At 64.6% G+C, this 54,948-nt stretch carries 55 protein-coding genes, 5 pseudogenes and 1 riboswitch (2 of these 61 cut by a window edge); of the genes and pseudogenes, 30 read left to right on the top strand and 30 right to left on the bottom strand.

The genetic code is table 11. The features are described 5' to 3' along the window. The 4 genes from AB3L03_RS26175 to AB3L03_RS26160 all read right to left on the bottom strand — a co-directional run. Positions 1 to 423, bottom strand: the 5' end (the start) of a protein-coding gene (locus AB3L03_RS26175; RefSeq protein WP_368507237.1) for an MATE family efflux transporter. 984 nt of this gene lie to the left of the window's left edge; 423 of the gene's 1,407 nt are visible here — the first part of the coding sequence; the start codon lies at positions 421 to 423; its stop codon lies off the left edge, out of view. Between the two features lie 64 nt (positions 424 to 487). Continuing rightward, positions 488 to 2,287 carry an ABC transporter ATP-binding protein gene (locus AB3L03_RS26170; RefSeq protein WP_368507236.1) on the bottom strand — a complete coding sequence of 600 codons (1,800 nt, stop codon included), beginning with the start codon at positions 2,285 to 2,287 and terminating at the stop codon, positions 488 to 490. 325 nt (positions 2,288 to 2,612) lie between these two features. Continuing rightward, entirely contained in the window at positions 2,613 to 4,199 is a 1,587-nt protein-coding gene (locus AB3L03_RS26165; protein WP_368507235.1) for a DHA2 family efflux MFS transporter permease subunit, read from the bottom strand. A gap of 25 nt (positions 4,200 to 4,224) precedes the next feature. Continuing rightward, entirely contained in the window at positions 4,225 to 5,541 is a 1,317-nt protein-coding gene (locus AB3L03_RS26160) for an efflux RND transporter periplasmic adaptor subunit (RefSeq protein ID WP_368507234.1), read from the bottom strand. 193 nt (positions 5,542 to 5,734) lie between these two features. Between AB3L03_RS26160 and AB3L03_RS26155 the strand changes: the two genes are divergently transcribed. Further along, on the top strand, positions 5,735 to 6,370 hold the full coding sequence (locus AB3L03_RS26155) for a TetR/AcrR family transcriptional regulator (RefSeq protein ID WP_018454218.1): 636 nt from the start codon (positions 5,735 to 5,737) through the stop codon (positions 6,368 to 6,370). Between the two features lie 53 nt (positions 6,371 to 6,423). Continuing rightward, on the top strand, positions 6,424 to 6,759 hold the full coding sequence (locus tag AB3L03_RS26150) for a DUF6665 family protein (protein WP_085361419.1): 336 nt from the start codon (positions 6,424 to 6,426) through the stop codon (positions 6,757 to 6,759). A 152-nt stretch (positions 6,760 to 6,911) separates the two neighbouring features. Here AB3L03_RS26150 and AB3L03_RS26145 read toward each other — a convergent pair whose 3' ends face one another. From AB3L03_RS26145 to AB3L03_RS26105, 9 genes and pseudogenes are all read right to left on the bottom strand, one after another. Further along, entirely contained in the window at positions 6,912 to 7,697 is a 786-nt protein-coding gene (locus tag AB3L03_RS26145) for a potassium channel family protein (protein WP_247820448.1), read from the bottom strand. 227 nt (positions 7,698 to 7,924) lie between these two features. After that, positions 7,925 to 8,113 (bottom strand): hypothetical protein, encoded by a 189-nt coding sequence (locus AB3L03_RS26140; protein WP_085385390.1) that lies wholly within the window; start codon positions 8,111 to 8,113, stop codon positions 7,925 to 7,927. 271 nt (positions 8,114 to 8,384) lie between these two features. Beyond that, positions 8,385 to 9,125 carry a Crp/Fnr family transcriptional regulator gene (locus AB3L03_RS26135; RefSeq protein ID WP_085349104.1) on the bottom strand — a complete coding sequence of 247 codons (741 nt, stop codon included), beginning with the start codon at positions 9,123 to 9,125 and terminating at the stop codon, positions 8,385 to 8,387. 32 nt (positions 9,126 to 9,157) lie between these two features. After that, positions 9,158 to 10,552 (bottom strand): amidase family protein, encoded by a 1,395-nt coding sequence (locus tag AB3L03_RS26130; protein WP_085349105.1) that lies wholly within the window; start codon positions 10,550 to 10,552, stop codon positions 9,158 to 9,160. Between the two features lie 62 nt (positions 10,553 to 10,614). Next, positions 10,615 to 11,622, bottom strand: coding sequence for an ABC transporter substrate-binding protein (locus AB3L03_RS26125; protein WP_368507233.1), 1,008 nt, complete (start codon positions 11,620 to 11,622; stop codon positions 10,615 to 10,617). A 29-nt stretch (positions 11,623 to 11,651) separates the two neighbouring features. Further along, entirely contained in the window at positions 11,652 to 12,491 is an 840-nt protein-coding gene (locus AB3L03_RS26120) for an ABC transporter permease (protein ID WP_085349106.1), read from the bottom strand. After that, on the bottom strand, positions 12,488 to 13,786 hold the full coding sequence (locus AB3L03_RS26115; protein WP_085349107.1) for a M20 family metallopeptidase: 1,299 nt from the start codon (positions 13,784 to 13,786) through the stop codon (positions 12,488 to 12,490). The genes AB3L03_RS26120 and AB3L03_RS26115 overlap by 4 nt, the downstream gene beginning before the upstream one ends. A gap of 320 nt (positions 13,787 to 14,106) precedes the next feature. Then, a pseudogene (locus AB3L03_RS26110) lies at positions 14,107 to 15,311 on the bottom strand (extensin family protein). A gap of 305 nt (positions 15,312 to 15,616) precedes the next feature. Continuing rightward, positions 15,617 to 16,465 (bottom strand): DUF2147 domain-containing protein, encoded by an 849-nt coding sequence (locus tag AB3L03_RS26105; RefSeq protein WP_085349109.1) that lies wholly within the window; start codon positions 16,463 to 16,465, stop codon positions 15,617 to 15,619. 193 nt (positions 16,466 to 16,658) lie between these two features. On the opposite strand from AB3L03_RS26105, the gene AB3L03_RS26100 reads away from it, so the two are divergent. Next, on the top strand, positions 16,659 to 17,429 hold the full coding sequence (locus AB3L03_RS26100; RefSeq protein WP_085349110.1) for a DUF2147 domain-containing protein: 771 nt from the start codon (positions 16,659 to 16,661) through the stop codon (positions 17,427 to 17,429). Between the two features lie 289 nt (positions 17,430 to 17,718). Next, a complete protein-coding gene (locus AB3L03_RS26095; protein WP_094183504.1) occupies positions 17,719 to 19,104 on the top strand; it encodes a FecR domain-containing protein in 1,386 nt (461 codons plus the stop codon). A gap of 189 nt (positions 19,105 to 19,293) precedes the next feature. Here the strand turns inward: AB3L03_RS26095 and AB3L03_RS26090 are convergent, their stop codons facing one another. Both AB3L03_RS26090 and asd read right to left on the bottom strand, forming a co-directional pair. After that, positions 19,294 to 19,860: an NUDIX hydrolase gene (locus AB3L03_RS26090; RefSeq protein WP_085349111.1), complete on the bottom strand. Its 567-nt coding sequence runs from the start codon at positions 19,858 to 19,860 to the stop codon at positions 19,294 to 19,296. A 67-nt stretch (positions 19,861 to 19,927) separates the two neighbouring features. Continuing rightward, positions 19,928 to 20,788, bottom strand: a pseudogene (gene asd / locus AB3L03_RS26085) (archaetidylserine decarboxylase); the annotation flags it as partial. 35 nt (positions 20,789 to 20,823) lie between these two features. On the opposite strand from asd, the pseudogene AB3L03_RS26080 reads away from it, so the two are divergent. Further along, positions 20,824 to 22,487, top strand: a pseudogene (locus tag AB3L03_RS26080) (aminotransferase class III-fold pyridoxal phosphate-dependent enzyme). Positions 22,488 to 22,708: 221 nt separating this feature from the next. Here AB3L03_RS26080 and AB3L03_RS26075 read toward each other — a convergent pair. From AB3L03_RS26075 to AB3L03_RS26065, 3 genes are all read right to left on the bottom strand, one after another. Then, positions 22,709 to 23,368: a hypothetical protein gene (locus AB3L03_RS26075; RefSeq protein ID WP_368507232.1), complete on the bottom strand. Its 660-nt coding sequence runs from the start codon at positions 23,366 to 23,368 to the stop codon at positions 22,709 to 22,711. 125 nt (positions 23,369 to 23,493) lie between these two features. Then, complete coding sequence (locus AB3L03_RS26070) at positions 23,494 to 24,183, bottom strand: methyltransferase domain-containing protein (RefSeq protein WP_026232678.1); 690 nt, start codon at positions 24,181 to 24,183, stop codon at positions 23,494 to 23,496. A gap of 30 nt (positions 24,184 to 24,213) precedes the next feature. Beyond that, entirely contained in the window at positions 24,214 to 25,266 is a 1,053-nt protein-coding gene (locus AB3L03_RS26065; RefSeq protein WP_018454173.1) for a glycosyltransferase family 1 protein, read from the bottom strand. Positions 25,267 to 25,539: 273 nt separating this feature from the next. On the opposite strand from AB3L03_RS26065, the gene AB3L03_RS26060 reads away from it, so the two are divergent. Next, the gene (locus AB3L03_RS26060) at positions 25,540 to 26,247 is read left to right on the top strand and encodes a L,D-transpeptidase (RefSeq protein WP_085349117.1); all 708 of its coding nucleotides are present in this window, start codon (positions 25,540 to 25,542) and stop codon (positions 26,245 to 26,247) included. A gap of 113 nt (positions 26,248 to 26,360) precedes the next feature. Next, positions 26,361 to 26,771, top strand: coding sequence for a cytochrome c family protein (locus AB3L03_RS26055; RefSeq protein WP_247475529.1), 411 nt, complete (start codon positions 26,361 to 26,363; stop codon positions 26,769 to 26,771). Here the strand turns inward: AB3L03_RS26055 and AB3L03_RS26050 are convergent. After that, positions 26,747 to 27,040: a hypothetical protein gene (locus AB3L03_RS26050; RefSeq protein WP_085361432.1), complete on the bottom strand. Its 294-nt coding sequence runs from the start codon at positions 27,038 to 27,040 to the stop codon at positions 26,747 to 26,749. The two genes, AB3L03_RS26055 and AB3L03_RS26050, sit on opposite strands and share 25 nt — an antisense overlap. Continuing rightward, entirely contained in the window at positions 27,033 to 27,827 is a 795-nt protein-coding gene (locus AB3L03_RS26045; RefSeq protein WP_368507231.1) for a DUF899 domain-containing protein, read from the bottom strand. Before AB3L03_RS26045 ends, AB3L03_RS26050 begins: the two co-directional genes overlap by 8 nt. Before the next feature lie 147 nt (positions 27,828 to 27,974). Here AB3L03_RS26045 and AB3L03_RS26040 point away from each other — a divergent pair, with 147 nt between their 5' ends. The 8 genes and pseudogenes from AB3L03_RS26040 to AB3L03_RS26005 all read left to right on the top strand — a co-directional run bounded on the left by AB3L03_RS26040 (position 27,975) and on the right by AB3L03_RS26005 (position 37,467). Next, positions 27,975 to 29,195, top strand: coding sequence for a helix-turn-helix domain-containing protein (locus AB3L03_RS26040; RefSeq protein WP_368507230.1), 1,221 nt, complete (start codon positions 27,975 to 27,977; stop codon positions 29,193 to 29,195). A gap of 30 nt (positions 29,196 to 29,225) precedes the next feature. Continuing rightward, positions 29,226 to 29,864, top strand: a complete 639-nt coding sequence (locus AB3L03_RS26035) for a PQQ-binding-like beta-propeller repeat protein (RefSeq protein WP_018454167.1) — start codon at positions 29,226 to 29,228, stop codon at positions 29,862 to 29,864. A 137-nt stretch (positions 29,865 to 30,001) separates the two neighbouring features. Beyond that, a complete protein-coding gene (locus tag AB3L03_RS26030) occupies positions 30,002 to 31,570 on the top strand; it encodes a DUF4403 family protein (protein WP_018454166.1) in 1,569 nt (522 codons plus the stop codon). Between the two features lie 135 nt (positions 31,571 to 31,705). Further along, a complete protein-coding gene (locus AB3L03_RS26025) occupies positions 31,706 to 32,845 on the top strand; it encodes an ABC transporter ATP-binding protein (RefSeq protein ID WP_368507229.1) in 1,140 nt (379 codons plus the stop codon). An 80-nt stretch (positions 32,846 to 32,925) separates the two neighbouring features. Continuing rightward, positions 32,926 to 33,975: an ABC transporter substrate-binding protein gene (locus AB3L03_RS26020; protein ID WP_085385377.1), complete on the top strand. Its 1,050-nt coding sequence runs from the start codon at positions 32,926 to 32,928 to the stop codon at positions 33,973 to 33,975. Positions 33,976 to 34,007: 32 nt separating this feature from the next. Beyond that, positions 34,008 to 35,271 (top strand): annotated as a pseudogene (locus tag AB3L03_RS26015) (ABC transporter permease). Beyond that, a complete protein-coding gene (locus AB3L03_RS26010; protein WP_018454162.1) occupies positions 35,268 to 36,098 on the top strand; it encodes an ABC transporter permease in 831 nt (276 codons plus the stop codon). Before AB3L03_RS26015 ends, AB3L03_RS26010 begins: the two are co-directional and overlap by 4 nt. A 157-nt stretch (positions 36,099 to 36,255) precedes the next feature. Continuing rightward, entirely contained in the window at positions 36,256 to 37,467 is a 1,212-nt protein-coding gene (locus AB3L03_RS26005) for an ABC transporter substrate-binding protein (RefSeq protein WP_368507228.1), read from the top strand. Positions 37,468 to 37,568: 101 nt separating this feature from the next. On the opposite strand, the gene AB3L03_RS26000 is transcribed toward AB3L03_RS26005, so the two are convergent. Both AB3L03_RS26000 and AB3L03_RS25995 read right to left on the bottom strand, forming a co-directional pair. Next, on the bottom strand, positions 37,569 to 38,114 hold the full coding sequence (locus AB3L03_RS26000) for a PRC-barrel domain-containing protein (RefSeq protein ID WP_368507227.1): 546 nt from the start codon (positions 38,112 to 38,114) through the stop codon (positions 37,569 to 37,571). Positions 38,115 to 38,486: 372 nt separating this feature from the next. Next, positions 38,487 to 38,702, bottom strand: a complete 216-nt coding sequence (locus tag AB3L03_RS25995; RefSeq protein ID WP_368507226.1) for a hypothetical protein — start codon at positions 38,700 to 38,702, stop codon at positions 38,487 to 38,489. A gap of 235 nt (positions 38,703 to 38,937) precedes the next feature. On the opposite strand from AB3L03_RS25995, the gene AB3L03_RS25990 reads away from it, so the two are divergent. From AB3L03_RS25990 to AB3L03_RS25955, 8 genes are all read left to right on the top strand, one after another. Further along, the gene (locus tag AB3L03_RS25990) at positions 38,938 to 39,486 is read left to right on the top strand and encodes a transglycosylase SLT domain-containing protein (RefSeq protein WP_368507225.1); all 549 of its coding nucleotides are present in this window, start codon (positions 38,938 to 38,940) and stop codon (positions 39,484 to 39,486) included. Between the two features lie 52 nt (positions 39,487 to 39,538). Continuing rightward, positions 39,539 to 39,667, top strand: a riboswitch (TPP riboswitch). Continuing rightward, the gene (locus tag AB3L03_RS25985) at positions 39,655 to 40,680 is read left to right on the top strand and encodes an FAD-dependent oxidoreductase (RefSeq protein WP_368507224.1); all 1,026 of its coding nucleotides are present in this window, start codon (positions 39,655 to 39,657) and stop codon (positions 40,678 to 40,680) included. It overlaps the preceding riboswitch by 13 nt. Further along, complete coding sequence (gene thiS / locus AB3L03_RS25980) at positions 40,671 to 40,868, top strand: sulfur carrier protein ThiS (protein WP_368507223.1); 198 nt, start codon at positions 40,671 to 40,673, stop codon at positions 40,866 to 40,868. Before AB3L03_RS25985 ends, thiS begins: the two co-directional genes overlap by 10 nt. 172 nt (positions 40,869 to 41,040) lie before the next feature. Next, positions 41,041 to 41,823 carry a thiazole synthase gene (locus AB3L03_RS25975; protein ID WP_368507222.1) on the top strand — a complete coding sequence of 261 codons (783 nt, stop codon included), beginning with the start codon at positions 41,041 to 41,043 and terminating at the stop codon, positions 41,821 to 41,823. Beyond that, positions 41,810 to 42,418 (top strand): thiamine phosphate synthase, encoded by a 609-nt coding sequence (locus tag AB3L03_RS25970; RefSeq protein WP_085361445.1) that lies wholly within the window; start codon positions 41,810 to 41,812, stop codon positions 42,416 to 42,418. The genes AB3L03_RS25975 and AB3L03_RS25970 overlap by 14 nt, the downstream gene beginning before the upstream one ends. Before the next feature lie 202 nt (positions 42,419 to 42,620). After that, complete coding sequence (thiC, locus tag AB3L03_RS25965) at positions 42,621 to 44,519, top strand: phosphomethylpyrimidine synthase ThiC (RefSeq protein WP_368507221.1); 1,899 nt, start codon at positions 42,621 to 42,623, stop codon at positions 44,517 to 44,519. A 70-nt stretch (positions 44,520 to 44,589) separates the two neighbouring features. After that, positions 44,590 to 45,030, top strand: a complete 441-nt coding sequence (locus tag AB3L03_RS25960) for a hypothetical protein (RefSeq protein WP_368507220.1) — start codon at positions 44,590 to 44,592, stop codon at positions 45,028 to 45,030. 218 nt (positions 45,031 to 45,248) lie between these two features. Beyond that, the gene (locus AB3L03_RS25955; RefSeq protein ID WP_368509074.1) at positions 45,249 to 45,761 is read left to right on the top strand and encodes a mismatch-specific DNA-glycosylase; all 513 of its coding nucleotides are present in this window, start codon (positions 45,249 to 45,251) and stop codon (positions 45,759 to 45,761) included. Between the two features lie 183 nt (positions 45,762 to 45,944). On the opposite strand, the pseudogene AB3L03_RS25950 reads toward AB3L03_RS25955, so the two are convergent. Beyond that, a pseudogene (locus AB3L03_RS25950) lies at positions 45,945 to 46,766 on the bottom strand (IS30 family transposase); the annotation flags it as partial. Between the two features lie 226 nt (positions 46,767 to 46,992). After that, on the bottom strand, positions 46,993 to 47,430 hold the full coding sequence (locus AB3L03_RS25945; protein ID WP_368507219.1) for a VOC family protein: 438 nt from the start codon (positions 47,428 to 47,430) through the stop codon (positions 46,993 to 46,995). A gap of 263 nt (positions 47,431 to 47,693) precedes the next feature. Between AB3L03_RS25945 and AB3L03_RS25940 the strand changes: the two genes are divergently transcribed. Beyond that, a complete protein-coding gene (locus tag AB3L03_RS25940) occupies positions 47,694 to 48,344 on the top strand; it encodes a glutathione S-transferase family protein (protein WP_368507218.1) in 651 nt (216 codons plus the stop codon). Here AB3L03_RS25940 and AB3L03_RS25935 read toward each other — a convergent pair. Further along, the gene (locus AB3L03_RS25935; protein ID WP_368507217.1) at positions 48,341 to 49,069 is read right to left on the bottom strand and encodes an SDR family oxidoreductase; all 729 of its coding nucleotides are present in this window, start codon (positions 49,067 to 49,069) and stop codon (positions 48,341 to 48,343) included. The two genes, AB3L03_RS25940 and AB3L03_RS25935, sit on opposite strands and share 4 nt — an antisense overlap. 117 nt (positions 49,070 to 49,186) lie before the next feature. Then, a complete protein-coding gene (locus AB3L03_RS25930; RefSeq protein WP_085385366.1) occupies positions 49,187 to 49,621 on the bottom strand; it encodes a hypothetical protein in 435 nt (144 codons plus the stop codon). A 445-nt stretch (positions 49,622 to 50,066) separates the two neighbouring features. Between AB3L03_RS25930 and AB3L03_RS25925 the strand changes: the two genes are divergently transcribed. Beyond that, entirely contained in the window at positions 50,067 to 50,453 is a 387-nt protein-coding gene (locus AB3L03_RS25925) for a RidA family protein (protein ID WP_018454145.1), read from the top strand. A gap of 151 nt (positions 50,454 to 50,604) precedes the next feature. After that, positions 50,605 to 50,865 (top strand): hypothetical protein, encoded by a 261-nt coding sequence (locus AB3L03_RS25920; RefSeq protein ID WP_007613673.1) that lies wholly within the window; start codon positions 50,605 to 50,607, stop codon positions 50,863 to 50,865. A 230-nt stretch (positions 50,866 to 51,095) separates the two neighbouring features. Here the strand turns inward: AB3L03_RS25920 and AB3L03_RS25915 are convergent, their stop codons facing one another. Both AB3L03_RS25915 and AB3L03_RS25910 read right to left on the bottom strand, forming a co-directional pair. After that, positions 51,096 to 51,638, bottom strand: coding sequence for a transposase (locus AB3L03_RS25915; RefSeq protein WP_368507216.1), 543 nt, complete (start codon positions 51,636 to 51,638; stop codon positions 51,096 to 51,098). Between the two features lie 61 nt (positions 51,639 to 51,699). After that, on the bottom strand, positions 51,700 to 52,185 hold the full coding sequence (locus AB3L03_RS25910) for a J domain-containing protein (RefSeq protein ID WP_368507215.1): 486 nt from the start codon (positions 52,183 to 52,185) through the stop codon (positions 51,700 to 51,702). Positions 52,186 to 52,296: 111 nt separating this feature from the next. On the opposite strand from AB3L03_RS25910, the gene AB3L03_RS25905 reads away from it, so the two are divergent. From AB3L03_RS25905 to AB3L03_RS25895, 3 genes are all read left to right on the top strand, one after another. Continuing rightward, positions 52,297 to 53,064 carry a 3-oxoacyl-ACP reductase FabG gene (locus AB3L03_RS25905; RefSeq protein WP_317245865.1) on the top strand — a complete coding sequence of 256 codons (768 nt, stop codon included), beginning with the start codon at positions 52,297 to 52,299 and terminating at the stop codon, positions 53,062 to 53,064. 216 nt (positions 53,065 to 53,280) lie between these two features. Further along, positions 53,281 to 53,529, top strand: coding sequence for a helix-turn-helix domain-containing protein (locus AB3L03_RS25900; protein ID WP_018454141.1), 249 nt, complete (start codon positions 53,281 to 53,283; stop codon positions 53,527 to 53,529). Between the two features lie 111 nt (positions 53,530 to 53,640). Next, positions 53,641 to 54,156, top strand: a complete 516-nt coding sequence (locus AB3L03_RS25895) for a collagen-like protein (RefSeq protein WP_368507214.1) — start codon at positions 53,641 to 53,643, stop codon at positions 54,154 to 54,156. A gap of 9 nt (positions 54,157 to 54,165) precedes the next feature. Here the strand turns inward: AB3L03_RS25895 and AB3L03_RS25890 are convergent, their stop codons facing one another. Both AB3L03_RS25890 and AB3L03_RS25885 read right to left on the bottom strand, forming a co-directional pair. After that, positions 54,166 to 54,381 (bottom strand): hypothetical protein, encoded by a 216-nt coding sequence (locus AB3L03_RS25890; protein ID WP_018454140.1) that lies wholly within the window; start codon positions 54,379 to 54,381, stop codon positions 54,166 to 54,168. Positions 54,382 to 54,477: 96 nt separating this feature from the next. Further along, positions 54,478 to 54,744: a DUF2277 domain-containing protein gene (locus AB3L03_RS25885; protein WP_018454139.1), complete on the bottom strand. Its 267-nt coding sequence runs from the start codon at positions 54,742 to 54,744 to the stop codon at positions 54,478 to 54,480. 126 nt (positions 54,745 to 54,870) lie between these two features. Between AB3L03_RS25885 and AB3L03_RS25880 the strand changes: the two genes are divergently transcribed. Beyond that, a protein-coding gene (locus AB3L03_RS25880; protein WP_018454138.1) for an alpha/beta fold hydrolase crosses the window boundary here: on the top strand, positions 54,871 to 54,948 show its 5' end (the start). The gene runs 1,014 nt beyond the window's last position; 78 of the gene's 1,092 nt are visible here — the first part of the coding sequence; the start codon lies at positions 54,871 to 54,873; its stop codon lies off the right edge, out of view.

Genomic DNA, 54,948 nt, shown 5'->3' with positions numbered 1-54,948 from the left:
CGCGAGCGCCGGCATGAACCACAGCAGATACGTGGTCCCCGCCTCGATCGTGGCTTCGTCCGCGGCGATCGCATGCATGTAGGCGCGCGACAGCGCCGCGCCTGCGACCAGGGTCAACAGTCCGAACAGCACCGACAGCACGATCGCCTGATTGAAGATCAAATTGGCATCCGGCCGATCCTTGCGTCCCACGGCATGCGCGATCAACGACACCGCGCCGACGCCGAGCACCTGCATCAGCGCGTTGATGAGAAAGCCGGCATTGCCGGCCGCCGCCACGCCCGCGACCGCGGCATCGCCCAAGCCCGAGACGAAGTACAGATCGACCAGCTGGCAAAGCATGATCGTGACCATACCGACCATGATCGGCGGTGCCATGCCCAGAATGTGCTTCGCGACGGAGCCGTTGGTCAGGTCTTTCATTTCACCCATCCTTGACCGATTCCTTGGCGACGCGGCCGACATTGGTCCGCCGGCCGCGCGCCACTCATTCCGCTGCTGCGATCTGTCCGAGCTCCACCACCTGGCGCTCGAACAGGCCGCGATAGATGCCGCCGGGCCTGGCCGCGAGCTTGGCATGCGTGCCTTGCTCGACGATCTCGCCGCGGTCGAACACCAGGATGCGATCGAGGCTCTTCACCGTCGAGAGCCGGTGCGCGATCACGATCGAGGTGCGGCCTCGCATCAGCCGCTCCATCGCCTGCTGGATCAGCGCCTCGGATTCCGAATCGAGGCTCGAGGTCGCTTCGTCCAGGATCAGCACCGGCGCGTCCGCCAGGAAGGCGCGCGCCAGCGCCACGCGCTGCCGCTCGCCGCCGGAGAGCTTGACGCCGCGTTCACCGACCAGCGTGCCGTAGCCCTTGGGCAGGCGCAGGATGAAGTCATGCGCGTTGGCCAGCCGTGCCGCCTGCTCGATCGCCTCCAGGCTGGCGCCGGGCCGGCCATAGGCGATGTTCTCGGCGAGCGAGCGGTGGAACAGGATCGGGTCCTGCTGCACGACCGCGATCTGGCTGCGCAGCGAATGCTGCGTGGCCTTGGCGATGTCTTGCCCATCGATCAGAACGCGGCCGCCGGTGACGTCGTAGAGCCGCTGCACCAGCTTGACGAAGGTGGTCTTGCCGGAGCCGGAGCGGCCGACGAGACCGACGCGTTCGCCGGCGCGGATCGTGACCGACAGTCCGTCATAGAGCGGCGCATGATGGCCGCCATAATGGAACGTGACGTCGTCGAACACGAGCTCGCCGCGCTCGATCGCAATCGGCCGCGCGTCCGTCGCATCCGCAATCCCGATCGGCTCGTCGTGGATCGCCACCAGCTCCTCCATGTCATTGACCGAGCGCTGCAGGTTGTTGATGTGCATTCCGACGTCGCGCAAATAGGCATGGATGACGTAGTAGCTCGTCAGCACATAGGTGACGTCGCCGGGCGAGGCTCGCCCCGACATCCACAGCAGCACGGCGCCGCCGATCACGGAGGCACGCAGGGCCAGCAGCACCGAGAGCTGCGCCAGATTGGTGTAGTTGTAGCGCAGCCAGGTCCGCCGCACGCGCACGCGCCAGCGGTTGACGACACGGGCAAGCCGCGCATCCTCGCGCGCTTCCGCGCCGAACGATTTCACCACCGCGTTGCAGGTCAACGCATCCGCCAGCGTGCCGCCGACCTTGGTGTCCCAGGCATTGGAGATGCGCGCGGCCGGCGCGATGTAGCGCGTCGAGAACAGCACCGTCATCGTGACATAGGCCAGCGCGCCCAGCGCGATCACCGCGCCAAGCGAGGCCCAGTGCAGGCCGAGCAGGATCATCGACCCGATCAGCACCAGCAGCGACGGCGCCAGCGCCATCAAGATGGTGTCGTTCAACAGGTCGAGCGCCCACATGCCGCGGGTGACCTTGCGCACCGTGGATCCCGCAAAGGAGTTGGCGTGCCAGTCGGTCGAGAACCGTTGCACGCGCATGAAGGCTTCCTGCGCGACCTCGGACATGATCTTCAGCGAGAACGGCACGATGGCCTGGAGGCCCGTCAGCCGCAGCACCATGGAGGCCGCGCCCAGCGCCACGATACCGCCCAATGCCATCAGCGCAGCGTCACGCGCGGCGGGATCGGATGGGCCGCGCGTCAGAGCGTCGACCAGATGTCCGGAGAAGACCGGCATGAACAGGTCGGCGATGGTCGCACCCAACAAGCCGCCGGCGACGACGAGGGTACGCCCCGGCTGCTTCAGCCAGTGCCGGAACACGAAGGGCAGCACCACGCGTATCGCCGCGGGCCTTTTTGACAGAGCGGTCATGGCATCATCCGGCCGCTTATGTCGCGGGCCGGCTCCATTGATGGACACAGGCCGGCCGCGAGGGCCGAGACGGTGTCACTTAAAGTTGGTTTTGACTTGGGAAGCGGAGCGATCGGGACCAGGAGCCCAATCGAAGCTGGCGGAAGAGACCTCTAGGAGGCCGAGCACATACCGAGCCAGAACATCATCGAGCGCGGGCGTGCGATCTGCGAATGCGACGAAATCATGCAAATCCTCCCGGTTCGATGGAATGAGGTACGCTTTATAGATGTGTCAGTGGTGATTTGCAACGGGGCTCGCGCGAGATCACGCGGAGTGTTGCAAATTAGTGCGCGTCGCCGCTGGCGCCGAACGGCGAGGCCGGCCTCTTCAACAGTGTGACGAGCAGGGTGAGGCCGAGATAGAACAGCGTCAGGATGAAGAAAGCATCGCCGAAGCCCATCACCACGGCCTGGCGATGCACGAGCTGGCTGAGCTGCTTCATCGCCATTAAGGTGGAATCGCCAAGCCCCTGAAACTTCTGCATGAACATGGTCAGGGTTTCGGTCGCGGTCGCGTTGCCCCAGGTCACACGCTCCTGCAGGCGCGTAATGTGCAGATCGGTGCGGTCATTGAGCACGGTGTTGATGACGGCGAGACCTACGGCACCGCCGAGATTGCGCATCAGGTTGAAGAGGCCCGAGGCGTTCTTCACCCGGTCGGGCGCCAGCGTGCCGAGCGCGATGTTGTTGGTCGGCACCATCGCGAACATCATGCCGATGCCGCGCAGGATCTGCGGAATCAGCAACTCATAGAAATCGTAGTCGCGCGTGATCCAGGTCATCTGGTAGGAGCCGAGCGCGAACACGACGAGCCCGAACGCGATCATGTAGCGCATGTCGTACTTCGCCATGAGACGCCCGACCACCGGCGCGATCAGGAACATGGTGATGCCCGAGACGAACATGGTCTCGCCGATCATCAGTGCGCTGTAGCCACGCACTTCGGCGAGGTAGCGCGGATAGATGTAGGTCAGGCCGTAGAGGCCGATGCCGATGCAGAACTGAAGGACGCAGCCGATCGCGAAATTGCGGTTGGAAAAGGTGCGTAGATTGACGATCGGCTCGGCCGCCCTGAAGACGCGCCAGAAGAAGGCGATCGCCGAGATGCCGCAGATCCAGGCGCAGATCGCGACCGAGGGGTCCTGCATCCATTCATATTGCGGGCCTTCCTCCAGCACGTATTCCAGCGTGCCGAGGAAGCCGGCCATGAACAGCAGCCCCCACCAGTCGAAACGGTCGAGCAACTCGAAATGCGGCTCGTCGAAATCGACCAGCGCCAGCACGCCGATGGTGATGCCGATGCCAGGCACGATGTTGATGAAGAACAGCCAGTTCCAGGACATCAGGTCGGTGATGTAGCCGCCGACAGTTGGCCCGATGGTCGGAGCCAGCGTTGCGACGAGCCCGATGATGGGACCGACGATGTGGAATTTGGTGCGTGGGAAAACGGTGTAGGCCGAGGCGAACACCGTCGGGATCATGCCGGCGCCGAGAAAACCTTGCAGCGCGCGCCAGAGGATCATCTCCTCGACGGTGGTGGCGAAGCCGCAGAGCAGGCTCGATGCGGTAAAGCCTGCCGCCGAGATTGCGAACAACAGCCGCGTGCCGAAGGCGCGCGACAAGAATCCCGACAGCGGGATCGCGATCACTTCGGCGATCAGATAGGCGGTCTGGACCCAGGAGACCTCGCTAGAGCTTGCCGACAGGCCGGCCTGGATTTCACTCAGGGACGCCGAGACGATCTGGATGTCCAGGATCGACATGAACATCCCGAACACCATGATGATGAAAGCGAACAACCGCTTCGGTGCGATGCGCTCCGAAGCGGGGTCCGCCATCATGGCAGGTGAAGCGGTCGTGGCGTTCGCCATGGTCTGACCTCGCGGCGCAGGCGCGCTACTGCGGATGGATCATGGTGGCGTCGTCGAGATCGACCTCGCTGTCGGCGTCGGCCGCGCCCTTGTTGGTGTCGACCGTCGCAGTGACCGACATGCCGGCGCGGAGCAGGTTTTGCTTCGCGACCGACTTCGGCACCCGGATGCGGACCGGCACGCGCTGCACGATCTTGGTGAAGTTGCCGGTGGCGTTGTCAGGCGGCAGCAGCGTGAACACCGAGCCCGCCCCCGCCGCGATGCTGTCGACGACGCCGGAGAACTTGCGCATGCCGTAGGCATCGACCTTGATCGTCACCGGCTGGCCGGGACGGATGCGCTTGAGCTGGGTCTCCTTGAAATTGGCATCGATATAGACGTTGTCGAGCGGCACGACGTTGCCGAGCCGCTGGCCCACCGCGACGAAATCGCCGGCACTGACGAGGCGGTTCGAGAACGTGCCGTCGACCGGCGCGCGCACCGCGGTGAAGGCGAGATCGCGCTCGGCCTTGGCCAGCGTGGTCTTGAGCTCGGCGAGTTGCGCCTGCGCTTCGGCCTGCTGCGCCTTGGCGACGTCGACATTGCTGAGCGCGACGTCGTAGGCGGCCTGCGCAGCCTTGACCGCGGCGGCGCCCTGGTCGCGTCCGGCTTCGGAGCTCTCGAAGGTGGCGCGCGAGGCAAAACCCTTGTTGCTCAGCGCCTGCTGGCGCTCATAATCGAGGTCGGCGCGCTTGAGGCCGGCTTCGGCGGAGACGAGTTGCGCCCTGGCCTGCGCGACCTGGCTGTCGAGCGCCGCGACCTGGCGGCCGATGCGATCGATGGTGGCCTGCTGGGTCGCGATCCTGGTCGCGGCGGCGTCGACGGCGATCTTGTAGTCGCCGTCGTCGACGCGGAAGACGATGTCGCCGGCGCGCACCGTCGTGTTGTCGCCGGCGAGGATCGAGGAGACGTGGCCGGCAACGCGCGCGCCCAGCATGGTGTTGTTGGCGCGGACATAGGCGTCGTCGGTCGCGACGTAGAAGCGGCCGACCAGCGTGTAATAGCCGGCATAGCTCGCGGCCGCGAGCGCCAGCACGAGCCCTATTCCCATCATCACGAATTTGCGCTTGCCGGACTTCGGCGCGCCGGCGGCGGGCGCGTCTGGGGCTGCGGCCGGCTTGTCGGTCACGGGCTTCTCCGGCGCCTCGCTGGGACGGCGCTTGGTTTCCTCGGCCACATGAGAGCGCAACTGTTCGGCGAGAGCTACAGACGTCTCGGTGGCAGCGTCACCACCCGCGGGCGCCGGCGTCTCCACGGCGTCCTGGCGAAGGACGCGCGCAGCCTGGTCTCTCACTACGGCCATGGAGGCCTCCCCAAAAAAGCGCGATGAGGGACAACCCGCCCTACGGCCGGCTCCCTCTCACCTATCCCAAATATCATTGACCGAACGGTTCGGTCAATATAGATAATACCCGAACGGACCCTACCGGCCCGAATCCTTTATTTCGGTTTCATCACCCTGGACCGATGCAAAAACTTTCCGAGACCCTGAACCAATGGTTGTACCCGGCCGCGAACATCTCCACGTCGTCCAGGAGGAGGACAGCTCCAAACGCCGCCAGATCCTGGACGGGGCCCGCAAGGTGTTCATGGATCTCGGGTTTGACGGTGCCAGCATGGGCGAGATCGCCCGCGCTGCGCAGGTCTCCAAGGGCACGCTTTACGTCTACTTCGCCGACAAATGCGCGCTGTTCGAAGCCATCCTCGAGCAGGAGGCGCTCCAGCACGGGCAGGTCGCGTTCAATTTCGATCCGGCACGCGATGTTGAAACCACGCTGAAGGATTTCGGCCGGGCCTACAACCGTCTGCTGTGCCGGCCCGGCGGCGGATCGGCGATCCGCACCGTGATGGCGATCGCCGAGCGCATGCCCGATCTCGGCCGCCGCTACTATGCGCGGGTGCTGGACAAGTCGATCAACCGCCTCTCCGACTATCTCAAAGCCCACGCCGCCGCCGGCGATCTCGATATCGACGATTGCGATCTGGCGGCGTCGCAGTTCATGGAACTGTGCAAGGCCTCGCTGTTCCTGCCCTTCGTCTTCCAGGCCGCGCCCGCACCGTCGGAAGAGCGCATGAGCGAAGTCGTCGACAGCGCGACGCGGATGTTCCTGGCAGCGTATCGGGCGAAGTAGCGGCAAGGCGGGCCTGCGTTGCAGGCCGCTCCGGCGGCATTATATTCGGGCTCATGTCCCGTGATCTCCGCCCGCCCGTCGATATCCTCCATTACGAGATTGTCCAGGAACAGGCCTCCGCGCTCGGACGGATGGGCCGCACGCTCGAACAGGCGCTGGCGCGCCTGCGCGAGTTCGACGCCGCCCATGCCCTCCCCGAGGTGCCGGCCGCGATGCAGCCGGCCCGACGCAAGCTGGTGATGGAAGCCGGCCACGCGCTCTGGATGTTGGTGGTGCAGCGTGAGGCATCCGGCTTGCGCGACAGCCGCCACATCATGCGGACCTACAATGTCCCGGCCGAGGTGCAGTGCTGCATGGGGCTGGTGCCGGCAGCGTCGAAGCCGGCCTGAAATGATTTCTACGGGGCGCTAGACAAGGCCAGCCGTTACCACGGCAACGATTGCGATGGCTGCGAGCGCCTAGAAAGAGGCCATGGTCGAATGGCCGCTTGGGCACAGATTCTGATGATGGCAATACGTTTCGATCGCCGAGGTAGCAACAGCTACGCCAAACCTTCATCGGGAATATTGAGAACAGCGCCGCATGCTTTGCAATGCACGGCATCGCTCTCGTGCCGCTGCAGTCCGCAAGTTGGGCAAGGAAATCTGACCTTGTTCGGACTCAACAATGCGCGCGCAAGATTGAAGAACAGGGTTACGCCGAAAATCATGATCACGACGGTTATCAAACGACCTATTGTGCCTGGCAGGGTGATATCGCCAAAGCCAGTCGTCGTCAGCGCGGTCACAGTGAAATACAGCGCGTCAGCATAATTCCGAATCTGATCGTTACGAAACTTCTGGGTCTCGTAGACTATCCCCGTCATGACAAATATGAAAACCGCAAGATTGGTGACGGCAAAGATGACCTCCTCGTTGCGACGGAAGAACGACGAATCCATGCGCAACCTGGCGAGCATCTGGTAGTCACGAAGCATTCCCAGCGTCCGCAAAATCCGCAGAAAGCCGCCAGCCTCGCCAGCCAGGGGCGCCAGGAATGAAACGATGGCGACCATGTCAGCCCATGTCGAGAGGCGGCCGAACTTTCGAAGCGGATGCCGGTCGGCGAGTAGCCGTGCTGAAAAATCGGCCAATATCATTGCGCCGAATAGCAGGTCGAAGGTTTCGATGATCTCACTGGGGTGCAGGAACGACGTCCCGATGATGAACAGTATGGTCACAACATCAAACGCGAGCAAAGCATAGCGGAAACCAACGGCGCTGGGCGTTGTACCCTCGTAGAGGCGACGGACGCGGCTTCTCAGGGAGGTGTGGTTCACAGCTGCCATGCTCGCAGTTTGCACAGATGATAGCAGCTGGGACAAACCTCGCGCCCTGGAAGATCTAAGTCAGTGCGACGAGTTCGAGCTAGTCGACGCTTCCGTGACAGTCCGCAGCACAAGCGTCAGGTGGCTGTTACCGGGATGGATTGTCGTCGGCACAACCTCGATGCTATCGGCTCCAAGTTCGCCTGCTTTCTTCCACTGAAACGCAGCGCCGGATCTGCTGTAGACATTCACCCTTTTTGTTTCTCTTCCGCGCTTCTTCCATCCGAGCTTTTGGAGCGTTCTTCGAAGCGGTCAGCGCCCTTCGCTAAATCGTGTCCCGTCTTGCTCTCGTTTTTCGCTTCGTCCTTAGCAGCCGCCTCGCGCAGGCCTTCAGCGGCGCGTTCCCCAGCTTTTGACGATTTTCGTTCGTCATCCATGTGAAGCACCTTTCCTGATAAACAACACGCTTCTCCAGGACTAATCCGTGCCTGTCTCAGATTGGCCATAACAAACTTCAACCGGATCGCTTGGAGATTGTTCCAGTTCGGTTGAAGCTAGTGCGTTTGCTGGCCCAAAGCTGATGTCAGACGAGCCGCGCAGTCCCTGTGCGCTAAAGGACTATCGAAGATTACAAGCAGCATGTGCGCTCCGGTCACAAGCGCCCATCATGCTCAAGGCGGAGACTTCCGTTGCGTCGGTAAGCTGACCCTACTGGTCCACGCCTACTGCTACCTGCTTGCGGAGCGCGGCGAGATCGTTGACGACCATCTTGGTCGGGCCGGTCCAGATGATGCCGTCGTCCTGGAGGCGGCTGAGGATCAGGCTGATCGACTGGCGCGTCGCGCCGATCATGCGCGCGAGATTGGCCTGCGTGATGCGGCCGAGCGATATCGGGCCGCTCTCGTCCTGGGCCGCGTTCTCGCACAGCTTGACCAGCAGCAGCACCAACCGTTCCGCCGCCTTCTGCCCGGCCAGCGTCTGCGCCAGCATCGAATAGGTCTCGCCCTTGAAGCCGAGGCACTCGATCAGCGCGACTGCGAACGGCGGCGACTGCGCGATCAACCGGCGGACCGCATCCTGGTCGAGATGCAGTGCTTCGACGCGCCCGAGCGCGCGGGCCGACCAGCTGTGGCGGTGATCGCCGAGGATATAGGGCGCGCCGACGAAGTCGCCGGCCTCCCAGGTCGACAGCATCAGTTCGCGCCCCTGCGTGCCGGCATGGGTGCTTTCGACGATCCCGTTCAGGATGATGTGGATGCCGTTTGCGGGCTCGCCCTCCCGCAGCAGATATTCGCGGTTCTGGTAGGTCGCGAGCCTGCCGGTTCGCATCACCAGCTCCAGATCGGGCTTGTCCAATGCCTTCAGCACATAACGTCCGGTCCCGGGCCGTGGCAGGTCGGCGCGCGGCTCAGCTGGATCGGCCACCTCATGCGCATCGCTGCGCCCCACGATCGGTCTCCCTTCGAGTGACGGCTCGAAGGCTAGGAGGTCTCCGCTCGGATTGCAACGCGGCGCAGATGTTCTGGCTCGGCCGAAGCCCCCATGAAAGCGCAAGCCAGATCGGTGAGCAGGCGCTCCCGGCCGGCCGGCGCCAGGAACGTGATGCCATAGGGCACGCCGGCTGCGGTGACGGCGTTCGGAACGGCGATGGCGGCCAGCCCAAGCGGGTTGGCGTAGTTGGTGTAATAGCCGTTGTTGAAGTTGGCCGTCAGCGGATCGCGCGCGACGTCGTCGATGCTCAGCACGGTGCCGACCGTCGGCACGACCAGCGCATCATGAACTTGCCAGAAATCGCGCAGCGACCGCTGGACCTCCTTGACCTTGTAGAGCGCACGATAGGCGTCGGCCGCCGTGAACTTGCGGCTGCCGATGACGAGGTCGCGCACGATCTTCACGCCCGCCTCCGGGTTGGCGTCGAGGAATGCGCCGACCGAGACGTCCCGCTCGGCGAGGAAAGGTCCGAAAAACATCAAATCGTTGACCGAAATGAACGGCGCGAAATCGACCAATGCGACCGACAGATCGAGCTGCCGCAGCTTGCGGAGTCCATCGCCGAACAGCGCCTCCGTCTCCGCATTGCCGAAGAACCTGAGCTGATCCGGACGCGGCGTTGCGATGTTGAGCGGCCGCGCCGGAGATGCCTGCTCCGTCCATCCGGCGGAATCCACCGGTGAAAAACAGTCCTCGACGTCGCGCCGCGCCAACACGCGATAGATCTCGTGGCCATCGCGGGGATCGCGCGTGTAGAGCGAGATGGTATCGAAACTACGGCACGCGTAAACCATGCCGCGCTGACTGAAGGCGCCGGGCGCCGGCTTGAAGCCGGTCACGCCACAATAGGACGCCGGCACCCTGCCCGATCCGCCGGTATCGGTGCCGAACGCAAAGGACGAGGTGCCCGTCGCGACCGATACCGCTGCGCCCGAGCTGGAGCCGCCGGGGATGTAGTCGGGGTTGTGCGGGTTGCGGGCGATGCCATAGGGCGAGCGCACGCCGACGAGGCCGGTCGCGAACTGATCCATATTGGTCTTGCCGAGATAGATCGCGCCGGCGGCGATGGCGTCGGCAACAACCGGGCTCGTGTCTTTCGCGGTGTAGGCGAATTCCGGGCAGGCCGAGGTGGTCCGCTCGCCGGCCACGTCGATACAGTCCTTGACCGAGAACACGAGGCCGTAGAGCGGCAGCTCGCCGATCTCGCCAATGCGCGCATCGAGCGCGCGGGCCCTTGCCATGACGCTTTCGGGATTTGCCGTCGAGATCCAGACGCCGCTCTGGTCGGCGTCATCGAGGCGCGACAACACGTGCGCGGCGACATCGGACGGCTTGAGCTCGCCGCTGCGATAGGCGGCGCGGAGGTGGCGAGGTGCGAGATTCATGTCGGTCACGTGCTTGCAGGAATTGACAATGTGCCGGCGAGGCAAGCCCGCCGGCACCGACCCTAGCGGCCGATCACCTTCTCCAGATAGGCGGGCTGGATGAAGGCTTCGAAGTCGGCGCGCGGCAGCAGCTTCGGCAAGCGCTCCTGCTTCACCAGGAAATCGGCGGTCGAGATCAGCGTGTCGACGAACTTGCCCTTTTTCGCGGATGTGCCGAGATACTCCTCCGTGAGCTGCGTGCTGCAGGGGATCATCCCGGTGCCCTTCATCATTCGCTGCGCGTCCTCGAGAGGCAGCGAAAGCTCTTCCGCGATGATTTCGGCAGTCTTCTCCGGGTTCTTCAGCCAGAAATCGATGCCTTCGCATTCGGCCTTGATGAACTTGTCGACGTAGGACGGATACTTCTCCGCGAACGCGTTCATGACGACGCCGATGTCCCAGGTCGGGTAGCCGCGCTTGGCCATCTCGCCCGAGGTGACGAGGATCTTGCCGCCGTTCTTCACCGCCTTGCCGAGATCCGGCTCCCAGAACCAGGCCGCGTCGATGTCGCCGCGAAGCCAGGCCGCCGCGATGTCCGACGGCGCGAGGTCCAGAATCTTCATCGAGGCGGGATCGACACCCTCCTCCTTGAGCGCCTGGAGCAGGAGGTAGTGCGTCGTGGAGCCGAACGGCGCCGCCACGGTCTTGCCCTTGAGGTCCTTGAGCGAGGTGATGTTCTTGTCGGCGCGGACCACCATCGACTCGACGTAGTCGAGCATGTTGATCACCAGGATGCCCTTGATCGGCAGGGAGCGCGTCGCGCCGATCGCGGTCGGCGGGTTGCCGAGGCCGCCGAAGTCGACATCGTTGCCGGCGATCGCGCGCAGCATGTCGCCGCCGCCGCCGATCTTGACGTATTTGATGTCGACGCCCGGCATCTCCTTGGCGAGCAGGCCAAGATGCTTGGTGACCAGTTGCGCATTCACCAGGTTCAGATAGCCGACGGTCACCTTCGCCGGCTTGTCCTCGGCGCGGACTGCGGCCGTGAGCGCCAACGTGGTTACCGCGAGCGTCGCAATCAGTCTCTTCATGGAGGTCTCCCCTACGATCAGAATTGGATTCAGGCCCACGGCATCAACAGTTTCGCGATGCCGCGCATCATGAGGTCGAGCACGACGCCGGTGAGACCGAGCACGATCAGCCCCATGATCACGACGTCGGACAGCAGGAACTTTGCGGCGTCCCAGATCATCCAGCCGATGCCGGCGGAGGCCGCGACGATTTCGGCGGCGACGAGAACGGTGTAGGTGAAACCGAGCGAGATGCGCATGCCGGCGAGAATCAGCGGTCCCGCCGCCGGCAAATAGACGTGAAACAGCAAATGGCGCCGGGTCGCGCCGAGCGACTGGGCGGCGCGCACATAGACCGGGTCCACGCTGGTGACGGCCTGGATGGTCGAGATGACGATGCCCGGCAAACCGGCAAGAAACAGCAGCGACAGCTTCGAGCTCTCACCGATGCCGAGCCACATCACCAGCAGCGTATAAAGTCCGAGCGGCGGCAGTGGCCGGTAGAACTCGATCAGCGGATTGAGCAGCGCGCGCGCGTTGCGCGACACGCCCATGAGGACGCCGAGCGGGATGCCGATCAGGCAGGCCAGCGTGAAGGCCGTGAGGATGCGATAGAGGCTTGCGCCGAGATGCTGAAGCAGGGTCGCGCCCTGATATCCCTTCGTCATCGTCTTGACGAACGCGGCCCAGACCGCCTGCGGCTTCGGCAGGAACAGCTCGTTGGCCCAGCCCATCTCCGTGACGATGGCCCAGCCGGCCAGCAGCACGGCCACGGTCAGCGTCGAGAGCAGCACCGATCGCGAGACCTTCGGAAGCCGCAGCCGGAAGCTGCCGCGTCGGGTGCGATCCGGCGAGATTGGAATCGTCATGTGGGTCGCCTCGACGCTCATGTCCGCACTCCCAGGATCTGCATGATGGTCAGCGCGTAGATCCGCGTCGCCATCACCGACTTGGTGATCGAGATGTTCTCGTTGTCGACGGCCCAGCCGTCTTCTCCGGGACCGAACGTCACCGCATTGATCCCAGCTTCGCGGAAGCGGATCGTGTCGTTGAAGGCATTCTTGCGGTTGACCCCGGGCTCGCGGCCCATCAGACGCCGGTAAACCGCGCGGAGGGAGCGGCAGGGCTCCTCCTCGATTGGCACCGGTTCGGTGGCGTTGACGAACAGCGAGCCCGGCACCTGGCGCACCTCCACCTTGACGTCGTTCACGCCCCCAAAAGTGTCCCGTCCGAGACGCTCGATATCCGCAATCACGCTCGACAGCGTCATGCCGGGCACGATGCCGACCACGGCAAGCGTGATGGTGCAGGCATCCGGCGAGAACTGCATCTCGCCAGGCAGGCCGGACCGAATGCGCACCACGGCGCAGCAGGGCGGCGTATGTCCCATGAACTTGCTGGGGACATGCGTGAACGCCATGTCCTTCAGTTTCGGCAACAGCTTTGCCGCTTCCATGATGGCGTTGACGCTGATGTCCGGCCGCCAGATGTGCGACTTGATGCCGTGAACGGTGAGCTCGATCAGGCAGTGGCCGGAATTGGCCACCGACAGGTTCATGCCCCAGTCCTTGTTGACGTCACCCCAGGCGGTCGGCTCGGCGGTGATCTCGTAGTCGGCGGTCAGGCCGACCTTGTTCAGCATGTAGATGGAGCCCTCGGTGCCGTTCCGCTCCTCATCGACGGTGTAGCAGCACATCAAGGTGCCATCGAACTTCACGCCCGCTTCGGTCAGGGCCTGCACTGCGAGCAAGGATGCAGCGAGGTTTCCGCGCGTGTCGGACGTGCCGCGCGCATAGAGCAGATCGCCGTGGCGCGTCGCCTTGAACGGATCGAAATCCGTCATGTGCCATTTCTCGGGCTCGACGGCAGGATAGGTGTCGAGATGGTCGTTGAGAATGAGCGAGGGGGCGCCGTCCCGTCCCTTGAGCACGCCGAGCACGTTCGGCCGGTGCGGCTGCGCGCTGTGCTTGGTGACCTCCATGCCGAGCGCTTCGAGCTTGCCCGCGACCAGCATCGAGATCGCCTCTTCCTCGGCGGGCGGCAAATCGGGATCCAGCGGATTGCCGGAGCGGGGCTGGCCGGTGCGGATCAGCTCGGACGCGAGTTCAAGCCAGCGCTCCTCCGTGATGCGCGACAGCACGCGCTGTTCGAGATCCGAATAAGGAGGGGTGACAGGCATCTGCATGACGGGATCCGCTGGCTCACGGCGCCGGCAGCGCCGCTTCGTGGCAGCCTCCTCATTGCAGCGACCGTGCCAACTGCGGGAAAAGCCCGTCACGGCAGGATTGTATTGATGATTTCAATGGCTTAGGCGAGATTTGCGCGTGCGCAAATTTTTGCGCCCGAGATGCGCTCTGCCAAAGACGCGGCGTCGACTGAACAGGCAGGGCTCAGCGCGAGGCGGGCCGGCATGGGGTCGTAGCCCGCATGGAGCGAAGCGGAATGCGGGAACGCCGTCCCCGGATTGCGCTTCGCTCCATCCAGGCTACGGATCATGCGCAAGTCTCAATCGTCGGCGTACTCGTCCTCTTCGTGCTTGCGCAGCGTGCTCTTGCGCGTACCCAGCGAGCCCGTGATGGTGGGATCGCGCCTGCTGGCGTAAGGGTTGCGCTGCTGCGCCCGCCCGGCGACCTCTTCGCCGGAGACTGCGGCGGGCTGGCAGATCAGGCGGCGGCTGGCGCGGCGCATCAGATCGACGTGGATGTGATCGTAATGATAGACGTTCGAGCCCGGCGCCAGCACCGTGGTGAAATGCACGCACGCGCCCGACTGCACGTCGCGCAAGAATCCTTGCTCTTCCGGCATGCCGCGCCAGCCATCCTTCACGGTGACGCGGCGGCCGTCGGCGAGCACGAAGGCGGCGATGTCGAGCGCATTGCCGAAGGCGTGCTCGGAAATATGGGCATGCGAATTGCCGTTCATGCCGCGGCAGGAATAGGCGGAGATCTGCTTGATCTCCGCGACGCGGCTGCCGAACCAGCGCATCGCCGAGGGCTGCACGGTGTCGGCAAGCCAGCGGTCGAGCTCGGACACGATCGGACAGGCCAGCGTCGCAACCGGCTTGATCGCAACAGGGCCGACGGCGGTGACGGGATTGCCCTGTGCCGGACCAAGACGCGGCGGCGGTTGCTGCGCGGGCGCCTGCGAGTAGGGCGCCGGCCGCGCCGGATAGCTCGGCGCATTCATGTAGCGCGATGCGCCTGCGGCATCGGTGCCCTCAGGCGGCAGATCGATCTCGTCTTCCTGCTGCGCCACACCGGGCGCATTCAGAGGCATTGGACCAGGGAAGCGCCATAGCCGGAGGGCTGGCGCACCGCGGTCTCGGGATAGTTTGAGCGTTGCGGATAGGACGATGCCGGATAGTTCTGGCTCTGCGGGTAATTCGATCGGGGCTGCGTCACCGGCCAGCGCGGCTGGTTGCCGATGCTCCCGGGTGGTCGCAAATCCTCATCGGCAAAGCCGTAACTGCTCGAGCCTTCGCCGAGGGCGGCGACCTTGAGCGGAAACTCCGCGCCGCACATGCCCGGCCCGGAAATCGGGTCGATGCGGACGAGATCCGGCCCTTCTTTCACCGCGCCTGATTTCAGGCATGCGGCTTCGGCCTCGGCCCGCCACGGTTCACGTTCGGCCTGGAAGACGCCGCGTCCGCAACCCGCTAACGAAACAAGGACGATGGAGCCGACGAGATACAAACGAACTCCGCGCGTCATGCACGCACGTTCGGTGAATTTACTTAAAGACTCTTCAACGTGTTGATTTCAGTGTTCTTTAACCATGTCGGCCGGCGCCAGCAGGAGCGCTGCCGGTGACGAGCGACAGCAAGGCTGACTTTTTCGAAAAGAGACTCTCTGTTAACCATGATCCTCTCGCGCAAGGCGGCGCGACAGCGGGAGCGAGCTCATGACGTTCGCCGGGAGACTGAGCGTTATCACCGCGTACCTCGCCATGGCCTTTGTCGGTGCCATCGTGCTAGGCATGATCTAGCGGCTTCAGCCGGAGGTATCGAACGCTTCCCTTACGACCGCGCGCTCCACTGCCGCGACGTCGTGATCAGCTTCTCCGGCCGCTCTTCGGCTCGCGTCCAGTCGTTGCCGGAACACCAGAAATGGCCCAGTGCGCAGGCTTCGACGTGAAGCTTGCCGGAGCTCTTCAGCGTCATCCTCGCATAATAGGTACTGCCGCTGGAGCGGCTGTAGATGTTGCCGGTCCAGACGTCGTGCGTTTTCGGCTTCATGTTGACGAGCACGCTCTCGCCCCTGGTCGATGCTTCAGTCAGCGCGAAGCCGCACAGTGCAGGACCGCAGCGTTCGATGCGGACCGTGCCCTTGGCGCCTGCGCTCTCCCATTCGCCGAGCGGCAAATAGGAGAGTTCGTCGTCGCCGCGCTCAGGGCTCGTCACGGTCTGCTCGAGCTGCGGCCTTGGCGCGACGACGGGTGCCTCCATGCGCGGCGGATCGAGCGCGACGGTCTTCGGCGGATCCGTCTGCGGTAGCTCCACCCGTGGCGGATTGGAGCTTGGCGCCTGCGGCAGGACAATTGGCTGCGAGGTCGTTGAGGCAAGGACTGGAGCCGTCTGCGCCGTCGCAGGCGCGACCGCAATCGCTTGCGCTGGCCTGACCGGAGCCACGGGATAGAGCGGCTGCGGCGGCGGAAGCACCGGCGCAGGGGCTGGCGTCGTGTCGACGTCAGGCCGAAAGCTGCGATGGGAGGAAACCGAGACACAGGAAGCCGATCGGCAATTCCTGGGCGCCTCGACCTGAAATCGATGACCGCCAATCGAGAACGCGTAAGACCCGGCCTCGGCTGCGGGCGCAATCGCCAGCAGCGCGATCAATGTGCCAAGCGAAGTCACAAGCCGCGTCATCGGCGCCTCCCTCTGTGTGGCGACGACGTTACGCAAATGGAATCGCGACCGAATGTGCGCTGCGTCACCCAGCCGCGGCGAGCCGTTGTGACGTCTATCACAGAACGTCCGGCCAGCCCGGCGTAGGGTCGAACCACGCTTCATCCACCCGCGACTTCAGTCCCATCGGGACCACACATCTTCGGAGGTTGTCATGAACAAGCTCACCATCGCCGCCACCGCCCTCTTCCTCGCGTCCACCGCCGCCGCGCATGCCGGCAATGCGATCTCGTTCCAGATCGAAGGCCAGAACATCCGCATCGAGACGCCACGCAACTGCGCCTCGCTCAATTGCGTGACCATCGTCGCGCCGGGCCTCTCGGACAAGCCGATCAAGCTGAACAACATCAACCTCAAGGGCCTTGGCTCCAAAGACGATGACGTCGACACCACGCCGGCTCCTGCCACGACCGCGCAGCCCGCGCCGGCTCCGGTGCAGCAGCATCCCGTGCAGCAGCCCCCGGTACAGGCGACTGCGCCGGCAGCGCCCGCTATCGCAGCACCGAGCACGACGGTTGCCGCTGTTCCGTCCGTCGGTTACGACGCCACGACGCAGACCGCGCCCGTTGCGGCTCCCGCTCCTGCGCCCGCGCCGGTCGCGGTTGCTCCGGCCCCGGTGCCCGCCGCGCCTGTCGCGGTTGCCAACACACCGATCGGCGTCTGGGCCACCGAAGAGAACAAGGGCAATGTCCGCGTCGAACAGTGCGGCGTCAATCTCTGCGGCTACGCCGCAAAGACCAACGAGCGCATCCTGATCAACATGAAGCCCGACGGCGCGAAGTGGAGCGGCCGTATCCACGATCCCGACTCCGGCCGCAATTACGACTCGACGATCGCGATGAGGGGCCCGAATGCAATGCGCGTGCAGGGCTGCGCCTTCGGCGGCATGTTCTGCGGCGGCCAGACCTGGAAGCGCGTGAGCTGACGCCGCAGGCGTCGTCTCCAACACATGCACATTCTTCGTCATGCCCGGGCTTGTCCCGCCTGCGCGGCCGAAGCCGCTTCGGCGAGGCGAAGGCCCGGGCATCCACGTTCTTAGTCCCGCGCTTCAAGGCGTGGATTGCCGGGGCAAGCCCGGCCATGACGGTGGAGAGGCTTGGCCGCAAGCTAGCATCGCGTACCGTTTGAACGTTCACCGCCTCCGTGCGATAGACATTCATCCGCCGTTCAGCTGTACGCGGCTGATATCGGTCGATCTCTCACCGGGATTCTTCGTGACTCTTACCGTGGCCTGGCGCCGCTTCATGTTCGCGCTTGTGCTGCTGGCGTCGCCGCCGGCCGGCGCGAGCGTTGCGTTCGGATTCGATGCGATCGAGCTTGCGCAGGCGCAGCCAGAAGCGCAGCCGTCGCCCGCCCCTTCGCCGACGCCATCGGCTTCACCCGCTCCCGCGACCGAGGCGCAGCCCGCTGCCGTCGAGCCGATCGGCAACGTTGCGACGGTGACGGGCATCGCGACCGTGATCCGCGACAAAAATTCCTATCCGCTGCGCGTGCGCGACGACATCTATCTCAACGACGTCGTGCAGACTTCGTCGAACTCATCGCTCGGCATCACCTTCGACGACGCGACCACGTTCAACCTCTCCGCCAGCACGAAGATCACCATCGACACTTACGTCTATGAGGACGGCGGCAAGCACAACGCAGGCATCTTCGACATCGGCAAGGGCACGGTCGCCTTCGTCGCGGCGGCGGTGGCAAAGACCGGCGACATGAAGATCACGACGCCGACGGCCACGCTCGGCATCCGCGGCACCACGGGCGTGGTCGAGGTGCCGGAAGGCGCGGCCGCGAACAAGACCAACAACGTCAACATCAAGCTCTATCCCGACGCCGATGGCCGGGTCGGACACATCGACGTCGACGACCGCACAAGTGGGACCCGGCTCGGCGCGCTGACGCAAGGCGCGAGCGGTTTTGCGATCCGGCCGGGCGCAGCCGCGGCCGGCGTCATGCGCTTTGCCGCGGTGCCGATCACGATTCCCGCACAGCAGATCGCGCGCGACCGCGGCTTCGTCAGCCAGGTGCATCTGGCGCAAACCACGGGCCGGCAGATCGTCACCGAGCAGCGCGACTTCCGCCGCGCCAATCCGACCGCGAGCCCGCGCATTCCGCGGCCGTTCCAGCCGCCGCAACAGCAACAATTGCGGCCGAACACGGCGCCAGGACAACAGCCGCAACAGCCGCAGCGGCAGGGCCAAGCGCCGGGCCAAGGTGGCGCCGTGCAGCCCGGTACGCCGCGCGTAGGTCAGGGTCAGCAGCAACAAGGCCAGAAACAAGGCGCGGGACGTCCGGCAGGCCCACCGCGCGCCGGTCAAGGCACGCAGCCTGACGGCACCCCGCAAACCCGGCCGCGACGCGGTGGACAGAGTCCGACGCAGCCCGGCGGAGTCGCGCCGCCGCAGCCGGGCGGAACGCAACAGCAGCCCGGTCCGCAGCCGCAACTGCCGCGCACCGGCATGCAACCCGGCCAGCCGCCCGCTGCTCAACAGCCGGGCCTGCAACGCCCGGGCGGATTCCAGCAGCGCCTCCCCGCCGCACAACGCCCCGCAGCGCCGCGACGGCCAGCGCCAGTTCCGAAGGAGAAGGAGCGGCGGTGACTTTCTTCCTTCTCCCCTTGTGGGAGAAGGTGGCGCGAAGCGCCGGATGAGGGGTTCTATCGGCGAAAACTCATCGACAGCTTCACGCGTGGAGAGAGACCCCTCACCCGCCTCGCCGCTTCGCGGCGAGCCACCCTCTCCCACAAGGGGCGAGGGTGCACCGTCAACGCGGGGCGAGGTGAAGAAAACTCACGCCTCTCCGCGTAGCCAGGCTTTCATCTTCTGCAACAGACCGTGCCGCAACTCGCCCACCGAGGCTGCTTCAGCCGGTGTCAGTGTCTGCAAAGCCGCATCGACATCGTCGGTCGCCAGCGGTGGCGGCTCGGGCGCAGGCGAAGATGCAAGCCCCGCCGCCGCGAGCGCGATCGGGCCAACCTGGGTCAGGAACACGCGCTCATACTCGCGCGACAGGCGCGCGAGCGCGTCTTCCAGGGGCAGCCAGTCGACCGCCTTGATGTCGTTCATCAGCTTGCGGACGGGACCGCCCTCGGCCTCCATGCGCCAGAAATGCACGACCTTGGAGCGGCCACCTGACTGATAGACGAGCGTACCCAAAAATTCGTGGATGGCGACGTCGTGGCCGGTCTCTTCCCGCACTTCGCGATGCGCAGCTTGCTTCGGCGTCTCGCCGTCGTCGAGCTTGCCCTTGGGCAAAACCCATTCGTTGCGCTTGCGCTGGCGCACGACGGCAATCAGCGGCGACGCACCTCGCTGCAGCACAATACCACCCGCCGCCATGACCGGCGCCCGTGCCATCACCCAATCCGTCGTCGTAGAAACGTCCCCACCGACGATATAAGCGGCCGCCGCGGCGGATTGAAGGGTTTTTTCTCAGCAACGCTTGACCTGCGCGAATGCGCGTGCCTTCGGCGATGCCGTCGCAGAAGGTGAAATCGCCGGGCGCGAGAATGATGATGGTCGAGCCGTGCTCGAACCAGCCGAGCTCCTCGCCCTTGCTCACGTTGACGTCGCAGGGAAAATTGACCGGCCCCCTGGCCTGCGCATTCAGCACCATGTCGAGGAAGTGCAGGCGGATGCTTGCCACCAGGATCGCGGCGACCGGCACCAGCGTCACAGCTTCGCCGGTGGACAAATGCGTGCGGATCACCGCGCGCTCGTTCTTGCAAAACAGACGCTCGACCCGCTTCAGCGCGATCGGGTTGACGTTCCAGACATCGCCATGGATCAGCGTGACGCGTTCGATATGCGCGTCAAAGGGCGCGTGGAAGCGGTGATACATGCTCGAGGTCAGCCGCAGCGTGACGAAGGAGCCGTTGCGGTGCTGGTTGACCAGCACGGAATCGCCGAGCAAATCGAGCAGCGAGTACGGCGCGCCCTTGACCTGGAACAGCTCGGTATCGGCGATCCGGCCATGGGCGCCGACGATGCCGTCGGACGGACTGGCGACAATGGAGGGGTCCGGATCAAAGCGCCGCAAGCCAGGCTTGAGCTCCCGGGTGAAGCAGTCGTGCAGGCTCCGGAAATGGGTCTTGCGCGCCTCCGTGAGATCGAGGTCGGAGAACAGCTTCCACAGCGCGATGGAGCCGTCCCGCACCAGCGGGTTCTCGATCTTGGAGAACCAGCCCATGAACCGGGTCAACGCGGCGCGCGGGATGCGGTTGGTCAACAGGAAGTTGAGGTCTTCCTGCTGGGTGAAAGAGGCGATGAGGGCTTTGACTGTCATGAATCTGTCAGCTCACAGTATTAGCGCTTGTTGTCATGGAAACGACACTCCCGATTCTTTCTTTGTCCGTGGCCGCCGCAGCGTCCGCTGCCGCCGCCTTCCCGAAGATCAAGGCGCGGATCGAATTGTCCCGCGCCAAGCACCGCTCGCTCGCCGGGCACTCCAAGATGTCCCGCCGGGTGGCAAAGCTGCTTCCGTTCTACGAATTCGAAGGCGATGCGTACTTCGCCTGCGACGGCGCGCCGGCGAACATCGCAGGCCTGCGCAGGGACGGCTTCTTCCGCCTCGCAAGCCTCTACGCCGAGCGCTACCCCAAGGGCCGCGCGATGACGAAGGACGCGGCGGAAAAGATCTCTGACCTGCACTTCACCGAGACCTACCGCGTGCCTTTCCAGTTCTCGCGTCTCGTTCGCGAGCATTTGGGCACCTCGACCTTCGTGGAGTCCTCGCGCGGCGTCACCGTCACGGATGTCGACGGCAACACCTCCTACGACCTCACGGGGTCCTACGGCGTCAACATCTTCGGCAACGACTTCTACAAGGAGTGCATCGAAGGCTCCGAGAAGCGGGCGCACGCGCTCGGACCGGTACTCGGACCCTACCATCCCGTCATCCTCGAGAACGTGGCGCGGCTGTGCCAGATCTCGGGCCTCGACGAAGTGTCCTTCCATATGTCCGGCACCGAGGCCGTGATGCAGGCGGCGCGGCTCGCGCGCTACCACACCAGGCGCACGCATCTGGTCCGTTTCGCCGGCGCCTATCACGGCTGGTGGGGCGACGTGCAGCCCGGCGTCGGCAATCCGATCCTGCGCACGAGACCTACACCCTCGCCGAGATGTCGGAGAAGACGCTGCATGTGCTGCGGACGCGCAAGGACATCGGCTGCGTGCTGGTCAATCCGCTGCAGGGCCTGCATCCGAACGCCAACGCGCCCGGCGATTCCTCGCTGGTCGATTCCTCCCGCGGCGGCAATTTCGACCGCGCGGCCCACACCGAATGGCTCAAGCAGCTGCGCGAGGTCTGCACGGAGCGCGGCATCGTGCTGATCTTCGACGAGGTCTTCGTCGGCTTCCGTCTCGCTGCCGGCGGCGCCCAGGAATACTTTGGCGTCAAGGCCGACATGGTGACCTACGGCAAGAGCCTCGCCGGCGGCCTGCCGGTCGGCGTGGTCTGCGGCAAACGCGAGCTGATGCGCCGCTTCCGCGACGACCGCCCCGCCGACGTCTGCTTCGCCCGCGGCACCTTCAACTCGCACCCCTACGTCATGACGGCGATGGATGAGTTTCTGAGCCGGCTCGCCAGCCCGAATTTCCGCGCCGTCTATGACGGACTGGACGAGACCTGGAACGGCCGCGCGCAAAAGCTCAACCGAATGATGAGCGATGCCGACCTGCCGGTGCGGTTTGCAAATTTCTCGTCGATCTGGACGGTGAAATACACCACGCCGTCCCGCTACAACTGGATGCTGCAATATTATCTGCGCGCCGAAGGCCTGTCCTTGAGCTGGGTCGGCACCGGCAGGCTGATCTTCAGCCTGAACTACACCGACGCCGATTTCACCGAGGTCGCCGAGCGTTTCGTCCGCGCGGCCGAGAAGATGAAGGCCGACGGCTTCTGGTGGCACGACGGCGTCCTCACCAACAAGACCATCAAGCGGCAGATCCTGAAAGAGATGCTCGCCAAGCGCTTCGGGCGCTGAGGCTGGTTCCTCCAACGGCGTCATGGCCGGGCACAGCCGTCCGAAGGACGGCGTCGCTTCCGCTCGCCTATGCCCGACCAGCCACGCGTCTCCGCGCGAGAACTCCAAGACGTGGATGCCCGGGCCTTCGCCTCGCCGAAGCGGCTTCGGCCGCGCAGGCGGGACGAGCCCGGGCATGACGCAACCATCACACATCGGAGGCCTTGGTGAGAACGGCGCGCTCAGGCGTGCTGCTCTTTGAGCGTGGGCTCGCCGATGAGGCCCAGCGTGTGCTCGGGCTTGAGATGCAGGCCGGGGTCCATCAACTCGCCGCGCATCAGCGCCAGCGGCGCGTTGCGGTAGAGCATCAAATCGTGGAAGGGGTCGGTCAGGATCTTCGTCATCCAGACAAGACCGGTCTCGATGTCGCGGATGAAGAACAGGTGCACCGTGCGGAACATGAGACCGCCGCCGCCGACGACGAGCCAGATCTTGCCGACCTGCCGCATGAAGTCGGTCGCGCCCGCCCAAGGCGTGAACAGTCCGAACAGAGTCGGATCGACCAACAGCACCACCGGCGACAGCGCCCAGATCGACATCAGTACCACCTTGCGCCGAAGGTTGTAGCCGACCTTGATCTCTTCCTTGTGCTCGTGCGTCGCTTGGTTGATCTGGTCGTAGCCGTGCGGCTCGAAGAAGAAGTGGCCCGCCTGGCGCGAGGTCATCGAGACCAGCCAGCCGACCAGCGCGGAGATCATGGGATCGACGAACAGCCAGACATAGGCGAACAGGAAGCTCAGCGCGCTGACGAAGTGCAGGCTCTGATTGATGCGGCTGTGGTGATAGTAGCGATGGTCGTCCCAGCGCTGGATCCGCAGCTGCTCGAGATAGTTCTTGATCATGCTCTCCCCCAAAATGCTTTCGGGTTCAGGATTTACAGAGATCTGATGTAGGCCGTGTGACATCATCATTTTGTCATGTGACGATGCGCAGCGGCGCGATGACGCACGGGTTACGTGAGCTTGGATCAAGCCGCCTTGGCGACGTCGATCTTGCGGAATCGCACCAGCGAGAAATGACCGAGCGGCGGGATCAGGCGGCGCTCGGCGAGCTCGATGCCGTCGGCACCGGCCAGCCATTTGGCATAACGCGACCAGGCGAACTCGGCGGTGCGGAAACCGAGCGGACGTACCACCGGCTGCAGCTTCTGCTCGATGAAGCGGCGCATGCCGGTATCGGCGCTGACGCGGGTGAGGATGATCAGCTCGCCGCCCGGGCGCAGCACACGGGCGAATTCGTCCAGCGCGACTTCCGGATTCGGCACGGCGGTGACCACGTATTGCGCCATCACGACGTCGAAGGAGTTGTCGGGGAATTCGAGCTTCTCGGCATCCATCACCGCGAGGCCTTCGACGTTCTCTAGGCCGCCCTCGGCGACGCGCTGGCGCGCCTTGTCGAGCATCGCCTCCGAGATGTCGGTGCCGAAGATGCGCAGATGCGGCGCGTAGAGCGGCAGCGAGATGCCGGTGCCGACGCCGACCTCGAGCACCCGGCCGCCGATCTTGTTGGTGGCCGCGATCGCGGCCTGCCGGCCTTTTGCGAACACGCCTCCGAACACGAGGTCGTAGACCGGCGCCCAGCGGTCATAGGCCTGCTCGACCGTGCCACGGGTGAGGTCGAGCTGCTGGGTGCCGTCAAGGTTCATGATCTTAGCCATCGATGAGGTTCTCGCTGTGGTCGAACGGGATCAGCCGCGCACCGGCCGCCGCGCCATGCGAGGCGAGGCGCGCAAGGCACGGCTGGGCTGAAGTGAAGTGAGGTTGCCGACGAATTGGCGCGCGCTGTTTTCCCAGGAGCGCTCCAGCGCGAAGTTGCGGCAGGTCTCGCGCGACATGGTCAGTGCGCGCAGGCACGCGGCGCGCAAATCGTGGTCAATCGCGCCGATCGGGTGATCTGCGATGACATCCTTCGGACCCGTCACCGGGAACGCCGCAACCGGCGTGCCGCAGGCGAGCGCTTCGAGCTGCACCACGCCGAACGTGTCGGTCAGGCTCGGAAACACGAACACGTCAGCGGCGGCGAGGTGCGCGGTGAGGTCAGCGCCCTTCTTCTCGCCGAGGAAGACCACGTCGGGATATTTCTTTTCAAGGCCGGCCTTCTGCGGACCGTCGCCGATGACGACCTTGGTGCCGGGCAGGTCGAGCGAGAGGAAAGCCTCGAGGTTCTTCTCCACCGCCACGCGGCCCATCGTCATGAAAATCGGCCCGGGCAGATCGAGCTTGGCTGGAGAGTCCGGATGAAACAGCTCGGTGTTGACGCCGCGGGTCCAGAAGCCGAGCCGCTTGAAACCGCGCTCGGACAGCTCCTGCCGCAGCGAGGGCGTCGCGACCATCGTCATGGCGGCGGCATCGTGGAAGTGGCGCAGCACGGCGTAGCCGACGCTCGCGGGGATGCCGGTTCGCACCGAGACGTATTCGGGAAAGCGCGTGGTGTAGGAGGTGGTGAAGGCGAGCCGGTTGCGACGGCAATAAGCCCGCGCCGCCCAGCCGATCGGCCCTTCGGTCGCGATGTGCAGCGCCTCCGGCGCCGCCCTCTCGATCCGCCGCCCAATCTCCCTGCCGCTCGGCAGCGCAATGCGCAGCCCTGGATAGGTCGGCAACGGCCATGACCGAAAGCCGTCCGGCGTCAGGAAGTCGATCTCGACATCCAATGCCTTGGCCGCGCCAGCCAGCGAGGTCAGCGTCCGCACCACACCGTTGACCTGCGGATGCCAGGCGTCAGTCGCGATTAATACCCGCATGGGGAAATCCCGAGATTTTTATGATTCTCGGCTTAGGACCATCAACCACGGATATTTCAGGCGTGTGACGTCATGGAAGTGTCGGCCCGCTGTTTTGTTCGTTAACGGGTCCGCGCAGCCACGAAACCGTCATGAAACAATCCTTTCCGCCACGAAACCGTTTTCGGTTTTCCGCGCAAACGTCCCGAAACTTCTTGCCGTTAGTGATCTAGGCAACAGAGCACCGCAACGGTGCCGGGTGACCAAGAAACACCGCGCAAACAGGGGCGACCGATGATCAATCTGGAGACGTTGAAGACTTATTCGCGCGCCGTTGCGTTTGGCGCAGTGGCTGTCACCGCGATCGCGTTTGCCGGCCCGGCCAAGGCCGCGCCTGTGCAGCTCTTCCCCTTCTTCCAGCCGCTGCCGCCGATCGCAGCGCCGCAGCCGTACCAGCCTTATCAAGCGACGCCGTATCAGGCCGCGCCGTCCGAGGAGCAGGACGCGGTCGAAACGCCGGCCCGCTTCCGCCGCCAGACCGTCTCCTATGCGACGCGTGAGGCGCCGGGCACCATCATCATCGATACGCCCAACACCTATCTCTATCTCGTGCTCGGCAATGGCCAGGCGATGCGCTACGGCATCGGCGTCGGCCGCGACGGTTTCACCTGGTCCGGCACCCAGTCGGTGACCAAGAAGGCGGAGTGGCCGGATTGGACCCCGCCGCCGGAGATGATCGCCCGCCAACCCTATCTGCCGCGCCACATGGCCGGCGGTCCCGGCAATCCGCTCGGCGCCCGCGCCATGTATCTCGGCGGCACCATCTACCGCATCCACGGCACCAACGCACCCGACACCATCGGCAAGCACGTCTCCTCCGGCTGCATCCGCCTGACCAATGACGATGTTGCGGACCTGTACTCCCGCGTCAACGTCGGCACCAAGGTGATCGTGCTGCCGATGACGGAGCGCCGCGCCGACCTCGGCGCCGCGACGCGGTAAGCGACAGGACATTGTGACGCAAACGGCCCCGGAACTCACCGGGGCCGTTTTCGTTGGCCCTCGGCATACCGATGCGCGCGCGTGCTGCGGCGCGATCCCCGATGGAGGCGCGAATGCAATCACGTCCGCAAACGCCGCAAGGCAAATGCCTGCGCTCGATCGCTGCCGCGGTGGCACTGCTGCTGAACGCGCCCACCTCGCGCGCACAGCAGCCGGGGAGTGACGACGCAGCCCAGCAGGCCTTCAACAATTCCTGCCGAACCTGCCACTCGGTGAAAGAGGGCGACAATCGTCTGGGCCCCAACCTCAACAAAATCGTCGGACGCAAGGCCGGCGCGCTGCCGAACTACAACTATTCTTCGTCGATGAAGGAAGCCGGCTTCGTCTGGGACCAGGACAAACTCACCCGCTTCATGCTCAAGCCGGACGAGGTCGTCTCCGGCAACAAGATGCAGCCCTATGGCGGCGTCTCGGCGGAGGAAGCGGGCAAGATCGTTGCCTATTTGCAGGCGGCTTCGCAGTAGGGCCACCGGCCCCGCCGCTCTGCGATCAGCCTCAGCCACGCCGCCGAATGAAACGCGCTCATCAGCAGATACATCGGCACCATCCCGCCGAGCATCGCCCCATGTCCGGAGCCACACAGCATGTCCGCCGGGCCATCAAGCATGGCCGTCAGTACGGCCATGATCGCGAAGGTCGGCGTCGCCGCCAGCCCCAACCATCTGGCGAGGTGGCGCGCGGCCACCACACCGTTGCGGCTCGCGCCGGCCATTGCGCTGACGGGACTAGTCACGTCCTTCAGCCGCCTCCTCGCGAAAAGCCTTCTCGCCCGCGGTCGAGATCTCGACCCATCTCTTGTCGGGCGCCGCACCTTCGGTGTAGCTGTCGTGCCAGTTCCACCATTTGTAGGTCGGCGTCTGCGGATAGCCTTTCGGCGAATCCTCCCAGACCTCCTGCCGTCCCAGCGGCGTGATGTCGAGGTAATTCCAGGTGCCGCCCATCTGCTCGTCGCCCCGGCTCTTGACGAAATAGGTGCGGAAGATCCGGTCGCCGTCGCGGAAGAACACGTTGGTCCCGTGCCACTCGTCGACGCCGAAATCCGCATCGAAACTGTCGGTGACGGTGACCCATGGCATGGTCCAGCCCATCCGCTGCTTCAGCCTGCTGATATCGGCCTGCGGTGCGCGCGAGGCGAACACCAGCGTGGTGTCGCGGGCATTGAGGTGCGCGACATGCGCGACCTGGTCGGCCACCATGGAGCAGCCGCGGCAGGCATGATCCGGCCAGCCGAACACGCCCGGCTCGAAGAACGCACGGTAGACGATCAGCTGCCGCCGGTCCTGGAACAGGTCGTGCAGACTGACCTTGCCGCCGGGCCCCTCGAACGCATAGGTTTTGGTCACTTCCATCCACGGCATGCGCCGGCGCTCGGCCGCCAGGGCATCGCGGGCACGGGTATGCGCCTTTTCCTTCACGAGCAGTTGCTGACGGGCGGCCTCCCAGTCCTGCGGCGATACCACCGGCGGTGTTTGCATGGCGGCTTGTCCGTTGTTTCCTGCGTTGTCAGCTGATGTCATCATGGCTCTCCAACTTTTCCCGGGCGGCCGTTCCGAATCTCGCTGTGTGAGATGCGGAACCGCTCGCCCCTCGCCGCACATTGTCGGCCGTCAACGATCTCTCGCACCGGACGGTTGCGTGGTGGGAGTAACAAGTGTGGCGGGATTTGAATGGAGTCGCTGATCACGGCCGCGGCGCGCGCGCTCCAAGCCGGCGATCCGCTCGGCGCGCTGAACCGCGTTGCGCTGCGCAACGATGCACCTTCGCTGGCGCTGCGCGGCATCGCGATGGCGCAACTCGGCGATCTCGCCAAGGCGAAGACGTTGCTGCGCAGCGCCGCACGCGCCTTCGGCCCGAAAGAGGCGGTCGCGCGCGCCAGATGCGTGGTGGCGGAGGCCGAGATCGCACTCGTCTCGCGCGACCTGAATTGGCCGGCCAACACGCTCGTGGTCGCGCGGGCGACGCTCGCAAGCCACGGTGACCTCGCCAACGCGGCCTATGCGGGTCACATCGAGGCGCGCAGACTTCTCCTTCTCGGGCGCCTCGACGAGGCCGAGCGCACGCTGGCCGAGATCAAGACCACACCGCTGCCCCCGGCTGCGCAGGTCGCCCGCGAGCTCGTGATTGCCGGCATCGCCATCCGGCGGCTCCGAACGAAAGACGCGCGCGCGGCGCTCGGGCGCGCGGCGAGCGCAGCACGACAGGCCGGCATTCCCGCGCTTGCGGCGGAGGTCGAAGGCACGAGCCGCGTGCTCGACACGCCCGCAGCGCGCTTGATCACGCGCGGGCACGAACGGCCGCTACTGCTCGAGGAAATCGAGGACCTCGCGACATCGGAGGCGCTCGTGGTGGACACGTTCCATCACGCGGTTCGCAGGCGAGGCATCCTCGTGCCGCTCGGAACGCGGCCGGTGCTGTTCGCGCTCGCGCGCATCCTGGTGCAGGCCTGGCCGGCCGATGTCTCGCGGGAAGCGTTGATCACGGGAGCGTTTCAGGCAAGGCACGTCGACGAATCGCATCGCGCCCGGCTGCGCGTCGAAATCGGGCGGCTCCGCACCAAGCTCAAGCCTCTGGCCGACGTCAGCGCGACCAGGCAAGGTTTTGCGCTGACGCCGCGCAACACGCGGCAGGTTCTCGTCCTCGCACGGCCCGTCGAGGAGAAGCACGCCAATGTGCTCGCCTTCCTCTCTGATGGCGAGCCCTGGTCGAGTTCGGCGCTCGCGCTGGCGCTGGGAACGAGCGCGCGCACCGTGCAACGGGCCCTCGAAGAGCTGGCGCGATCGAACAAGGTGCAGTCCTTCGGACACGGACGGGCGCGGCGCTGGATGACGCCGCCCGTGCCGGGTTTCCCGACAGGCTTGTTACTCCCCGGACCGCTCATGAAGACGTAAAGTGGGATTCACACCGCAGGGACCGAGCAGATGAAACGTTCAGCCGCCGAGATCGTCAGGGAATACGGGCCCTATGCAGGCGTCGAAGCCGTGCACGGCGTCACCTATGACGGCAGCCTTATGTGGTTCGCATCCGGCGACAGATTGAACGCGGTCGACCCGGCCGATGGCAACATCACCCGCTCCATCGATGTCGCCGCGCATGCGGGAACGGCGTTCGACGGCCGCCACCTGTTCCAGATCGCCGAGGACCGCATCCAGAAGATCGACGCTGTGACCGGCAAGGTGCTCGCCACTATCCCGGCACCCGGCGGCGGTGGCGATTCCGGACTGGCCTGGGCCGAGGGCTCGCTCTGGGTCGGACAGTATCGGGAGCGCAAGATCCATCAGGTCGATCCCCAGACGGGAAAAATTCTCCGCACCATCGAAAGCAAGCGCTTCGTCACCGGCGTGACCTGGGTCGACGGCGAGCTCTGGCACGGCACTTGGGAAGGCGAGGACAGCGACATCAGGCGGATCGACCCCGAGACGGGCAAGGTGCTGGAGCAGCTCGACCTGCCCGCCGGGACGATGGTGTCAGGATTGGAGTCCGATGGCGGCGACCGTTTCTTCTGCGGTGGCGGAGATCGCGGCAATGTGAGGGCGGTGCGCCGTCCGAAGCGCGGCTAGGTACGCGAGGACGAATGCGCGGCAACGGTGCGTTCGCGGCCGTTAATATGTTTGCCCCAATTCCACCCCATCGGTGGGCTCTAGCGCCCTCCTTGCCTGCCCTGTAGACTTCTGCCCCGGGGCGGCCTGGGGGATTGATGCGACTGACGCTGAACTTAAAAACTGTCCTGATCGCCGTCGCGGTGCTCGCGGCGTCGTTTTTCATCAGCCTGAAGGCGATGGACTGGCTGTCGCCGCGGGCGACGAATTCCGCGCCGCCGGTCGCGCAATTGCCGCCGCTGCCGCCGGTCTCGAAGAGCTCGATCGTGGTGGCGCCGGTCGCCATCGCGCTGTCGGCGATCCGCGAGCAGGCCGAGAAGGCCGCTCCGCGCAATTTCGCCGGCAAGGCCGAGAACCCGATTTCGCAAATCCTGGAGAACGGCGACATCGGCTGGTCGGCGGTACGCGGACCGATGGCGACTGCCGGCGACAAGGACGTGCTGACGATCTCGACGCCGCTCACGGGCAAGCTGAACGTGACGGGCTCGCTGTCGTCGAAAGCCACCGGCGCGCTCGGCGAGGCGCTCGGCAGCGTGCTCGGCGGCAATGCCGCGAAACAGATCGGCGCGGTCAACATCAAGAATTTGAACGCCAGCGCCGAGATCAAGGGCAACGTCGTCGTTACCTCGCGGCCGAAGCTCGCCGCCAACTGGCATCTCGAGCCCAATCTCGGCGCCCAGGTCAATCTTGGCGATACCAACCTCAACATTTCGGGCGCCAAGGTCAACGTGCCTGCGCAGGTGAAGCCGCTGATCGACAAGACCGTTGGCGAACAGATCAACGCCGTTTCCGAACGCATGCGCAACGATCCGACCTTGCGGGACAACGCGAAGCTGCAATGGGCCAAGGCCTGCCGCTCGATCCCGCTGCAAGGCTCGGGGTCTTCCGCCGCGCTGCCGCCGCTTTGGCTCGAGATGAAGCCGACCCGCGCCATCGCGGCACAGCCGCGCGTCGACGCACAGAACGTGACGCTGCTGCTTGGCCTCGAGCTCGAGACGCGCGTGATCTCGACGCCGACCAAGCCCGACTGCCCGTTCCCCGACAAGATCTCGATCGTGCCGCCGACCGGCACCGGTGTGAACATTGGCGTGCCGATCGACGTGCCCTTCACCGAGATCAACAAGCTCATCGCGGCGCAGATGGTCGGCCACACCTATCCCGAGGACGGCTCCGGCCCGGTCGATGTCACCGTCAAGAGCGTCAACGTGATCCCGTCGGGCGAGCGCCTCCTGATCTCGCTGCTGGTGCGCGCCAAGGAGAAGAAGAGCTGGCTTGGTCTCGGCGCCGAAGCGACCGTGCACATCTGGGGCCGGCCGATGCTCGACCAGGCGCAGCAGACGCTGCGGCTCGCCGACATCCAGCTCGCCGTGGAATCCGAGGCGGCCTTCGGCCTGCTGGGTGCCGCGGCGCGCGCGGTGGTGCCGCAGATGCAGCAGGCGCTGGTGCAGAAAGCGACGGTCGATCTGAAGCCGATTGCCGCCAACGCACGCGAGAAGATCGCCGCCGCGATCGCCGACTATCAGAAGAACGAGGATGGCATCAAGGTCGAAGCGAAGATCGACAGCCTGAGCCTCGCCGACATCGCCTTCGACTCCAAGACGCTGCGCGTGATCGCGGAAGCCGGGGGCTCGCTGAATGTATCCGTGACGAAGCTGTCGGGGATGTAGCGCGCCCCTTTTCCCGACGGGTCCGTGCGCGCAGTCGCTTGCGCCGCTGGCAATCTGGTCGGACGATGCTAAGCTGTTCCTCGCACCCCGGGGACGGGGTGCTGACAGCACTGTGGCTGACAACGCGAGGACGACATGGAAGCCGGCATGGTTACGCCTGCGCCGGCGCTGGTGCGCTTTTCCGGCATTCAGAAGACCTATGATGGCGAGCACCTCGTGGTGAAAAACCTCGATCTCGACATCAGGAAGGGCGAGTTCGTCACCCTGCTTGGTCCGTCGGGCTCGGGCAAGACGACCACCCTGATGATGCTGGCGGGTTTCGAGGTTCCGACCCATGGCGAGATCTTCCTCGCGGACCGACCGATCAAGAACGTGCCGGCACACAAGCGCGACATCGGCATGGTGTTCCAGAATTATGCCCTGTTTCCGCACCTGACGATTGCGGAGAATATCGCCTTCCCGCTCTCCGTTCGCAACACGAACAAGGCCGAAGCGCAGGATCGTGTCAAAGCGGCATTGCGCATGATCAAGATGGAAACTCTGGCGCAGCGGCGGCCCGGGCAGCTGTCCGGCGGTCAACAGCAGCGCGTGGCGCTGGCCCGCGCCCTTGTTTTCAATCCGCAACTCGTGCTGATGGACGAGCCGCTGGGCGCCCTGGACAAGCGCCTGCGGGAGCAGATGCAACTGGAGATCAAGCAACTGCACGAGACGATGGGCATCACCGTCGTCTACGTCACCCACGATCAAAGTGAAGCGCTCACCATGTCGGATCGCATCGCCGTATTCAACGACGGCATCGTGCAGCAGATCGACAGGCCCGACGCGCTGTATGAGCATCCGGTGAACAGCTTCGTCGCCCATTTCATCGGCGAGAACAATGTGCTGTCCGGCACCGTCGAGATGCTTGAAAAGGAATATTGCCGCGTTGCGCTGGCGGGCGGCGGCGCCGTGACCGCACGAGCGGTCAACGTATCAGGCGCCGGCGCATCGACCTCGCTGTCGGTGCGGCCGGAGCGGATCGCCATCATCCCGGATGGCACCTCCGGCGACGAACCGAACCGACTGCCGGCCAGGGTGCAGAACACCATCTATCTCGGCGACCACGCGCTGGCCGTGCTCGACGTCGCCGACAACAGGGAATTCATGGTCAAGCTTCAGCCGGGCACGCATGACAGCCTGAGAGCTGGCAGCCTTACAGCTGGCAGCCTGAGACCTGGCGATGACGTGTTCATCACCTTCCGCCCGGAGGATTGCCTGGCCCTCGATCCCGTCTGATCCAACCATGCAGCATCGCTCCAAGGCGGGCGGACCTGGACCAACCAAGCTCAACGTCACGTGAAGAAGGAACAAAGACCATGCTGAAGCGCAAGATTATTCTGGGTTTGGCCGCGGCATTCACTGCCAGCGCGACGCTGGCCACGGTCGCGCAGGCGCGTGACCTCACCGTTGTGTCGTGGGGCGGCGCCTATCAGGATGCCCAGAAGAAGGTCTATTTCGAGCCGTTCAAGAAAGCGACCGGTGTTCCCTTGAATGACGAGTCCTGGGACGGCGGCGTCGGCGTGTTGCGCGCCAAGGTGCAGGGTGGTGCCGCCACCTGGGACGTCGTCCAGGTCGAGAGCGACGAGCTGGCGGTTGGCTGCGAGGAAGGCCTGTTCGAAAAGCTCGACTATTCGAAGATCGGCGGCGAGGCCGCCTATATCCCACCGTCGGTCAATCCTTGCGGCGTCGGCGCCATCCTCTACGATTTCGTTCTCGGCTACGACAAGGACAAGTTGAAGGAGGCCCCGAAGGGCTGGGCCGACTTCTTCGACACCAAGAAGATCCCGGGCAAGCGTGCCCTGCGTCAGGGGCCGAAGACCACGCTGGAGATCGCCCTCATGGCCGACGGCGTCGCGCCAAAGGACGTCTACAAGGTGCTGGCGACCGACGAGGGCGTCGAGCGCGCGTTCAAGAAGCTGGACACCATCAAGGGCGACATCGTCTGGTGGAAGGCCGGCGCTCAGCCGCCGCAATTGCTCGCCTCCGGCGAGGTGGCAATGACCTCGGTCTACAATGGCCGCATCGACACCGCGAACAAGAACGAGAAGAAGAATTTTGGCATGGTCTGGGACGGAGCGCTCTTCACCCTCGACACTTGGGTGATCCTGAAAGGCAGCCCGAACAAGGACGCGGCCTACAAGTTCCTGGACTTCGTCGGCAAGGCTGAGAACCAGTCGAAACTGTCGGAGAACATTGCTTATGGCACCTCGAACAAGGACGCAGCTGCCCTGCTCGCGCCTGCTGTTCTGAAGGACCTGCCGACAGCGCCTGACAACATCAAGAATGCGGTCGAGATCAATGTTGCCTTCTGGCTCGAGAACATCGACCGCCTGACCGAGCGCTTCAACAAATGGGCCGCGAAATAGCGTCCCCACAAAGCTCGACCCAAGGTTAGCCAATGACGGATGCGCTCTTGACCGGCGCCCATGGCCCGACCGAGGTGCCGCTCAAGCGCCGATTGCGGCGGGCGGAGCGAGCACGCCAGGTCAAAGCATTGGCGCTGGTTCTGCCGCTTCTCGTCTTCCTGCTCTTCACCTTCGCTGGGCCCATCGCCGGCATGCTGTGGCGTGCCGTCGATGACCGCGAGGTGCGTCTGGTTCTGCCTCAGACCATCGCGGCTCTCGCCAGTTGGGACGGCAGGGATCTGCCGGACGAAAAGGCCTACGCGGCGCTGGCGGGCGACATCATGGCGGCGCGCGATTCCGGCACCATTGCGATTGCGGCCAAGCGGCTCAACTACGCACTGAACGGCTTCCGCACGATCCTGACCAGCACCGCACGCAATCTGAAGACTGCGCCCGAGCCCGGCACGGCGAGGGAGACGCTGGGCAAGATCAACCCGGCCTGGCGCGAACGCGCCACCTGGACCACGATCAAGGACGCCAGTGGCCCCGTGACCGGCTTCTATCTTTTGTCGGCGCTCGATCTGACGCGGAACGTGGACGGCGCGATCGTCGCAGCCCCGCCGGATCAGGCCATCTACCGCGACGTTTTCGTCCGCACCTTCCTCATCAGCCTCAGTGTCACGGTGCTGTGCCTGATCCTTGGCTTTCCGGTCGCCTACTTGCTGGCCGCGCTGCCGCCCGGCCGGTCGAATTTGCTGATGATCTTCGTCCTGCTGCCGTTCTGGACGTCGCTGCTGGTCCGCACCTGCGCCTGGATCGTTCTGTTGCAGAGCAAAGGCGTCGTGAACGACAGCCTGCTCTGGCTTGGCATCATCGACGAGCCGTTGCGCCTGATCTACAACCGCTTTGGTGTCTGCGTGGCCATGACCCACGTTCTCCTGCCGTTCATGATCCTGCCGCTGTACAGCAGCATGAAGGCGATCTCGCCTGCTTACATGCGTGCCGCCGCCTCGCTCGGTGCACCACCCCTCACCGCCTTCCTGCGGATCTACCTGCCTCAGACGCTGCCGGGCATCGGCGCGGGAAGCCTGCTCGTCTTCATCCTGGCGCTCGGCTATTACATCACGCCGGCACTCGTCGGGGGGCGCCGCCGATCAAATGATCAGCTACTTCATCGCGCTCTACACGACCGAGACGGCCAATTGGGGCCTTGCTTCGGCACTGGGTGCGGTGCTGCTGCTCGCCACTATTCTGCTCGCGCTCGTCTACGGAAAGCTGGTGCAGGGACAGCAGGTCACGGGAGGGATGAAGAATTGAGCGACAATTCCTCCATCCGCACGCCGAGTCAGCGCATTGCGTGGACCGCGACCATCGTGATCTCCACGCTGGTGTTCATCTTCCTGATTGCGCCGATCCTTGCGATCATGCCGCTGTCGTTCAGCTCGGGCTCGTACCTCACCTATCCGCTGCCGGGCCTCTCGCTGCGCTGGTACGACGACTTCATCAATTCGCCGCGCTGGATGAATTCGCTGAAGAACAGCATGATCATCGGTGTCGCCTCGACCCTGCTGTCGATGGTGCTCGGCACGCTGGCGGCGTTAGGGCTGGCGCAGTGGAAGAGCCGGTTCAAGCCGCTCGTGCTGGCCTTCGTGCTGTCGCCGGTCGTCGTGCCCGGGGTCATCACCGCGGTCGGTCTCTATTTCTTCTTCGCGCCGATCGGATTGACCGGCAGCTATCTCGGCTTGATCCTGGCCCACACCGCGCTGGCGACGCCCTTCGTCGTCATCACGGTCGGCGCGACGCTGCAGAGCTTCGACACCAATCTGGCCCGCGCTGCCGCCTCGCTCGGTGCCTCGCCGCTTGACGCCTTCCGCCGAGTGATCCTGCCGCTGATCCTGCCCGGCGTGGCATCGGGGGCCCTGTTCGCCTTCGCGACCAGCTTCGATGAGGTGGTGATCGTGCTGTTCATGGCAGGTCCCGAGCAGCGCACCCTGCCGCGCGAGATGTTCAGCGGCATCCGCGAGAACATCAGCCCGACCATCACGGCGGCAGCGGTGATCCTGACGACGGTCTCGGTCATCCTGCTCGCCACCCTGGAAGGCCTGCGCCGGCGCAACGAACGGCTCAAGGGCAGCAGCGCGTGAGCTTCTTCCTTCTCCCGGGGAGAGGGTGAAAACACTGCCGCGCCCTGCTTATTTCTCAACCCTCCTCGCGCATTCTCGGGCTTTGCTCCGGGGACCGATTGTCGTTAGAACGGTCCCCGCAACAAAACCCAAACAACAACGCTGAGGGAGAAACAAAATGCAAAAGCTCATCGCCGCGATCGCGGCCGGTCTCGCGCTCGCCGCCACGTCAGGCGCCGCCCAGGCGCAGATTTCCGACGACGTCGTCAAGATCGGCGTGCTCACGGACATGTCGAGCCTCTATGCGGACGCGACCGGCAAGGGCTCGCTCGCCGCCGTGGAGATGGCGGTCGCCGATTACGGTGCCAAAGTCGCGGGCAAGCCCGTGCAGGTGGTCTCCGCCGATCACCAGAACAAGCCCGACGTCGGCGTCAACATCGCCCGCAACTGGTACGACAACGACAAGGTCGACGCGATCTTCGACGTGCCGACCTCGTCGGTGGCGCTGCCGATCTCGGCGTTGACGCGCGAGAAGAACAAGATCCACATCAATTCCGGCGGCGGCTCATCCGATATCACGGGCGTCGCCTGCTCGCCCAACACGGTGCACTGGACCTACGACACCTATGCGCTGTCGAACGTCGCCGGCAAGGCGATGGTCAAGCGCGGCGAGGACACCTGGTTCTTCGTCACCGCCGACTACGCCTTCGGCATGGCGCTGCAGCGCGACGCCGCCAACGTCGTCAAGGAGAGCGGCGGCAAGGTGCTCGGCGAGGTCCGCCATCCGCTCAACTCGTCGGACTTCTCCTCCTTCCTGCTCCAGGCCCAGGCCTCCAAGGCCAAGGTGGTCGCACTGGCCAATGCCGGCGGCGACACCACCAATGCGCTGAAACAGGCGGCCGAGTTCGGCCTGACGGAGGGCGGCCAGAAGATGATCGCCTTGCTCATGGAGATCACCGACGTTCATTCGCTCGGCATCAAGTCGACGCAAGGCCTCATCATCACCGACGCGTTCTACTGGGACACCAACGAGGAGACGCGCGCCTTCTCCAAGCGCTTCAACGAGAAAGTCGGTCACATGCCGACCATGATCCAGGCGGGGCTCTATTCCGCGACCATGCATTACCTGAAGGCGATCGACGCCATCAAGACCGACGAGGCACCGAAGGTGATGGAGCAGATGCGCAAGACACCGGTCGACGACTTCTTCGCCAAGAACGGCAAGATCCGCATCGACGGCCGCATGGTCCACGACATGTATCTTTTCGAGGTCAAGAAGCCCGAGGACTCCAAGGGCGAGTGGGACCTCTACAAGCTGATCGCCACCGTGCCCGGCGACGAGGCCTTCCGTCCGCTCGACAAGGGCGGCTGCCCGCTGGTGACGCACTGAAGTTCTTCTCCCTCTTCCCGCTTGCGGGGAGAGGTTGGGAAGAGCACGACAGCGCGCCCGGCAAAAACCGGGCGCGCTTCGTTTAGCCGTTCAGAGCCGCGTTACTCCGAGTATTTGAACTCGGGCATGTTCTTCAGCTCGTCCTTGCTCGCATTGAACACGGCGTGGTCCGGATACCATTTCGACGCGGACGTGGCCGTCGTTGTCGTCGCGGGCTTGTTGTCGGTGCCGGTCGCGGCACCCGTCGTGGTAGTCGCCGCGGGCCGGTTGGCTGCGCTGTTCGGGTTGTTCCCGGCAGCGCCGGTGTAGGCAACCGCCTCGTTGACGAATTTCAGCTTCTCAAAGGGCACCGCAACCAGATGCTCGCCCAGGCCGAGGAAGCCGCCGACGCCGATCACAGCGATCTTGATGTTACCGCTCTTGTCCATCAGCAGATCGTTGATCGAGCCGATGTTCTCATTGGCGTCGTTATAGACCTTGATGCCGTCCATCTTGGACGTACGCCACTGTCCCGACGCGGTCGTGGCGGTCGTCGTCGCCGCGGCAGCCGGCGCCTTGTCGGTGGTGGCGGTCGGATTTTGCGCGAACGCAACGGTTGCGAGCAGTGCGGTACCGGCAAGACCGGCCGCGATCGATTTCATCAACATATTGTCCTCTCCTTCAGCAGAAAACTTGTGCGGAGAAAACAGCTCGGATCAGTCCCAGTTCCGCGCGTGCTGCAATTTCGTCGCGTGCTGCGCGAGCATCTGGGCTGCGTTCAATTGTTCCTAAGTCACTCAGGAACATTTCGCAGCGCACGATTTCGTCGATAAATTCATGCGGCGCGCGCGATCGCGATCGCCCACGGCGGCGAGCTGTCGCTGCACGACCGGGAGCCGCATGGGCTGATCGTGCGGATGCAATTGCCGGTACGGCAGCAGCCGCAGCTTGCGGCTTAAGCCATGATCCGGACCCGAAGGGCCGCGCCAGCGCAAAGTGTGCAGCGGTTTTCCGAAAAGATCATGCCCGAAGACTAAACCTCAGGCCGCAAGCGGCGGGTGCGCGACGGCTCCCTCATCAAAAATCGCAACCGCCTCGAAGCGATAATTGCAAGCACGGCATGTCCAAAGATAGGAGATGCGTCCGTCGCCCGCCTCGATCCAATCAGGTTGGGGGATCGGCGCGCCGCATTGCGCACAGGGATTTTGCCTGGGAATGTCGCCGATGTGTGCCTTCACCACGTTTTCTTTTGTCATGGCACCTCTCCCGATTTGCGCCGCTCTCTTACTCGCTTTCGGGCCCACACGCGAATAGACAGGCCCGCTGTCGCGAATGACGGCTTCGTCTGCATGACAAGCCCTACGCCGGCCTTGCGTCCGAATGACGGCTCTGCGCTGCAAAAACGTAATCGGAGGCGTTTCGCCACATCATCGCCGCGTTCGCGGGGCCTAACGCGAGCGGGCGCAGGTGAGCGGTGCCGAGGAACATTTGATGAAAATTTTACATGTTGCCGCGCTGCTCGCGGCCGGACTGACGTTGCCGCAGGCCGCATTCGCGGGCCAGACGGAGTACGCCGAGATGGTCGCGGCCCATGCGCGCGCCAACGGTGTGCCGGAGGCGCTGGTGCATCGCGTCATCATGCGCGAGAGCCGCTACCAGCCCGGCCTGGTCGGCCATGGCGGCACCATCGGGCTGATGCAGATCAAGCTCGCGACCGCCCGCGGGGTCGGCTACACCGGCGACGCCGCCGGCCTGCGCGATCCCAACACCAATCTCACCTATGCTGTGAAATATCTCGCCGGCGCCTATCACGCCGCCAATGGCGATCACGCCCGCGCCGTGCGTTATTTCGCCGGCGGCTATTACTACGCCGCAAAGCGGCAACGGCAGGAGGCCGTGCAGGTCGCCAATACGAGCGAGGCCAATATGGGCTCCCCTTGGCTTGAGCCGAACGGCAATCCGCAGCCGATATTCGGCGCCGCGCCGCACCGCAAGCTCGCCCAGCGCGTCCGCAACGCCCGGGCACAGGCGCCCAGGTAAGCCCGGTTCCCGCCAAGCGCGTTGACCACCCAGTCCTACTGGCATACATTAGAGCCGTTCCGAGGGGTGCTCCGAGGAGGAGCTGAGATACCGCTAAATGGGCAAATCCGCCCAGGACCGCGGTGACCCTTTGAACCTGATCCGGGTCATGCCGGCGAAGGGACAGGGATGTTGCAGACGAGCAAGCGACCGGATTCCCCGGTATCCATCATCGGCGCGGGCATTGCTGGCGCCTGGCAGGCCTTGCTGTTCGCGCAGGCCGGCCACGCCGTCACCTTGCACGAGCGCGGTGACGCCGACATGACCGACGCCACCAGCCATTGGGCCGGCGGCATGCTCGCGCCCTATTGCGAGGCGGAAGTTTCCGAACCCATCATCAGCCGCCTCGGCCTGCGCTCGCTCGACATCTGGCGGCGCGAATTGCCCGACACGCCTTTCAACGGTTCGCTGGTCGTTGCCCACCCGCGCGAGCGCAACGATTTCGAACGTTTCGCCCGGATGACCGAAGGCCATCGCCGGCTCGATGCCGCCGGCCTTGCCGAGCTCGAGCCGTCGCTCGAAGGCCGCTTCCGCGACGCGTTGTTCTTCCCGACCGAGGGTCATGTCGAGCCGCGCCGCGTGCTGCCGAAACTGCACGAGCGCATCCGCGCCGCCGGCGGCACCATCAAATTCGAAAGCGATGTCGCCCCGGCCGAACTCGCAAAACTTGATCCTAAAGGCATCGTGATCGACTGCCGCGGCCTTGCTGCGCGCGACGAGCAGTCTGGCTTGCGCGGCGTCAAGGGCGAGATGATCCTGATCGAGACCAGCGAGGTGCAGCTTGCGCGGCCGGTGCGGCTGATCCATCCGCGCTGGCCGCTCTATGTGATCCCGCGCGAGGACAATCTGTTCATGCTCGGCGCGACCTCGATCGAGGCCGAGGACACCGGCGTCAGCGTCCGCTCGGCGCTGGAGCTGTTGGGCGCGGCCTATGCCGTGCATCCCGCCTTCGGCGAGGCCCGCATCGTCGAATTCGGCTCCGGCCTGCGCCCCGCTTTTCCCGACAATCTGCCGGGCATCGGCATTCGCGGCAACACGATCAGCGTGAACGGCCTCTACCGTCACGGCTTCCTGATCGCCCCGGCGCTGGCCGAGCTGACGCTTGGCTTTGTCGAGCGCGGCCAGATCGACAATGAGGTGATGCAATGCGCGTGACCGTGAACGGCGAGCAGCGCGAGATCAATTCGGCCAGCGTCGACGCGCTGCTCAGCGAGCTCGACTACGAGGGCACCCATTTCGCGATCGCGCTGAACTACGACGTCGTGCCGAAGAGCCGCTGGGCCGAGACGGCGCTGAAGGCCGGCGACGAGATCGAGATCATCACGCCGCGGCAGGGAGGGTGACGGGGATGCGCTCGCCGTACACTCCGCTGTCATCGCCCGGCTCGACCGGGCGATCCAGTACGCCGCGGCGTCTCGGTTCTAACCGCACCGCCTCTGGAATACTGGATCCCCGCCCCCCGTGCGCAATTTGCGCACTAGGCGGGGATGACAGTGTCATTTGGAGAGACACCCCATGGTGACCTTCTACGGCAAAACCTTCCCCTCCCGCCTCCTGATCGGCAGCGCGCTCTATCCCTCGCCTGCGATCATGCAGTCGGCGATCCGCGCCTCGGGCTCGAACATCGTCACGGTGTCGCTGCGGCGCGAATCCGCCGGCGGCAAGACTGGGGACGCGTTCTGGAATCTGATCCGCGAGCTCGACGTCACGGTGCTGCCGAACACCGCCGGCTGCCGCAGCGTGCGCGAGGCGGTGACGACGGCCAAGCTCGCGCGCGAACTATTCGGCACGAGCTGGATCAAGCTCGAAGTCATCGCCGACAACGACACGCTGCAGCCCGATGTCGTTGGACTGGTCGAAGCCGCCGCCATTTTGATCAAGGACGGCTTCGAGGTGTTCCCCTATTGCACAGAGGATCTTTCGGTCGCCAACCGCCTGGTCGATGCCGGCTGCAAGGTGGTGATGCCGTGGGCTGCGCCGATCGGCAGCGCGAAAGGCATCACCAACCGCGACGCGCTCAAGCTGATGCGCGAGCGGCTGCCCGATATCACGCTGGTGGTCGACGCCGGCATCGGCGCGCCCTCGCATGCGGCGCAGGCGCTGGAGCTCGGCTACGACGCCGTGCTGCTCAACACCGCCATCGCCAAAGCCGCCGATCCCGTCGCGATGGCCAACGCCTTCCGCCTCGGCATCGAGGCCGGCCGCACCGCTTACGAAGCCGGGCTGATGAACGCCCGCGATTTCGCCTCCCCCTCCACCCCTGTCGTTGGGACACCTTTTTGGCATGCCGTATCCTGATCGCTTTTATCCCGTCGTCGACAGCCTCGCCTGGGTCGAGCGCCTGACCAGGCTCGGCGTCGGCACCATCCAGCTGCGCGCGAAAGATCTCGACGATTCGCAATCGCTGCAGATGGTCACCGATGCGCTGGCGATCACCGCGGACACGCAAGCCAAGCTCGTCGTCAACGACTATTGGCGTGCCGCGATCGTCGCCGGGGCGAAATATCTGCATCTCGGCCAGGAGGATTTGGCCGACGCCGACCTCGCTGCCATCCGCGAGGCCGGGCTGTCGCTCGGCGTTTCCACCCATGACGAGGGTGAGCTGGACACCGCGCTCGCCGCCGAGCCCGATTATGTTGCGCTGGGCCCGATCTTCTTCACCACCTTGAAGTCGATGCGCTTCGAGCCGCAGGGCATTCCGAAGATCACGGAATGGAAGAAGCGCATCGGCAATATCCCGCTGGTCGCGATCGGCGGCATCAAGTTCGAGCACGCCGCGGAGATCTTTGCCGCGGGCGCGGATTCCATCGCCGTCGTCAGCGACGTCACCCAGAATGCCGACCCGGATGCGCGGGTGCGGCAATGGCTCGGCCTGTCCGCGGAGGCGGCGTGATGCGCCTCACTCTCTCACCCCGCACGCCACTGTCATCGCCCGGCTCGACCGGGCGATCCCGTACGCCGCGGCTTCTCGGCTTGAGCCGCACCGTCTCGGAGTACTGGATCCCCGCTCCCGTGCGCAATTGCGCACTAGGCGGGGATGACAGCCGAATTTGCCTCTCGCACAGCGACATCAACGAATTAAACCGGAGGATCCCATGAACATCCGCTCCAATCCCGACAAGACCGTCCCCGCCGTCACCACCGGCCCGCTGCCCTCGTCGCGAAAAATCTTCGCCTCGCCCGATGCCGCGCCCGACCTGCGCGTGCCGCTGCGCGAGATCATCCTGTCCGAAGGCGCCGGCGAACCGAACCTGCCGGTGTACGACACCTCCGGCCCCTACACCGACCCGAGCGTGACCATCGACGTCAACGCCGGTCTCGCGCGCGGCCGCAAGGCCTGGGTGCTCGAGCGCGGCGGCGTCGAGGAATATCAGGGACGGCAGATCAAGCCGGAGGACAATGGCAGCGTCTCCACCGGCAAGGCCGCGCGCGCCTTCTCGGCCTATCACCAGCCGCTCCGCGGCCTCGACGGCCACAAGATCACGCAGCTCGAGTTCGCCCGCGCCGGCATCATCACCAAGGAGATGATCTACGTCGCCGCGCGCGAAAACCTCGGCCGCAAACAGCAGCTCGAGCGTGCGGAAGCAGCCCTTGCCGACGGCGAAAGTTTCGGCGCGGAAGTCCCCGCGTTCATCACCCCGGAGTTCGTCCGCTCCGAGATCGCGCGCGGCCGCGCCATCATCCCCTGCAACATCAATCACAGCGAACTCGAGCCGATGATCATCGGCCGCAACTTCCTGACCAAGATCAACGCCAATATCGGCAACTCGGCGGTCACGTCATCGGTCGAGGAAGAGGTCGAGAAGATGGTATGGGCGATCCGCTGGGGCGCCGACACCGTGATGGACCTCTCCACGGGCCGCAACATCCACACCACCCGTGAATGGATCCTGCGCAACGCGCCGGTGCCGATCGGCACCGTTCCGATTTATCAGGCGCTGGAGAAGTGCGACGGCGATCCGGTCAAGCTGACCTGGGAGCTCTACAAGGACACGCTGATCGAGCAGTGCGAGCAGGGCGTCGACTATTTCACCATCCACGCCGGCGTGCGCCTGCAATACATCCACCTCACCGCCAACCGCGTCACCGGCATCGTGTCGCGCGGCGGCTCGATCATGGCCAAGTGGTGCCTGGCGCATCACAAGGAAAGCTTCCTCTACACCCATTTCGACGAGATCTGCGATCTCATGCGCAAGTATGACGTCTCGTTCTCGCTCGGCGACGGCCTGCGTCCGGGCTCGATCGCCGACGCCAACGACCGCGCGCAGTTCGCCGAGCTGGAGACGCTCGGAGAGCTCACGAAGATCGCGTGGGACAAGGGCTGCCAGGTCATGATCGAAGGCCCCGGCCACGTGCCGATGCACAAGATCAAGATCAACATGGACAAGCAGCTCAAGGAATGCGGCGAGGCCCCGTTCTACACCCTCGGGCCCCTGACCACCGACATCGCGCCGGGCTACGACCACATCACCTCGGGCATCGGTGCGGCCATGATCGGCTGGTTCGGCTGCGCCATGCTCTGCTACGTCACGCCGAAGGAGCATCTCGGCCTGCCCGACCGCAACGACGTCAAGGTCGGCGTCATCACCTACAAGATCGCGGCCCACGCCTCCGATCTCGCCAAGGGCCACCCGGCAGCCCAGCTGCGCGACGACGCGCTGTCCCGCGCCCGTTTCGACTTCCGCTGGAGCGACCAGTTCAACCTCGGCCTCGACCCCGACACCGCCAAAAACTTCCACGACGAGACCCTGCCGAAGGAAGCCCACAAGGTCGCGCATTTCTGCTCGATGTGCGGCCCAAAATTCTGCTCGATGAAGATCACCCAGGACGTGCGTGATTACGCGGCGACGCTGAACGACCCGAACGGCGTGGGCATGTCGATGAGCGGGACTGCCGAGGACGGCATGGCCAAGATGAGCGCGAAGTTCAAGGAGATGGGCTCAAGCGTGTATCTGGATGCGGAGAAGGTGAAGGAGAGTAACCGGGTGTTGTGAGGGGCGCCCGTGCGAATTCTGGGGGCGACGGTCGTCGCCCCCAAAGTTGGAAACGCAATACGAACAGCCCATGCGGTTTGAAATACTACCAGGACTACCACCGTACGGACCTCCGGCCATCTCTTTAACCGCGCGCGGTGAGCGCGAATTTCGGGAAGGTTTGGTAGTTCGCTTCTATCCCAACGATTCCGATCCATGGATCGGCAATTTCGTGGGAGGCATCTTCGATTACACCACTGTGCTCGATCATCCCAACGGAAGGGACGTGATCGTTGTCGCTCGCGGCGATACTTGCATTATCGATCCGGAACACCACGCCATTCGAGATCGCATTGCAAGTGACACTGCGCGTGCAATTGGCGTACCGGCTCTTGGATTAGTCGTTTTCCAAGGGTCGGTCGATTTCAGCGCGGTTCGGTCAGATAATTTGCGATGGAATAGTCCGCAGATTTCGTGGGATGGCTTCCGCAAGATAAATGTTCAAGAAACCATGCTCACCGGCGAGGCATGATCTCCCATTGGAGACTCTTGGATATCATTCAGCCTCGATCTTTTGACAGGACACTGCACCGACGGAATTTATGAACTAGAAGCGGCTCGGGCGTTGCGTGTGACGCGTAAATCGGACTAACGCCAGCAAGCGTAGCCCGGATGAGCGCAGCGACATCCGGGTCTTTGCCATCCCGCATATCGCTCCGCTCATGCGGGCTACAGCCGCGGATAATTGACGTGCCCGATACATTCCCCCACCGCCTCCCCGACCAACTCCTTCCCAACCTCCGTCTCGTCTTCGTCGGCACCGCCGCCAGCACGCGGTCGGCCAAGCTCGGGCACTACTACGCCCATCCCGGCAACCGCTTCTGGCGCGCGATCCATGAGGCCGGGATCACGCCGCGGCGCTATCAACCGAGCGAGTTTGCAAGCTTGCTTGAGCTCGGGATCGGCTTCACCGATCTCTCCAAGTCGGGCGCCGGGATGGATCACCAGATCGCGGCTGAGACGATCGACGTGCCGGGGTTCAGGGCCAAGATCGAGAAGTTTCGCCCGAGGACGATTGCGTTCACGAGCAAGAAGGCGGCGAGCTTGTTTTACAGCAGGCCGTCGGCAGCGATTGCGTTGGGGCGGCAGCAGCGGGATGAGAGTTTGCCCGAAATGTTCGTGCTGCCCTCGCCGTCCGGCGCGGCATCCGGGCATTGGACGCTGCAGCCGTGGCGCGAGCTTGCGGCGTGGATTGCGGCGTAGCGTGAATTTGCGATAGCGCTCCACCCTCGGGCGTCGTCCCGGCGAAGGCCGGGAGGTGGATTCACACTCGAAGTGCAACAGTTGAGAGGAGAAGGCCTCTGCCGGGGTTCTGAAGTCAAGGCATTTGCGCGGGGTGTTGTTGTAGGCGGCAATGGACTGACGGAAGCGCCTGGTTGGGAGCTTTTCGAGGTCGGTCTTTCGGGGGATGAAGCGGCGCAAGCGGCCGATGGCGTTCTCGATGCCGCCCTTTTGCCACGGCGCGTGCGGGTCGCAGAAGAAGGTCTTCATCAAGAGGCTCTGCAAGGAAAGGTGGGCGGCGAACTCGGTGCCGTTGTCGAAGGTGACGGTACGGCGCAGTGCCTCCGGTACGGCTTTGAACAGGCGTACGAGATGGCTAGCGATACCGGCGGCGAACTTGCGTTCGATGGGAACGGCGAGCAGCAGGCGCGAGGTTCGCTCGTGGACGGCCAGGATGGCCTGCCGGTATTTGGAGAACATCATCAGATCGGCTTCCCAGTGGCCCGGGACTTTGCGATCGGCGACCTCGGCAGGCCGTTCTGCCAGCGAAACACGGCCTTCGATGAAGCTTGCGGGGCTCCCGCCTCGTTTGCCGCGGTGGCCTCGCTTGCTCTTGCCTCGAGGCAGATAGCGCCGCCAGGTGAAGTCCGTCGTGCGTGTGATCTGGGCGTAGATGAAGCGGTAGATGCTCTCGTAGGAGATCACCCTACGGCCACGTTCCCGGGCCAGCCTGCCTGCGACCTGTTCGGGTGACCAACCGCGGCTCAAGCCTGCCAAGACCTCGCGGCGCAAGCTGGCGTCCCGCTCGAGGCGAGAGCCCTTCCAGCGCCGCGCCCGGGTCTGCTGCTGAGCATAGCTTGGCTTGTAGCCGACTTGCCTGCCACGGTTCCGCCTCAGCTCCCGAGAGATCGTTGATGGCGGCCGATCCAAAGCTGCCGCGACTTCCCGACCGAGCCGCCATTGGCCGAAAGGCGGGCAATCTCGCATCGATCGTCAAGGGAGAGCTGTTTGTAAGTCCGCCCCATGGCAACACCTCCAGATGGAAGTGTTGCACTTCGTTTGTGAACTCAGGGGACCCATAACCCCAGGGAGTGGTTTGGCGGGGAGTCGAGGTCCGGTACAGCGACCATTCGTAATCGATGGATTCCGCGGTATGGGTCCCGGCCTTCGCCGGGACGACACTGCCGATTTGGCAACGCATCCCGCGACAAGTTCACCCCGCATACGCCCTATCCAGATCCGCAATCACGATCTTTCTCATCTGCATCATCGCCTGCATGACCCGGTTCGCCTTGCTGCGGTCGGAGTCGCCGAGGTAGCGGCCGAGCGCTGATGGGATCACCTGCCAGGACAGCCCGAACTTGTCCTTCAGCCAGCCGCAGCGGGATTCTTCGCCGCCGTCGGCGATGAGCCTGTCCCAGAAATAATCGACTTCCGCCTGCGTCTCCACGCTGATGAAGAACGACACCGCCTCGTTGAACTTGTATTGCGGGCCCCCGTTGAGCGCGTTGAAGCGCTGGCCTTCGAGCTCGAACACCGCCATGAAGTCGCTGACGGTCTCAACCTTGGCATTGGGAAACACCGATTTGTAGAAGGCGACGGCCTCCGGCACGTTGTTGTCGAACCAGAGAAACGGCGTGATGGAGGTCATGAACGTGTATCCTTTCGCCTCGGCCGGGCGCGCGGCGGCGCGCCGATGTTCCAAGGACGAGGCAGGAGGCAACGATCCGACAGTGGCCGCGGGATTTTCTTGTAGCCCGGATGAGCGACAGCGACATCCGGGGCCGGCAGCTGCCCCGCAGATCGCTATCGCTCGTGCGGGCTACGGGTCCACGAAAACGCATTAACCTGTCGGAATCCACTCATTCCATTCGTCCTCCGAACGCAATACGCGATCAACCCCGGAGCCCCTACATGCCCACCATTACCGCCTTCGAAAGCTCGCCCGACCGCGGCAAGGGACAGGCCCGCGACATGCGGGTGCGTTGGGCGCTCGAAGAGGTCGCCGCGCCTTACGATGTGCGTCTGGTTTCGTTCGCGGACATGAAAGCGCCCGCGCATCTCGCGCTACATCCGTTCGGGCAGATTCCGACCTATGAGGACGGCGATCTCGCCTTGTTCGAGTCCGGCGCCATCGTGCTCCATATCGCCGACCGCCATGCTGGGCTGCTGCCGACCGAGCCGCACGCCCGCGCCCGCGCGATCGCGTGGATGTTTGCCGCGCTGAGCACGCTGGAGCCGCCGATCGTCGAGCTCGGCATGGCCATGCTGTTCGAGCGCGACAAGAGCTGGTACGCGGAGCGACTGCCGATGCTGCAGGACCGCGTCCGTGTCAAGCTCGGGGACTTGTCCCGCCGCCTCGGCGATGCCGACTGGCTCGACGGTGCGTTCAGCGCCGGCGATCTCATGATGGTGACGGTGCTGCGCCGGTTGAACGCGTCGGGCCTGCTGGACGAATATCCAGAAATCGCCGCCTACGTCGCCCGCGGCGAAGCACGGCCCGCTTTCAGGCGGGCATTCGAGGCGCAATTGGCGGTGTTCACCGGGGCACGCTTGGCGCCCTAAAGATCGAAATTGGTCGGCAGCATCACAACGTCGCGGATGGTCATGCCGCGCGGCCGCGTCAGCATGAACATCACGACCTCAGCCACGTCGCCGGCCTCCAGCAGGCTTCCCGAGTCCCTGGCTTCCTTCAGCTTCTCCGGCGGCCAGTCCGCGAGCAGCGAGGTCACGACCGGACCGGGCGAAATCGAGCCGACGCGGATGCCGTGCTTGAAGACCTGGCGCCGCACCGTCTGGACGAAGCAGTTCACCGCCCATTTGGACGACGCATAGACCGGCTCCCATGGCGTGGGAAAATGCGCCGCCAGCGAGCTCGTGACGATGATGTCGCCGGTCCCGCGCGCGATCATGTGCGGCAGCACGTCGTGCACGTTCTTCATCACGACGTTGACATTCAGGTTCAGCATCCGGTCGATCGCCATGGTGTCGGCATCGACCAGATCGCCACCGATATACGTCCCGGCATTCGCATGCAGGATATCGAGCTGGCCGGCCTGCTCCAGAACGCGCGGCAGCAGCGTTGCACAGTCTTTTGGGTCCAGCAGATCGATGAGCAGCGGGATCACCGCGTCGCCGTGCTTGTCGCGGAGCGCCTTCAGCGCGGCCTCATCGCGGTCGACCATCACCACGCGCGCGCCGGCGGCCAGCATCGCCTCGGTGCTGGCCAATCCGATGCCCGACACAGCCCCGGTCACGGCCGCCACCTTGCCGTCCAACTTTCTCGCCATGGGATCCCCATCTTGCCGAGGTCACTGGGATCGTGAGTATAACGACCCCGGCCGGAATTGTCGGGAAGAGATGGTGGGCGCGGCGCTTGCGCCCCATTTCCCCCTACGACATCGGCCTTACCGCAGCGTGATCGCAAGCCCGCTCAGGTCCGCATTCGCCATCAGGCCGACCTGCGTGCCGGACAGCTCGAGCACGGCGCCCTTCTGGTTGGTCAGCACGATCGCACGCGCGCCGCGGCCCACCGCGATGCCCGCACCGGCGGCGCCATAGACGCCGGCGATGTCGGAGGGCCGGTTGATGTTGGAGACGCGGCCGCGCAACACGGTCTTGGAGCCGCCGAAGACGAGGCCGTAGTCGAGACCGCCGGTCGAAAGCGAATAGGCGCGGCCGCGGAAGTTCATCACACCCGAGCCGCCGGAGCCACCGATGATCCAGCCCGCCTTGTAGATCGTCAGCACCACGGTGCCGCCGTCGGCCAGCGCCGAGGTCGAGAGGCCGGCGAGCGCGGCAATGCCGACCAGCGCGGCGCGGAGGGTGGATGCGAACTTCATGGGAGTCTCCGGGGGCTATTCTTCAAGGAGGGAAACGAATCGAACGCGCGGAATCTATCCGATGGATCGGGGCGGCAACATGATGGGATCGGCGTGAGTCACGGTCTGTAGCAACACACTCAACTGTCATCGCCCGGTTTAACCGGGCGATCCAGTATTCCAGAGAGAGCGATGGTGGACCGAAAACCGCGGCGTACTGGATGCCCCGGTCGAGCCGGGGCATGACGGCGGAGTTTGGCGCGACAAGACGCTCACCCGCCTCATGCCATTCTGCCCCTGTTTTGCCCGACGGGGCAACGATTATTTTGTTTTTCCCGAAGTGAAGAAAGCTCAATGATTCCTGCTGGATGTCTACTGTGCATGGGGTTGTTTTCGCGTTTTTTGTTGGAGGCGCCCCGAGCTGCCGCTACGCTTGCGCTTCCAGCCCTCCATCCGAGGTGATGCCATGCCGATCCAGCATTTCGCGCCCCCGCCGCACGTCAAGGCGCCGCCGCTGTCCTTTGCCACGCGCGCAGGCGATCTCCTGTTCGTCTCCGGCATTCCCGGCTTCGACGCGAACGGCGCGCTGCCTGACGGCTTCGAGGCGCAGTTCGCCAATGTCGCCATCAACATCAAGCGCGTGCTGGCGGAGGCCGGCGCCGAGATCCGCGATCTCGTCAAGGTCAACGTGCTGCTGACCCGCGCCTCCGACGTGGCCGCCATGAACGCGCTCTATGCCGGCGCCTTCGGCCCGCCGCCTTACCCTGCCCGCACCACCTGCGTGGTCCACGCACTGCCCGATCCGAAGATGCTGATCGAGATCGAGGCGGTGGCGTCGCTGGCCAAGAGTTAGACGTGTGATCGTCAGGCGATAGTCAAGGGATAAGGGTCGTCCGAACAGCCGACCAACGGCTGACATATCCGTGAACGGTCGCCGCCCCGCTTGCCAGCCACGCGGATTTGCCGCACCAGTTTCCTCTCACGTTCCCATCAGGAGATATTTCATGCGTCGCGTTCTCGCCCTTTGTGCCGTTGCCGGCATCGCCACCTCCGTGTTCGCCGTGCCGGCCTCTGCGGCAGTCGGCTATTACGTGATCCGCTGGGACAACACCGGCATTTGCCAGGTCTGGAACGAGGACCTCAAGTACAAGCCGTTCCAGTGGGGCGTGTCGACCTACAAGGTCGTCAGCAAGCCGCTCCCGACCTTCACGGCCGCCTCGGAGCTCCAGATCAAGCTGCGCGCGGAGCGCCGCTGCACGCTCTAGGCGTGAGGCGACAGACCGGATTTCAAAGGGCGGATCGCGCAAGCGGTCCGCCCTTTTTCTTTTGGACGGACCACCGGTTTTTCGGCCGACGTCACGCATTTTCCGCGCACACGCTTTGAACCTGGCCGGTTGGCGGACCCACTCACATCTTGTCCGGGGCGCACCAGCGTCCGACTCCAAGTCTGACGTCCGTAGCCCGGATGAGCGAAGCGATATCCGGGAATTCCCGGTCAGCCTCCCTCGGCTCGCTCACCGAAAGCAATCCCACTTTCGCCGGCATCGCCCGCCCAGTCTTCCGAGAGCAATCCCGCCCGCGCATATCGGTGAACGGACGAATGCGGCCAATCACAAACGCGCTGGACGTAGCGATGCTTGACGGGGTTGAAGTGAATGTAATCCACGTGGCGGGCGAAATCATCTTCGTCGCGAACCGTGTGCTCCCAGTAGCGTCGTTGCCACAGAGCCAATTCTCCATTGGAGTGGCGGGCTACGTCGATACCCGCATGCAGTAGTGCGCTGCTGAAATGCCCCTTGATCCTTCGCCAACGTCCCGCGAAATCGGCGTCATGCGGCGGGAGGCTCATGACGACATGCAAATGGTCCGGAAGGATCACGATCGCATCGACCTCGAACGGGCGCTCCCTGCGAGCGGCCCGGAAGGCATCACGCAGGGCGCCAACGTTTTCAATCAAAATGGTCGATCTGCGGTCGAAGAGCGCTACAGTGAAAAAGTAGGTGCCGCCGGGAAGAAAATTTCTGCGATACAAAACCATGGGCTAGACCCGTCCCGGATGTCGCTTCGCTCATCCGGGCTACAGGATAGCACATGAGCCCTCACGCGTCCTTGTACGCGCGGGGATGGATCAGGATATCGCGCGCGGCGGCGAGGTCGATGAAGGCTTCCGCGCTGCCGCCCCGGTCGGGGTGCATGCCCTTGGCGGCGCGGCGATAGGCCTGATTGATGTCCTCGCAGGTGAGCTGCACCGCGAGCGGCAGGCCGAGCACCTTGCGGGCGCGATCTTCGCTGGACAATTTTTTCGGCGCAGCATTGCGGCGCCCGAAGCGCGGCGCGGTCAGGTCGTGAACGACATCGAGCACCACGCCGAGACGGCGCCGGGCCGCCAGCGTGACGCTGTGATCGTCATTGTCCACGGCCTGGCGCAGCACCGGAAGCGCCTGCTCGGCAGCCTGACGCAGCATGGTATCGGTGCTCATCCGCGCGATCTCGGCCGCCAGCCGGCCCGCCTCGGCCCAACCGGCGCCGTCCGCCGACCGCAGGCGTTCGAGTGCGAGTTTCCAGGATTCGAGCCGTTCCATCATGCGCGCAACGTTTAGCAATCAAGATCAGTATGCCAAGGGCGCCGTTTCCGACCCCTTAATTTCGAGTTAGCCTTTCATGAAACTTCGAAAAGAAATCGGGAGGAAATTGTCATGGCATTGCTCGCAAACCATATCGCCGTCATCACGGGCGCCGGTTCGGGCATCGGCCGGGCCATCGCTTCCGGCTACGCCCGCGAGGGCGCGCAAGTGGTGCTGCTCGACGTCAACGCCGACACGGTCGCGGAAGCCGCCGAGGGGATCCGCAAGTCCGGCGGCAAGGCCGAGAGCTTTGCACTCGACGTCACCAAACGCGACGACTGCTTCGCGCTCGCCAGGCAAGTCGCCGACAAGGTCGGGCAGGTCTCGATCCTCGTCAACAATGCCGGCATCACCCGCCGCAACGCCTTCACCGCCGATACCGAGACGGTGGCGAAGGATTGGAATGACATCATCTCGCTCAACCTCAACGGCGTCTTCAACATGACGCAGGCGTTCCTCGCGCCCTTGCGAGCAGCCAAGGGCCGCATCGTCAATATCGGATCGATCCAGTCCTTCGTGCATCTGCGCACGCCGAGCTCGGCGGCCTACACCACCTCGAAACACGGCGTGCTCGGCTTCACCAAGGCGCTCGCGGTCGAGCTCGGCAAGGAGGGCGTGCGCGTCAATGCAATCGGGCCGGGCTTCATCGAGACTAACATCAACGCCAATGTGCGTGCGACCAATCCGGCGCTGGTGCAGGCTTTCGTCGATCACACCCCGCTGGCGCGCACCGGCAAGCCCGAGGACATCGTGGGTCCCGCGATCTTCCTTGCGTCGGACATGTCGGCCTACGTCACGGGAACGATCGTGATGGTGGATGGCGGATACCGGACGGTGTGAGCGGGAGGGATGCCTGCTTTGCGGGGTATGCTCGCAGGAATATGCAATCCGTGCCAATCGCGGCGGTGCGGCGGCATTCCCAAGGTCAATTCGTGCGATCGCCCGCGGTTAACGTTTCGTTAACCAAACCCGCCCACCGTAGATCTACGGCTTGGGGGTCGTTTGTTCTCGATCCGCTTCCAAAGACGGAAGCGGCGTTGATCGGGGAGTGTGTCGATGACCACTGTTCATGTCGCTGCGTCCGAACCGGGCGCGTATGTCCTTTCACCGAACCAGATCGTTCCGCTGCTGATCGGCGCGACCGTCGACGAGGTCGAGCGTGAGCTCGTGCTGCAGACGCTCGCCCGCTGCGACGGCAATCGCACGCGCGCCTCGCGCGTGCTCGGCCTCTCGGTGCGCACGTTGCGCAACAAAATCAGGCTCTACGCCGCCTCCGGCATCGAGGTGCCGGCCTATCACGACTAGCGCGCGACGTGCCGCCGATTGATGTTGATCCAGCCGGCGCGCTGTCCGAGTGGAATTGCTGCTGTCGTCAAACGCCGCTAATTACTTGCTTCCGGTCAAGGGAGCAGCGGCGTGGCAGACGAACAAAAACGGCAGGGACCTCAGGGACCGCGCGGACGGCAGGGCGAACCGGGGCGGCCGGGACCGCAGGGTCATCCAGGCAAGCGCGGGCCCGATGGCGCGCGTGGCAAGCCAGGTCCGCAGGGCAAGCCGAGCCCGATCGGAAAGCCTGGACCGCTGGGCAAGCCCGGTCCGCAAGGCAAGCAGGGCGAAGCCGGCCCGCGCGGGGCGGCCGGTGCACAGGGACCTGTCGGACCGCAGGGGCCGGCGGGGCCGCAGGGCCCGCGCGGCGAGGCCGGTCCGCCCGGCCAGTTGCCGTCGATCGAACAGGTGCTGCCGTGGCTCGATCAGCTGTTCGACGCCTGGGACGAACGCCGCCGCCAGCGCGAGCATGAGGCTGCCGAGCGCGAGGCGCTGGAAGCCGCGGTGCAGGAGACCGACGACGCGCCCCTCGATGACGAAGACGAGGACAGCGAAGGCGATCACAGGAAGAAGAAGAAAAAGAAGAAGCACGGCCACAAGGACTGACGGACGAATCTATTTCGTCCCATTCTCGCGTCGCGGCAGCATGCCCATGCGCTCGAACTGCCAGCGCATGGCGCGGTACCAGAGATAGCCGACCGCTGCGCCGCACAAGGCCAGGATCACGACGTTCGCGCTCGAGAACGAGCCGCTCCACCACGTCATCCACGCGGTCCACAGCAACGTGAAAACGATGGCACCTGCTTTCAGCGGAAGAAGGGGGCGGCTCATGGTCGTGCTCCGGGGTGTCAAAAGCCCGGCGAACATCATCGCGCGCTGAGACCGTTGTCACCGTGAGGCAGGTCACGGAACGGACCTTCGAGCCGCCTAACCGAACCGCAGCCGCGAACGTTCCTTGGCCTTTTCCGCTTCGACCTCACGATCACGCGCCGGCGCATGGGTGTGCAGCGACGTCAGGAGTTTTCGCGCAGCCTCCGAGACCTCCGCCACCGCACGATCGAAGGCCGCCTCGTTGGCCTGCGACGGCTTGTTGAAGCCGGACAGTTTTCGAACGAACTGGAGCGCGCTGGCGTGGATCTCATCCTCGGTCGCCTCCGGCTCGAAGTTGAACAGCGTCTTGATGTTGCGGCACATGCAGTCTCTCCTGACCTTTCCCCCAAAGGACGACCGGCGAAAACGAAATCCTACATCCTTCCGCACAGTTCTGCTAAGTTCCGCCGCAACGCGGCCGCCGACCAGAGCCGCACGGGGGAAATAGACATGAAAGCTTCCTGCGCGGCGCTGTCAGCCATCCTGTTGTCCGTCTCGTTGGCGGCCATCTCGACGTCCGCATGGGCG

The sequence above is a fragment of the Bradyrhizobium lupini genome, from assembly GCF_040939785.1.
Taxonomy (GTDB): Bacteria; Pseudomonadota; Alphaproteobacteria; order Rhizobiales; family Xanthobacteraceae; genus Bradyrhizobium; species Bradyrhizobium canariense_D.
Note: the sequence above shows the minus strand (reverse complement) of the source record. Positions and strands in the feature narration are given on the sequence as shown.

What these genes read in the sequence shown, in the direction of transcription:
- AB3L03_RS26170 (WP_368507236.1), bottom strand. Translation starts at nt 2,287, where the DNA reads ATGACCGCTCTGTCAAAAAGGCCCGCGGCGATACGCGTGGTGCTGCCC.
- AB3L03_RS26165 (WP_368507235.1), bottom strand. Translation starts at nt 4,199, where the DNA reads ATGGCGAACGCCACGACCGCTTCACCTGCCATGATGGCGGACCCCGCT.
- AB3L03_RS26160 (WP_368507234.1), bottom strand. Translation starts at nt 5,541, where the DNA reads ATGGCCGTAGTGAGAGACCAGGCTGCGCGCGTCCTTCGCCAGGACGCC.
- AB3L03_RS26155 (WP_018454218.1), top strand. Translation starts at nt 5,735, where the DNA reads ATGGTTGTACCCGGCCGCGAACATCTCCACGTCGTCCAGGAGGAGGAC.
- AB3L03_RS26150 (WP_085361419.1), top strand. Translation starts at nt 6,424, where the DNA reads ATGTCCCGTGATCTCCGCCCGCCCGTCGATATCCTCCATTACGAGATT.
- AB3L03_RS26145 (WP_247820448.1), bottom strand. Translation starts at nt 7,697, where the DNA reads ATGGCAGCTGTGAACCACACCTCCCTGAGAAGCCGCGTCCGTCGCCTC.
- AB3L03_RS26140 (WP_085385390.1), bottom strand. Translation starts at nt 8,113, where the DNA reads ATGGATGACGAACGAAAATCGTCAAAAGCTGGGGAACGCGCCGCTGAA.
- AB3L03_RS26130 (WP_085349105.1), bottom strand. Translation starts at nt 10,552, where the DNA reads ATGAATCTCGCACCTCGCCACCTCCGCGCCGCCTATCGCAGCGGCGAG.
- AB3L03_RS26125 (WP_368507233.1), bottom strand. Translation starts at nt 11,622, where the DNA reads ATGAAGAGACTGATTGCGACGCTCGCGGTAACCACGTTGGCGCTCACG.
- AB3L03_RS26120 (WP_085349106.1), bottom strand. Translation starts at nt 12,491, where the DNA reads ATGAGCGTCGAGGCGACCCACATGACGATTCCAATCTCGCCGGATCGC.
- AB3L03_RS26115 (WP_085349107.1), bottom strand. Translation starts at nt 13,786, where the DNA reads ATGCAGATGCCTGTCACCCCTCCTTATTCGGATCTCGAACAGCGCGTG.
- AB3L03_RS26105 (WP_085349109.1), bottom strand. Translation starts at nt 16,465, where the DNA reads ATGACGCGGCTTGTGACTTCGCTTGGCACATTGATCGCGCTGCTGGCG.
- AB3L03_RS26100 (WP_085349110.1), top strand. Translation starts at nt 16,659, where the DNA reads ATGAACAAGCTCACCATCGCCGCCACCGCCCTCTTCCTCGCGTCCACC.
- AB3L03_RS26090 (WP_085349111.1), bottom strand. Translation starts at nt 19,860, where the DNA reads ATGGCACGGGCGCCGGTCATGGCGGCGGGTGGTATTGTGCTGCAGCGA.
- AB3L03_RS26075 (WP_368507232.1), bottom strand. Translation starts at nt 23,368, where the DNA reads ATGATCAAGAACTATCTCGAGCAGCTGCGGATCCAGCGCTGGGACGAC.
- AB3L03_RS26070 (WP_026232678.1), bottom strand. Translation starts at nt 24,183, where the DNA reads ATGGCTAAGATCATGAACCTTGACGGCACCCAGCAGCTCGACCTCACC.
- AB3L03_RS26065 (WP_018454173.1), bottom strand. Translation starts at nt 25,266, where the DNA reads ATGCGGGTATTAATCGCGACTGACGCCTGGCATCCGCAGGTCAACGGT.
- AB3L03_RS26060 (WP_085349117.1), top strand. Translation starts at nt 25,540, where the DNA reads ATGATCAATCTGGAGACGTTGAAGACTTATTCGCGCGCCGTTGCGTTT.
- AB3L03_RS26055 (WP_247475529.1), top strand. Translation starts at nt 26,361, where the DNA reads ATGCAATCACGTCCGCAAACGCCGCAAGGCAAATGCCTGCGCTCGATC.
- AB3L03_RS26045 (WP_368507231.1), bottom strand. Translation starts at nt 27,827, where the DNA reads ATGATGACATCAGCTGACAACGCAGGAAACAACGGACAAGCCGCCATG.
- AB3L03_RS26040 (WP_368507230.1), top strand. Translation starts at nt 27,975, where the DNA reads ATGGAGTCGCTGATCACGGCCGCGGCGCGCGCGCTCCAAGCCGGCGAT.
- AB3L03_RS26035 (WP_018454167.1), top strand. Translation starts at nt 29,226, where the DNA reads ATGAAACGTTCAGCCGCCGAGATCGTCAGGGAATACGGGCCCTATGCA.
- AB3L03_RS26030 (WP_018454166.1), top strand. Translation starts at nt 30,002, where the DNA reads ATGCGACTGACGCTGAACTTAAAAACTGTCCTGATCGCCGTCGCGGTG.
- AB3L03_RS26025 (WP_368507229.1), top strand. Translation starts at nt 31,706, where the DNA reads ATGGAAGCCGGCATGGTTACGCCTGCGCCGGCGCTGGTGCGCTTTTCC.
- AB3L03_RS26020 (WP_085385377.1), top strand. Translation starts at nt 32,926, where the DNA reads ATGCTGAAGCGCAAGATTATTCTGGGTTTGGCCGCGGCATTCACTGCC.
- AB3L03_RS26005 (WP_368507228.1), top strand. Translation starts at nt 36,256, where the DNA reads ATGCAAAAGCTCATCGCCGCGATCGCGGCCGGTCTCGCGCTCGCCGCC.
- AB3L03_RS26000 (WP_368507227.1), bottom strand. Translation starts at nt 38,114, where the DNA reads ATGTTGATGAAATCGATCGCGGCCGGTCTTGCCGGTACCGCACTGCTC.
- AB3L03_RS25995 (WP_368507226.1), bottom strand. Translation starts at nt 38,702, where the DNA reads ATGACAAAAGAAAACGTGGTGAAGGCACACATCGGCGACATTCCCAGG.
- AB3L03_RS25990 (WP_368507225.1), top strand. Translation starts at nt 38,938, where the DNA reads ATGAAAATTTTACATGTTGCCGCGCTGCTCGCGGCCGGACTGACGTTG.
- AB3L03_RS25985 (WP_368507224.1), top strand. Translation starts at nt 39,655, where the DNA reads ATGTTGCAGACGAGCAAGCGACCGGATTCCCCGGTATCCATCATCGGC.
- thiS (WP_368507223.1), top strand. Translation starts at nt 40,671, where the DNA reads ATGCGCGTGACCGTGAACGGCGAGCAGCGCGAGATCAATTCGGCCAGC.
- AB3L03_RS25975 (WP_368507222.1), top strand. Translation starts at nt 41,041, where the DNA reads ATGGTGACCTTCTACGGCAAAACCTTCCCCTCCCGCCTCCTGATCGGC.
- AB3L03_RS25970 (WP_085361445.1), top strand. Translation starts at nt 41,810, where the DNA reads ATGCCGTATCCTGATCGCTTTTATCCCGTCGTCGACAGCCTCGCCTGG.
- thiC (WP_368507221.1), top strand. Translation starts at nt 42,621, where the DNA reads ATGAACATCCGCTCCAATCCCGACAAGACCGTCCCCGCCGTCACCACC.
- AB3L03_RS25960 (WP_368507220.1), top strand. Translation starts at nt 44,590, where the DNA reads ATGCGGTTTGAAATACTACCAGGACTACCACCGTACGGACCTCCGGCC.
- AB3L03_RS25945 (WP_368507219.1), bottom strand. Translation starts at nt 47,430, where the DNA reads ATGACCTCCATCACGCCGTTTCTCTGGTTCGACAACAACGTGCCGGAG.
- AB3L03_RS25940 (WP_368507218.1), top strand. Translation starts at nt 47,694, where the DNA reads ATGCCCACCATTACCGCCTTCGAAAGCTCGCCCGACCGCGGCAAGGGA.
- AB3L03_RS25935 (WP_368507217.1), bottom strand. Translation starts at nt 49,069, where the DNA reads ATGGCGAGAAAGTTGGACGGCAAGGTGGCGGCCGTGACCGGGGCTGTG.
- AB3L03_RS25930 (WP_085385366.1), bottom strand. Translation starts at nt 49,621, where the DNA reads ATGAAGTTCGCATCCACCCTCCGCGCCGCGCTGGTCGGCATTGCCGCG.
- AB3L03_RS25925 (WP_018454145.1), top strand. Translation starts at nt 50,067, where the DNA reads ATGCCGATCCAGCATTTCGCGCCCCCGCCGCACGTCAAGGCGCCGCCG.
- AB3L03_RS25920 (WP_007613673.1), top strand. Translation starts at nt 50,605, where the DNA reads ATGCGTCGCGTTCTCGCCCTTTGTGCCGTTGCCGGCATCGCCACCTCC.
- AB3L03_RS25915 (WP_368507216.1), bottom strand. Translation starts at nt 51,638, where the DNA reads ATGGTTTTGTATCGCAGAAATTTTCTTCCCGGCGGCACCTACTTTTTC.
- AB3L03_RS25910 (WP_368507215.1), bottom strand. Translation starts at nt 52,185, where the DNA reads ATGATGGAACGGCTCGAATCCTGGAAACTCGCACTCGAACGCCTGCGG.
- AB3L03_RS25905 (WP_317245865.1), top strand. Translation starts at nt 52,297, where the DNA reads ATGGCATTGCTCGCAAACCATATCGCCGTCATCACGGGCGCCGGTTCG.
- AB3L03_RS25900 (WP_018454141.1), top strand. Translation starts at nt 53,281, where the DNA reads ATGACCACTGTTCATGTCGCTGCGTCCGAACCGGGCGCGTATGTCCTT.
- AB3L03_RS25890 (WP_018454140.1), bottom strand. Translation starts at nt 54,381, where the DNA reads ATGAGCCGCCCCCTTCTTCCGCTGAAAGCAGGTGCCATCGTTTTCACG.
- AB3L03_RS25885 (WP_018454139.1), bottom strand. Translation starts at nt 54,744, where the DNA reads ATGTGCCGCAACATCAAGACGCTGTTCAACTTCGAGCCGGAGGCGACC.